Genomic DNA, 49,908 nt, shown 5'->3' on the forward strand with positions numbered 1-49,908 from the left:
CTGGCCTTCATCGACAACTTCTCCTCAAGCCGCACACCCCATCGTGGCCGGCCCCACCCCCTCACGCGGGGAAAGTCTGTGAGGCACAGCACCCTGCTACGCGGGGACTATGTGTGAGTGTCGTCGCGGATTCGCGAACCGCGCGCCGACGGGTTATGATGTCCTTCGCTGTTCGCAGCAATGGTGGGTATAGCTCAGCTGGTAGAGCACCTGGTTGTGGTCCAGGATGTCGCGGGTTCAAGTCCCGTTACTCACCCCAAACGGGTCAGGTTTGAACTTTCGACCAAGGTGCCGCCCTTGGTCGGGGGTTCAGCCTGGCCCTCTTTTCGTGCTTGGGCCGCCCAGCTCAGCGCGTCAGCGTGGCTCGGTAGACGTCGGCTGCGTTGGAGAGCAACTTCAGTGAGCCATCGAGGCTCTCTCTCGCCCCCGGGTCCGGTCACTCGTCGAGAAGCGAGCGGGCGATCTCGGTCAGACCCGCTTCTATCGCTTCCGGACTGGGCAGTGAGGGTCCGCTGGAGGCGACGAACGCCTCGAGAGCTACCGTCCACGCGTCCTGGCCCTCGCGCACCTGGAGCTGGGTGTCGTTCAGGATGAAGGCCTCGTCACCCAGACCCGTGACCTCCCGGTACATCTCCGCGTTGTCGCTGTGATCCCGCTTGAGTGCGTCGTGGTTCAAAGCACCCGGTTCAAACGCCGCGTGCAGGGCTCCGTACTCGGCGTTCGTCACCGGAAGCTTGCACCTGACCTGGTATGAGGACGGCTCGGGCTCGCCGAAGGTGAGTCCGGCGAAGACGGTATCCGGATCCACCGCGGTCAGCGCCTCGCACACCCGCGTCGCATCACTGGAGTCCGCGGAGTCGCCCGAGCCTTGAGTGTCGATCTGCTCGGAGGTCGATTCGGTGACAGGATCGGCGTCATTCGTGGTCTCGGCGGCACCTCCGCCGCATCCGGCGAGCAGAGCCACGGCCAGGACGGGAGCCGCTGCGGCGAGCAAAAAGCGTCGAATGCTTCGTGGAGGATACATCGGCGGACCTCTCGCGGAAGGAATCTTTCCACACTAATTGGATCGCATCGCGCATGCAAGCAACCGAGGTGCCTCACTTTGCCGACGCACCTCGTCGAGCGCGTCGGTCGCCCACGTCACGACATGGAACGGGTGCGCGCGGCGATGGTCACGCCCTGCTCGAGCAGGACCGGATGATCGACTCGACCGCGTGGGCCAGATGGTCACCGACGAGCGCGTCCACCTCGGAGGCCGTGAGAAAAGTCTGAGCCGTCTCGACCGTCATCATGTCCGGGCTCAGGCGTCCCGGCGGGCCAGCACGTAGAGCCGGTCGAACCGCTCCGACCCGTGCGGCGGCCGCAGTGCGCCGCGCGAGTAGGACTCCAGCACGGTGAGCCCCGCGGCCTCGGCGGCGGTGACCACCTGCGCGCGGTCGTGCAGCACGACGTCGAGGTCGACGGCGTGGCCCAGCCACTCATCGCCGTGGACGATCCCCTGCCCCTCGTGCAGGGCGACCAGCACCCAGCCCCCCACCCGCACCGTGCGGGCCAGGGTGGCCAGCGCGCCGGGCAGCTCGGACGCCGCGAGGTGGATCAGCGAGAACCACGCGACCACAACCCCCCAGGCCTCCGCCGTGCGCGGCCGCAGGAACTGCGCGAGGCTGGCCTGCTGCACCTCGAGCCCGGGGTGGGCGGCCCGGGCGGCGGCGACCATCGCCGGCGACGGGTCGAACCCGACGACCTGCGCCCCGCCCTCGGCGAGCCGCGCGGTGACGTGGCCGGGCCCGCAGCCCAGGTCGGCGACCGGGTGGTCCTCGGCCAGGCCGGGCACCTCGTCGAGCAGCCACGTATCGAAGGGGTGCCGCACCTCCGAGGACGGGTCGGCGGCGTAGGTCTCGGCGATCGTGTCGTAGGCGGCCACGACCTTGGCGTCCCGCGCCTGCGCTCCCCCGGCCAGCACCGACTCGCGGTCGACCGCGGGGCCCGGCCCGGCGTCCGGGACCACGGGGCCCAGCAGGTGCACCCAGCGCCGGTCCTTCTCACCCGGACGCCGGTCCAGCTCGCGCACCAGGGGCGGGTCCGCGGCCGCCAGCCGACGCAGGGCGGCCTCGGCGGCCTCCTTGTCGGCGAAGGGGTGCAGGCGCTCGGTCCGGGTGCGCAGCTCGCCGGCGGTCTGCTCGCCGCGCAGCAGCAGCACGGTCAGCAGGGCCACGCCCTCGTCGTCGAGGCCGAGCGACTCCTCCAGCAGCTGGTGGTGCTTCAGCACCCGCGAGCCCTTGCCCGCCCACACGACGCGCAGCAGGTCGCGGCGCTTGAGCTCGCGGCAGCGCTCCTCGAGCTCGGCCTCCTCGTGGTGGGTGACCGGATCGCGGCTCGTGGTCTGGTTGCACGCCGAGCGCAGGGCGTTCAGCGACAGCGGGTAGGACGCCGGCACCGTGCGCTGCTTCTCCAGCAGGGCCCCGAGGATGCGCTGGTCGAGGGCGTCGAGGACGGGCAGGTCGGCCATGGTCCGATCGTACGGCGACCCGGTCACCCGTGGGGGTGGCGCGTCCCGGGACGCGGGTGGCCAGAGTGGGGGGACGAGGCGGTCACCATCAATGGCGCCGACCCCGACTTCCACCGCCGCGACCTGTACGGCGCGATCGAGGCCGGCGACTTCCCGCAGTGGGACCTCGGCGTCCAGGTCTTCGACGACGCCTTCGCCGACAGCTTCGACTTCGACGTGCTCGACCCCACCAAGCTCATCCCCGAGGAGCTGGTCCCCGTCCGCGTCGTGGGCCGCCTCACGCTCGACCGCGTGGTCACCAACGTGTTCGCCGAGACCGAGCAGGTGGCGTTCATGACGCAGAACATCGTGCCCGGCATCGACTTCAGCGACGACCCGCTCCTGCAGGGCCGCAACTTCAGCTACCTCGACACCCAGCTCAAGCGCCTCGGCTCGACCAACTTCAGCCAGCTGCCGGTCAACGCCCCGCACTGCCCGGTCGCGCACTTCCAGCGGGACGGGCACATGCAGGGCACGCTGCAGGAGGGGCGCGCCAACTACGAGCCCAACTCGTTCACCGGCGCCGAGCGTGGCCCGCGCGCCGACACCGCGGGCGGCTTCGCGACCCACCCCGACGGCGACGTCGGCCCCAAGCGCCGCATCCGTGCGGAGTCGTTCGCCGACCACTACAGCCAGGCGAAGCTGTTCTGGGACAGCCAGACCCCCGTCGAGCAGGACCACATCGTCGCCGGGTTCGAGAAGGGCGGGGCCCTGGTGGACCTCATCGGCCCCTCGGTCGGCCTCGAGGTCGGCGGCCGGCCCATGGACCACGCCGACGCGGCCGCGCTGTTGGAGGCGGCCGGACTGGCCGAGGCGGTGGGATCCGACGGGGTCGTGGCCGTCGAGGAGTCCTCGGTGAAGGCGTTCTGGGAGGCCTGCGGCGGCGTCCGGGTCTGGGACCGTGACGTCCGGCCCTGAGCGGGCGGACGCTAGGGTGGGTGGCCCAGGCGTGGTCGACTGACTGCGGCAGCGAGCAGCGAGGGCGACCCCATGATCGAGCTGACCGGCATCACGAAGCGGTACCCCGACGGGACCGTCGCGGTCGACGACTTCAGCGCGCAGTTCCCGCCGCACCGCACGACGGTGTTGCTGGGCAGCTCGGGCAGCGGCAAGACGACGATCCTGCGCATGGTGAACCGGATGGTCGACCCGACCTCCGGCACCATCACCATCGACGGGACCGACATCGCCACGCGCGACCCGGTCCGGCTGCGCCGCAGCATCGGCTACGTCATGCAGAACGGCGGGCTGCTCCCCCACCGCACGGTGCTGGACAACATCGCCACCGTCCCGCTGCTCAACGGCACGGCGAAGGCGGACGCCCACGCCCGCGCCCGGGAGCTGATGGGTCTGGTGGGGCTGGAGGAGAAGCTCGGACGCCGCTACCCCAGCCAGCTGTCGGGCGGCCAGCAGCAGCGGGTGGGCGTCGCCCGCGGCCTGGCGGCCGACCCCAACATCCTGCTCATGGACGAGCCGTTCGGCGCCGTCGACCCCCTCGTGCGGCGCGAGCTGCAGGACGAGCTGCTGCGGATCCAGTCGACGCTGGCCAAGACCATCGTGTTCGTCACCCACGACGTCGACGAGGCCCTGCGCCTGGGTGACCAGGTCATCCTGCTCGCGCAGGGCGGCAAGGTCGCCCAGCGCGGCACCGGCCCCGAGTTGTTGGCGAATCCGGCCTCCCCCTTCGTGTCCGGCTTCCTCGGCCTCGAACGGGGCGAACGCGAGCTGACCGAACGTGACGGCGTCCTCGTCGACGCCCACGGCCGCGCGGCCGGGGTCCTGCGCCGGACCCCGCCCGGGGCGACGGAGCCCGGCCCGTGAACTGGGTCCTGGCCAACCTCGACGTCGTCGGGCGCCACACCGTCAGCCACCTGGTGCTGGCGCTCCCGCCGATCGTGCTCAGCCTGCTGCTCGCGGTGCCGCTGGGCTGGCTGGCCAACCGGGTGCGCTGGCTCCGGACGCCGCTGCTCACCGGCGCCGGGCTGTTCTACGCGATCCCGTCCCTGCCGTTGTTCGTCGTGCTCCCGGTGGTGATCGGCACCGGCATCCGCGACCCGCTCAACATCATCATCGCGTTGACGCTGTACGGGCTGGCCCTGCTCGTCCCGGTGGCCGCGGACGCCCTCCGCCAGGTCGACCCGCGGGCCCTCGACGCCGCCGACGCCATGGGCTACCCGGCCGTCCGGCGCTTCCTCGCCGTCGACCTGCCGCTCGCCGGCCCCGCCCTGCTGGCCGGCCTGCGGGTGGTGGCCGTCAGCACGGTCTCGCTGGTCACGGTGGGCGCCGTGCTCGGCATCCCCAGCCTGGGGATGCTGTTCACCGACGGCTTCCAGCGCGGCATCATCGCCTCGGTCCTGACCGGCATCGTCGCCACCGTCGTGCTCGCGCTCGTGCTCGACGCCCTGCTCGTGCTCGGGGGCCGCGTCCTGCTGCCCTGGACCCGCCGCGGCCCGCGGCCGGTCGCCGACCTCGCGACGAAGGCGGCCGGCGCATGAGGTACCTCGTGGACGCCCTCGCCTGGATCGCCGACCCGGCCCGCTGGCCCGGCCCCGACGGCATCGGCACCCGCCTGGCCGAGCACTTCGGCTACTCCGTCGTCGGCGTGCTCATCGCGTGCCTCGTCGGCATCCCCGCCGGCTGGTGGGTGGGCCACACCCGCCGCGGCCGCGGGCTCGCGGTCGGCCTGTCCGGCGCCGCCCGCGCCCTGCCGACGCTGGGCCTGGTCACGCTGCTGGGCATCCTGCTCGGCATCGGCCTGGTCGGCCCGATGGTCGCCTTCGTCGTGCTCGCCCTGCCGTCGGTGCTCGCCGGCGCCTACTCCGGCGTCGAGGCGGTCGACCCGCTCGCTGTGGACGGCGCGCGGGCGTCCGGGATGACCGAGGCCCAGGTGCTCACCCGCGTCGAGATCCCCCTCGGCATGCCCCTGCTCGTGGGCGGCGTCCGGTCGGCGTTCCTCCAGGTGATCGCCACCGCGACGCTGGCCGCCTACGTGGGCGCCGGCGGCCTGGGCCGCTACCTGTTCCTCGGCCTGAAGACCCAGGACTACCCCCAGATGCTCGCCGCGTCCCTGCTCGTCGTCGCACTCGCGCTGGTGTGCGACCTCGCCTTCGCCGTCCTCCAGCGCGCCGCCACGCCCGCCGGCGTCCGGCACCCCTGACCCCCACGAAAGGAACCCGCCATGTCCCCGCTCACCCGCCGCCGCCTCGTCGGCCTCGCCGCCCTCGGCGGCCTCGGCGTGCTCGCCGGCTGCTCCACCTCCGACCCCCTGCAGTCCTCGGCACCCGCCCCCGGCACCGCAGCGCCCGGCACGACCGCGGCGGGCGGCGGCACGCTCGTCGTCGGCTCGCAGCAGTACTACTCCAACGAGATCATCGCCGAGCTGTACGCCCAGGCCCTCGAGAAGGCCGGCTACACCGTCGAGCGGCAGTTCCAGATCGGCCAGCGCGAGGTGTACCTGCCCGAGCTCGAGGCCGCGAAGATCGACGTGCTGCCCGAGTACTCCGGCAACCTGCTGCAGTACTACGACAAGGAAACCCAGGTCTCCGACGCCGCCAGCGTCACTGCGGCGCTGGCCTCCGCCCTGCCGGACGGGCTGCGGGTGCTGGCCGCGGCCGACGCGTCCGACCAGGACTCGTACACGGTCACGAAGGCCTTCGCCGACGAGCACGGTCTGGCCTCGATCGCCGACCTGGCCAAGGCGCCGCAGCCGGTGAAGCTGGCCGCCAACAGCGAGTTCGCCACCCGTCCCTATGGCCCCGAGGGCGCGAAGGCGACCTACGGCGTCGACATCGAGCTGGTTCCGGTCGAGGACTCGGGCGGCCCGCTGACCGTGCGCGCGCTCAAGGACGGCACCGTGCAGGTCGCCGACCTCTACACGGCCGACCCCGCCATCGCCAAGGAGGGCTTCGTCGTCCTGGAGGACCCCGAGGGCCTGATCCTGCCGCAGAACGTCGTGCCGCTGGTGTCGGAGAAGGTGGACGCCGCCGCGGCGGCCGCAATCGAGGCGGTCAACGCCAAGCTCACGGCGTCCGAGCTGCAGCAGCTCAACGCGCGCAGCGTCGACGAGCAGGCACGCTCGGCCGACATCGCCCGCGACTGGCTCACCGCCCAGGGACTCGCCTGAGGAACTCGCGGACGGCCGGGGTCACCCGTTCCGGCCGGTCGCGCTGCACCCAGTGCCCGGCGCCGTCGACCACGAGCAGGGTGGCGTCGGGCAGGGCCTTCGCCGCCGCCTTGGCATAGGCCACCGGGACGCCGGAGTCGTGGGTCCCGTGGACCACGAGCGTCGGCGTCCGGACCTCGCCGAGGCGCGGCGCGTAGTTGGTGCGCAGCCGGTCCGGCAGGATCTGGTCGCGCTGCCACTGCTCGAACGCGGTGAACGCGTCCGGCCGGGCCACCTCGGCCATGACCGCGTCGAACAGTTCGGGGGTGCACTCGGCCGGGTTGCGCACGATGCTGCGCAGGCTGGCCCGCATCAGGGTGCGGTTCCGCGCCGACCGGCGCATGATCCGGCCCATCGCCCCGGTGCGCACCGCGACCCACGACAGCGCCTGCGCCGGCATCGCGGCGAGGCCTCCGTACTGGTGGTCGGCCAGCCCGTAGGAGCCGAACAGCATCAGCCCGCGAACCCGCTCGGGGTGGTCGAGGGTGAACCCCAGCGCCATGCCCCCGCCCAGCGAGAGCCCACCGAGGGTGACGCGGTCGAGGCCGAGGGCGTCCACGAACTCACCGACGTAGGCGACGAGCCGCTCCTGGGTGTGGGGCCACGGCGGCAGCGGGCTCTCGCCGTAGCCGGGGTGGTCGGGGGCGTACACGCGGTGTCCGGCGTTCGCGAGGGCGGCACCGAGGCCGCCCCAGGACAGCCAGGCGTTGTCCGCCCCGCCCCCGTGCAGCAGCACCACCGCCGGGGCCTGGCCCGCGGCGTCCGGCTGCCACGCCAGGTAGGAGACGGGCCCCCAGCCCAGGTCGATCGTGGTCCGCTCAGGTCGCATGCCACCTCCCCCGTCGTGTGGGGACATTTCACCACACGCCGTGCTGGCACAATGAGCGGGTGCCGAATGAACTGACGAAGCGGGCCGCGCCCGCACGACGTCCGTTGACCGACCGCGTGCGGCTGGGCGCGGGCACGGTGCTGGGGGACGCCGCCGCGCTCGCGTCCCGCGTGCTGGGAAAGGGCTCGGGGGCGTCGATCCGCGGGCAGGTGCTGACGCGGGTGCACCCCGGCGCGTTCGGCACCCTCGTCAAGGGACGCCGCATCGCCTCGGTGACCGGCACGAATGGCAAGACGACGACCTCGCACCTGCTGGCCGCCGCGATCCGGGCCGGGCTCGGAACCGACGCCGCGAGGCTGGTGACCAACGCCGACGGGGCGAACCTGCACTACGGCATCGCCTCGGCGCTGGCGAAGGCGCCGAAGGCCGACCTGGCGGTCCTCGAGACCGACGAGCGCGTCGTGGCCGACCTGATCGCCGCCGGACGCCCCGAGGTGCTGGTCATGCTCAACTTCAGCCGCGACCAGCTCGACCGCAACCACGAGATCAAGTTCCTCGCCCGCTCCTGGCGCGAGGCGCTCGAGCGCGCGGGCGAGGCCGGCCCGGTCGTCGTCGCGAACTCCGACGACCCGCTCATCACCTGGGCCGTCGAGAAGGCCCGCCGCGTCATCTGGGTCGACACCCCCTCGAAGTGGTCCGCCGACGCCGTGCTGTGCCCCGCCTGCGGCGGCATCCTCGAGCGCGTCGACCCCAACCCCGACGAGCCACAGGGCCGCTGGGACTGCCCCTCCTGCCCGCTGACCGAGCACTCCCCCGACTACCAGGTCCGCGACGGCCTGATCGCGCTGCCCGACGGCCGTGTGGTCGACCCGCAGCTCAAGGTGCCCGGCTCGTTCAACGTCTCGAACGCGGCCTGCGCCCTCGCGGCGGCGGTCGAGATGGGCGTCGGCGTCGAGGACGCCCTGCGCGGCTTCCGCACCGTCGAGGCCCCCGCGGGCCGGTTCTCGGTGGCCACGTTCGGCGACGTGTCGGCGCGGCTGATCCTGAGCAAGAACCCCGCGGGCTGGGCCGAGTCGCTGGCCCTGCTGTCGACCCCGACCGTGGTGCTGGCGATCGACGCGGTCGCCGCCGACGGCAAGGACGTCAGCTGGCTGTGGGACGTCGACTTCGAGCAGCTGGCCGGCAAGCACGTCGTCTGCACCGGCCCCCGCGCGTACGACCTGGCCGTGCGCCTGGAGTACGCGGAGGTCTCCCACACGGTCGTCCTCGACCTGGCCGACGCGCTGCGCGCGGTCACGGACGCCCCCCAGCCGGTCGACCTGATCTCGACCTACACCCCGTTCCAGAAGCTCCTGAAGATGGCAGGCCTGCGATGAACCCCACGCCCGTGAAGATCGTCGTCGTCTACCAGTCCCTGCTCGGCATCTACGGCGACCAGGGCAACTCCCGCGTCCTGCAGCAGCGCGCACGCTGGCGCGGCATCGACGCCGAGGTGGTCTTCGCCGAGCCCGGCACCCCCCTGCCCGAGGACGGCGCGATCTACCTGCTCGGCGGCGGCGAGGACGCCGCCCAGACCACCGCGGTGCGCGAGCTGCGGGCCGACGGCGGCCTGTTCCGGGCGCTGGACGCCGGCGCCGTCCTGTTCGCCGTGTGCGCCGGCTACCAGATCTGCGGGCACACCTTCACCATCGGCGGGGCCGAGGAGGAGGTCCGCGAGGGACTGGGCGTCCTCGACGTGACGACACGCCGCGGGGCCTCCCGCGCCGTCGGCGAGGTCCTGACCCACTGGACGCGCCCCGACGGCTCCGACTACGTGCTGACCGGCTTCGAGAACCACGGCGGCCACACCTTCCTGGGCCCGGACGCCACGCCGCTGGCCCGCGTCGAGGTCGGGGTGGGCAACAACGGCGACGGGACCGAGGGGGCCGTGTCGGCGTCCGGTCGGGTGATCGGCACCTACCCGCACGGGCCGGTGCTGGCCCGCAACCCAGCCCTGGCCGACCACCTGCTCGAGCTGGCCCTGGGCCGCACCCTCGAGCCGCTGGCCCGGGCCGCCGAGCAGCACGAGGGACTGCGCGCCGAGCGGTTCGCGTTCGTCCGCCGCTGAGCCCGACTGGGCGCTCGGCCCCGACCACCGGCCCCTGATTCCTCCGGGAGGGATCAGGGGCCGCGGCGTTCCCGATTCCCTGCGGCCCTCCGCCGGTCGTCCTAGTATGTAACTAGTTACATATTGAGGAGGGGTGATGGGACCGACCAACCGTCAGTCCGTGTTCGCCGGGGTGCTGTTGCTGGCCAACCGCATGCAGACCACCTTCGACGGCGAGCTGCCCGACCTGACCCTGAAGCAGTGGCTGGCACTGACGGTGATCGCGCACCTGCCACAGCCGGTGGCGTCCACCGCGGTGGTCGCGGACGCCCTGGGCACGACCCATCAGAACGTCAGCAAGCTGGTCGCGGCGCTGGCGTCCGCCGGGTTCGTGGAGCTCACCCCCTCCCCCGACGACCGGCGCGCACGCCGCATCGCCCTGACGGCGTCCGCGCATGCCTACTTCGCCGCGCACGCCGGCCAGGGCGAGCAGGTGCTCGACCGGCTGTTCGCCGGCACCACGGACGCCGACGTGGCCGCCTGCCTGCGCGTGCTCGACACGATGGCACGCCAGCTCACCGGCGAGAACCTGATGCCGAAGGAGGACCTGTGATGAAGCTCTCGACGCTGCTGAAGCGCTCCGTGGCGGTGCTGGGCGGCGGCTGCTGGTCGGCTGGGCCGGCCTCGAGCTGGTGCGGCCACTGCCCGACGACCACCTCGACCCGGCGACCTACCAGCGCACCGCCACCGGGACGCGCGCGGTCGTGGTGCCGTTGACGATCCGGGTGGCCCCGGTGACGAGCCTCGCGCTCCAGAACTCCGACCTCGAGGCCACCCTCGAGCGGGACGAACGCGGGAACATCCACATCGTGTTCGCGGTCACGGACACGTCCGGGCGGCGAATCGAGGGCGCCTTCCACGAGAACAGCCCCCTGCCGAGCCTGCCCACCCAGCTGCTGGCCCCGGTGGGGGCGTCCGCCCGGACACCGGTGATGTTCCCGCACTTCGTGCTGCACGACTTCGACTTCGTGCGGCTGAGCGGCCGCATGGAGGTCACGGTGGACGGTCACCCGCTCCAGTTGGGGGGAATCCCGGTTCCGCTGGTGGCCCAAGGACAGCCCCGGAGCTTCGTGAAGTTCGTGCCCGAGACCGACATCCTGGAGGTCTTCCCGGCCGACGTCACGGAGCTGCGGCACGCGATGACGGACGCCGATCGCGACACCGTGACCGAGGGCGAGGTCACCCACCTGTTCGCCGGGGACGCTCTGGAGCGGATCCGCGTCCGCACCACAGAGGTCGTGTTCGACCCGCCGCTGGACCTGCGTGCTCGCGGCGAGGGTGACTGGTCGATTCGGACAGAGGGCCACGGCGGTGGCGTGCAGGGTCGCTACGTGGTGTCGGACGCCGACGCCCAGGCGCGGCTGCAGCTGCGGATCACACGGGCGGTCCTCCCCCACCAGCGCGACGTGCTGTACCGGCTGTTCGTCAACGAGAAGTCGTTCTTCGGGACGTGGCCCCTCGCCTACTGCTACGACGGAACCTTCGACCTGGATGCCGGGACCGTGTCGGCCCGGTGGTTCAACGACGCACCCTTGGGGTGAGATCAGCGCCGCCCCCCTCATGGCAGAAGGCCCGGAGAGGAGCTCTCCGGGCCTTCTGGTTGGTACACCGCCAGGGACTCGAACCCTGAACCCGCTGATTAAGAGTCAGCTGCTCTGCCAGTTGAGCTAGCGGTGCGCGCGATGAAGAACGTTACACCCGCGGATACCTCATGCAAAATCGAGGTGACGCAACCGATGACAACAAGCCGCTGGGCTGGGGCCCCCGCTCGACGGTGGGCGGGGCGGGCGCTCCGTGGCGGGTTCTGGCAGGTGGTCCGACCACTTCGTGCCACCGGACGCCCGCAGCCGCCTCCCGTGGCCGTTCCATGTCACGGTGTGGTCGGTAGTCCGACCACTTTCTGCCACGGATCAGAGCGTGCAGAGGGGACAGCGACTCAGGTGCCCGTCCCAACCCCGGGCCCGCAACGCCCTCGCCACCTGATCGGCCACCTTGCAGGGACGCGTCCGCACATCGACGGTGCCGTAGCGCAGCGTCCCGATCCCCACGATGACGTGCTCGTTGTCCTTCTCGAGGTCGCGCAGCACACGCCGCAGGTGGTGGCGTCCGTCTAGTTCGACGGCAAGCCTCCAGCGCTCGTACCGGACGTCGTGGCGCCACGGCCCCACCGTCGACACCTGGCGCAGGCCGACCGGTAGCCCGTGGGCCCGCTCGACGTCACGCCGGTAGACCCACTCGAGCGTGCTCTCGATGCCGCCGTAGTCGCGCAGCACGTCGCGGACCATCTGCGCATTCGGCAGGCGGGGTCGCTCCTGGCTGCGGGTGGCGACGTCGACCACGCGGACGAGCCCCTCCCGGACGGTGTCGGCCAGAACCCCCACCCAGCGCTCGAGGGTGCAGTCGGCGGCGATGTCGAGCAGGGCGTCGTCCAGACGAATCGCCGGGAGTGAACCGCGGGCGTCCCCGAGGCGTCCGCGGATGTCGCGGGAGAACACCCAGCCGGGCCGGTTCGCCGGCCGCCGGTCCGGGGGCGTCCACGTCGTGACGAGGCGTGGCACGGGCACCACCTGGGCGCGGGCCAGGGCGGCCCACCCGCCGAGTGCGGCCCCGGGGCCGCCGAGGAGGACGCCCGCCCACAGGCGGCCCTGGTCGGTGATGGACGGGGCTGGCACGATGATTCCCCTGGCTGGCTGGATCCACGCGCCGGTGCCCAACAGGCGACGCATCGGCGTCCGGCCGATCTCGGCCAGCACCTGGGCGCGGGTCAGGACGCCGCCCTGCCGGGATGCGCGTCGCAGGAGGGTCTCGGGGACCTCAGTTCGCTCGAACACACCGATACCTTAGGAACGCCTGATCACCCGAGGATCCGTGGCACGAAGTGGTCGGACTACCGGCCACAACGTGCCATGGAACGGCCACGGGCGGCGGCTGAAGCCGTCCAGTGGCAGGAACTGGTCGGACTACCGGCCAGAACCCGCCACCGAACACAGCGGTGCCCCGGAGCCACGGCTCCGGGGCACCACTGGACGAGGGGTCAGCCCTTGACGCCACCGGCCAGCATGCCGCGCACGAAGAAGCGCTGCAGTGACAGGAACACGATCAGCGGCACGATCATGGCCACGAACGCACCCGCGGAGAGCACGTGCCAGGCCTGGCCACGGCTACCCACCATCTCGGCGATCATCACCGTGATCGGGCGGTAGTCCGAGCTGGCGAACGTGAGGCCGACCAGCAGGTCGTTCCAGACCCACAGGAACTGGAAGATGCCGAACGAAGCGATCGCGGGGACCAGCAGGGGCATGAGCACCTGGAAGAACACGCGCACGTGGCCGGCACCGTCGACGCGGGCCGCCTCGATCAGGGACGCCGGGATCTCCCGCATGAAGTTGTGCAGCAGGAAGATCGCCAGCGGCAGGCCGAAGATGGTGTGCGACAGCCACACCGTCCAGTAGGTGCCGACCAGCCCGAACTGCACGTACTGAGTGAGCAGCGGGATCAGCGTCACCTGGATCGGCACGATCTGCAGCGCGAACACGGCCACGAAGAGCCAGTCGCGCCCCTTGAAGTCGATCCACGCGAACGCGTAGGCCGCCAGCAGGGCCAGGATGATCGGGATGATCACCGAGGGCAGGGTGATGACGATCGTGTTGACGAACGGCTGCACCAGGTCGCCCGAACCGGTCAGGACGGCCTCGTAGTTGGCCAGGCTGAACTCGGGGTTGGTGAAGACCGTCCACCACCCGGTGCGCCGGATGTCGGCGGCGGGGCGGAACGACGTGACCAGCAGGCCGGCCGTGGGGATCGTCCACACGATCGCGATCACGATCGCGATGATGGACGCCGCGGGCGAGCTCAGCCGGTTCTTGGCGTCGACCGCGCGCTGCTCGGCGCGGGTCAGCTTGCGCGTCGGACCGTGGGCGGCCGAACGGCTCTCGGTCGCGGCGGCCGGCACGGAGGCCGGTGCCGGCGGATTCGACTGGGTCATCGCTCCCCCTCCGAGATGCGCATCTGGCGCACGTTGTAGACGATCAGGGGCATGACCAGCACGAACAGCAGCACGGCCAGCGCCGCACCGATGCCCTGCGCCTGGCGGCCGAACGTCTGCGTGTAGAACTCGTTCGCCACGATCGAGGTGTCGAACTGGCCACCGGTCATCGTGCGGACGATGTCGAAGGCCTTCAGCGTCGCCATGGCGATCGTGGTCAGCACGACGATGATCGCCGAGCGCACGCTGGGCACCGTGATCTGCCAGAACAGGCGCATGCCCGTGGCGCCGTCCACGTTGGCGGCCTCGATCGTCTCGTCGGGGATCGCCTTGATGGCGGCCGACAGCACCGTCATCGCGAAACCGGTCTGGATCCAGACCATGACGATGATGAGGTAGAAGGTGTTGATCGGGGCGTTCAGCAGGAACTGCTGGGGCTCCAGACCCATCCACACGAGGATCTGGTTGAGCAGACCCGTCTGCGGGACGCCCTTGGCCTTGTACTCGTAGACGAACTTCCAGATGATCGACGCGCCCACCATGGAGATGGCCATGGGCAGGAAGATCAGGGTCTTGGCGAACTTCTCGAACCGGGTGCGGTCGACGAGGACGGCGTAGACCAGGCCCAGCGCGGTCGACAGCAGCGGCACCAGCAGCACCCACAGGAAGGTGTTCCGCAACACGGTGAGGAACAGGTCCTGGGTGAAGATGCTGACGTAGTTCTCGAGCCCGACGAACTCGCTCAGGCTGTTGTTGTACAGCGAGTTGCGGATCGTCATGAACGCCGGAATGAGCAGGCCCATGACGATCAGCAGCAGCGCAGGGCCGAGGTACCCGCCGGCCGCGACCCAACGCGGCAGGCTCGGACGATCGACCAGCACCAGCACGGCGGCCATCACCAGCGCGAACAGCGCGATGGCGAACAGCATGACGAGGAACTTCTCGATCGTGGTGTCCGGTTGCATCAGCCAGTCCATGCGTACTCCTTTCCTTTCTCAGGGGAAGGGGCCCCGGCCAGCCGGGGCCCCTTCTGAAGGTGTCAGTCGCTCAGCAGATCACTGCTTGGGCCACGAGGCCTCGATGGCGGTGGCGGCGTCCTGGGTGCTCTTGCCGAGCGCGATCCAGTCCGTCATCTCCTTCCAGAAGGAACCGGCGCCGACGGCGCTGGGCATCAGGTCGGAACCATCGAAGCGGACGACGGCGTCGTCGGCGGTGATCAGCTCGTAGCTCATCTTGTCGATCGGCTTGACCAGCTTGTTGGGGTCGAGCTCGCTGTTGGCGGAGAGCCAGCCCCCGTTGGGCGTGGCGTCAGCCTTGGCGTTGGACCACTCGGGGCTGGTCAGGTAGGCCTGCAGCGCGGCCACCTCGGGGGCGTCGCGGAACGCGAGCGCGAACTCGCCACCCACGAGCACCGGAGGCGTGGCGCTCTCGCCCGGGAGCGGGAAGGCCCACACGTCACCGTTCTCGCTCACGTCGGCGTCGGGGTCGGCGGTCTGCCAGTTGGCCTGGTAGAAGGACGCCTGGCGGTGCATGAAGCACATGCCGTCGAGGATCGGGAAGCCCGCGTCGGTGAACGGCGTGGTCGCGATCGTCGTCACGCCACCCAGGCCACCGTTGACGTACTGCTCGTTCTTCAGGATCGAACCGGCCTTGTCGATCGCCTCGATGACCACCGGGTCGTTGAACGGGATCTCGTGGTTGACCCACTGGTCGTACTGCTCGGGCGTGCCGACGCGCAGCATCATGTCCTCGACCCAGTCGGTGGCCGGCCAGCCGGTCGCGCCTCCGGACTCGATGCCGGCGCACCAGGCCTTGCTGGTGGTGTCGTCGGCCGGGATGTCGGCGGTGATCTTGTCGGTCAGTGCCATGAGCTCGTCCCACGTCTTGGGGATCTCGTAGCCCTTCTCGGCGAACGTCTTCGGGGAGTACCAGACGAACGACTTGGCGTTGGCGCCGATCGGGATGCCGTAGTACTTGCCGTCGACCATGCCGACGTTCTTCCAGAACTCCTTGTAGTACTTGTCGACGTTCGCGGTGGCGGCCTCGCCGACCGGGACGACCTTGTCGGCGTTCTCCTTGACCAGGGTCTGGAGGAGGCCGGGCTGCGGGATGTAGGCGAGGTCAGGAGCGTTGCCGGCCTTGACGCGGACGGGGAGCTGGGCCTCGAACTCGCGGCTGCCCTCGTACTCGACCTTGGCGCCGGTGCACTCCTCGAAGGGAATGAAGGCGTCGATGTGGGGCTTGGCCTCGGCGTCGCTGGCGATCGACGTGTAGACGGTGATCGTCTTGCCGCTCAGGTCACCGTAGGACTCGAAGGCGGCACAGTCGGTGGCGCCGCCACCCGTACCACCACCGGCGGTCGAGCCGCCGGGTGCCGGGGTCGCGCCACCGGAACACGCGGAAACGGCGAGGACCGCACCGGCGGAGAGTGCCACGAACATTCCACGCTTGGTCTTGCTGGTCATCAAACCTCACTTCTGTGTGGGGGCGTGGCACGCTGACGTGCCACTGATGAGGCAACCGTAGACCCGCGCGGCGGCGGTCGTGAAGGTGGGGCCCGGCATCGTTACCAAGCCTTGACTCTGCCATGGCACAAAGTCCGGCGGGGTGCAGGAAACCCTCAGTCAGGCCACCTTTGGCTCGATTTGATGAGTGAAGGGGGCGCCGCGTGGGCCCGCCGTCAGCCGCGCGCGATGGAGCGGGCCACAATGAGGAAGGCGACTCCGCCGAGGACGGCAACGGCGAGTGCGGCCAGGCGCGTCGTGCGCGGGGTGCCGTCGACGGCGACGAACTGGGCCTTGGCGGCCTGGAACTCGCCGGCGGCGAAGGCCTTGGCGTCCTGCACCGTGCGGGCGGCGACGGCCTTCGGGTGGGCCTGGGTGATCAGGCCCTCGACGTTGCTCGCCAGCCGGGCGCGCGCGGCCGCGATCTCGGCCTGGATCTGCTCCTTGGAACGGGTGCCCTCTGCCACGTTCGGTCCTCTCCCCTGACGCCACGGACTGGTTCGGGGACCACCCTATGCCATTGGCTACGCTGGCGCCCATGGCCAAACTGAAGGTGGGCGACGCCGCCCCGAGCTTCTCCCTGCCCGACGCCGACGGCATCCTCGTCTCCCTGTCCGACTACGCCGGACGCCGCGTGATCGTCTACTTCTACCCCGCGGCGATGACCCCAGGGTGCACCACCCAGGCCGTCGACTTCACCGCCAACGCCGCCGACATCGACTCGGCCGGCTTCGACGTGGTCGGCATCTCCCCCGACACCCCGGCCAAGCTGGCCGCGTTCCGCGAGAAGGAGACGCTCGACGTCACCCTGCTGGCCGACGAGGACCGCGCGGTCATGAACGCCTACGGCGCCTACGGCACGAAGATGCTCTACGGCAAGGAGATCGAGGGCGTCATCCGCTCCACCTTCGTCGTCGACGTGGACGCCGAGGGCAACGGCACCATCTCCGTCGCGCAGTACAACGTGCGCGCCACCGGGCACGTCAACAAGCTGCGCCGCGACCTCGGCATCTGACCCCCTCCGTCCAAGGTCCTGTGGACGGGTCCGTGGAGAACAGCCGGTGAACTGTGGGCAACATGTGGATGTCCCTGTGGGTGACAAATTCCAACGAAGTAGTTCCTGACTAGGGGTTGTGCTCCTGTCGGGACTCGCGTAGAAATGTTCCTACGCAGCCCTTCGGGGCAGCTGGCGACACCAAGGGAAGCGATTCCTCTCGACGGGCTTCGGCCCATCGGACCAGCCGGGTGACAGGCCGGACGGGAATCAGGTACCGCGGAGTCGTCGATCGGAGTAGTCACCACGACCCGGTCAACCAGAGAGCCCCCTGGAACTCATACTTCCAGGGGGCTCTCGCCATGTCCGGGGCCGGGGGGCGGGCGTCAGAGCCCGGGGCGTCCGAGGATGACCCACACGACGGCGGCCACGACCAGCAGCGTGCCCACGACGGCCGCCCACACCCACGCACGGCGGTACCACGGCGTCGCGACGACGGCGGGCACCTCCTCGGCGACCGGCACGGGGACGGCGTCGGGGCGCACCATCGTGTGCTCCACGGGGTCGCCCAGCCGGGGCGCGGGGCCGGTCAGGTCGGCGGCCGGCAGGTAGCGCGCCGCACCGACCCGGGACGCCGCGGGTCGCCCCGGCCTGCTGCCGGGCACCGGGCCGAGCGGGCGCAGGCCCGCCAGGGAGTCCACGAGCCCGGCCAGCGCCTCCGCGGCGGCCGCGGCTCCCGGGCGGAGGGCGGGCTCGGGCGCGAGCATGCCCGCCAGGGCGTTCCACAGCCGCGGGGGCACGTCGAGCGTCGCCGGCCGACCCTCGCCGGCGGGCGCCCTGCCGGTCAGCAGCTCGTACAGCAGTGCCCCGGCTGCGCGCACGTCGTCGGCGGGGGTGGCCGCCGCGGGGCCGCCGAGGCCCGGCAGCACCGGGTCGGCGAGCCGGGCCGAACCGGGCGTGAGCCGGCGCCAGTAGGAGGGCAGCAGGACGTTCTGGACGCGCACCGCGCCGTGTACCAGGCCCGCCCCGTGGAGCGCCGCCAACCCCGAGAGCACGCCCGCGACCAGCGCGACCGCCGTCTTCGGGGGCAGGGGCCCCTCGCTGCGGAGCACCTCCGCGAGGCTGCCGGCGTCCATGAAGTCGGTGACCACCGCCGTGCGGTGCCGCTCCTCGACCAGGTCCCGGATCGCGACGAGGTGCGGGTCGCGGAGCTCGCGCAGCGGCGAGCCGGCGCGCAGGGTGCGGCGCAGGGCAGATCGGTCGGTGACCTCGGCCGGGGCGAGCACGCGGGCGGCCACGGGCTCCCCGGAGCGGGTGTCGACACCGCGCCAGACCGTACCGAGGGTGCCGCCGAGCATCCGCCCCTCGAGGCGGAAGGCCTTGCCGAGCCGGGGATCGGACAGCCGTGCGTCGTCGGGGGTGGCAGCCACGGCGTCCTCCTCTCGGCTGGTGGCGAGTCGGTCCACCACCCTAGTGCCTTGGCAGAATGGCGGTCCCGGCACCTAGCATGCTGGGCGGACCCACCCCAGGGCTCGCCGCCTACCCCGAGGAGAACCCGTGCGACTCGTGACCGACCTGGCCGGCGTGCGCCACGAGGTCGAGGTGCTGCGCACCTCGCCGTCGGCGACGCTGGCCGACCTGGTCCGCGAGGCCACGGGCGTCGACCTCCGCCCCGAGAAGGCGCTGTGGGTCGATCAGGCCCGGCACGTGGCCGGCGACACCCTCGAGAAGGTCGGCCTGCTCGAGGGCTCCACGATCGGCCAGCACCGCATCGCCGACGAGAACCCCGCGCGGGACTGGACGGCCGTGCTGTCGGGCGGGCTGCACGCGGGCACCGTGGCCCGGGTGCCCACGAGCCGGCCGCTGTTGGTCGGCCGCTCCCCCAACGCCGACATCATGCTCGACTCCCCCAGCGCGTCGTGGTCCCACTTCAGCCTCGAGCGGGAGGGCGAGGGCATCCGGGTGCGCGACACCGGCTCGACCAACGGCACCCTGGTCAACGGGGCGCCGGTCGAGGCCGACGGCGTCCTCGTGGAGGGTGACGCGCTGGTCGTGGCCGGCGGCAACGCGATCCACGTGACCCGCGACCTCGGCGAGCAGGTGGCCCCTCGGGCGGGCACCCTGCACAACGTCACCCAGGCCGGCACCGCACCGTTCAACCGCCCGCCGCGGCGGGGCCGCCTCCCCGCGCCGCCGCAGACGGAGCCGCCGACGAAGAAGGAGATCCCGGCCGCCACCCGGTTCAGCTTCATCACCGTGCTCGCGCCCCTGGTGCTCGCCGCGGCGATGGTGGCGATGATGGGCGACCTGCGCTACGGCGCGATCGCCGCGCTCAGCCCGATTCTGGGTGTCGGCACGTGGTTCGAGCAGAAGCAGCGCCGCAAGCGCGAGACCGCCGAGGAGGAGGAGCGCTTCGCCGGGGCGATCGAGGAGTTCCGGGCGGCGCTGGGCCGGGCCGGCGACGTCGAGCGCGCGCGCCGGCGCGACGAGGTGCCCGATCCGACGACCGTGCTGCGCCGGGCGGCGCTGCCCACGACCCGGCTCTGGGAGCGGCGTCCGACCGCCGACGGCTTCCTGGCCCTGCACGCCGGCACCGGCGACATCCCGTGGACGCCGCCGGTCGACGCCTCCTCCCTTCAGCGTGCCTCCGCCGACGTGAAGGCCGTGGTGGAGGACTTCACAGTCCCCGCCGCCCCCGTCGAGGTGGACCTGACCGACGCCGGCGTCGTCGGCATCGTGGGCGACCGCGAGGGCTGCCTCGCCGTCGCGCGCAGCCTCGTCGTCCAGGCCGCCACGCACTGCGGCCCGGCCGACCTCACCGTCGTCGCCTGCTGCGACCCCGGGCGAGAGGAGGCGTGGTCGTGGGCCACATGGCTCCCCCACACCCGGATGCTGTCGGACGCCGGCGGCGACCGCTGGGTCTCGGCCCAGCGCGAGCGCAGCGAGGGGCTCCTGCGCGGGCTGCGTGACAGCATCGACGGCCACCCGACACCCCAGGTGCTGCTCGTCCTCGACACCGACATCCTCACCGAGGGCCGCGAGGCCCCCGCCCGCACCCTGCTCGGCCACGGCCGCCCGCTGCCGACCGCGGGGCTGTCCGCGCCGAAGGCGCCCACGCAGGTGTCCGGCATCGTCGTGGCGTCCTCGGTCGAGCAGTTGCCCGCGGCCTGCACGACCGTCATCACCGTGGGGGCGGACGCCGCGGGCTCGGTCGCCCGGCCCTTGGACCGCGAGCTGGTCGAGGACGTCGTCCTGGCCGGCATCGACACCGCCACGGCGCAGCGCGGTGCACAGAACCTGGCCCGGTACGACGACCCCGAGCTGGTCGTGCCCGGCGCGGGCCTGCCGTCGCTGGTCACCCTTCCCCCGCTGCTGGGCCTGGAGGAGATGACCCCCGAGCGCATCGGCCGGCTGTGGTCGTCGGCCCGCGGGGTCTCCACCCCGATCGGTATCGGCGAGGGGGGCTCCTTCAGCCTCGACATCGTCCGCGACGGCCCCCACGGGCTCGTCGGTGGCACCACCGGCTCGGGCAAGTCCGAGTTCCTGCGCTCCCTGGTCGCCGGGCTGGCCGCCCGCAACTCCCCCGAGAAGCTGACGTTCATCCTCGTCGACTTCAAGGGCGGTGCCGCCTTCAAGACCTGTGAGCGCCTGCCCCACACCATCGGCACGATCAGCAACCTCGACGAGCAGCTGGCCGACCGGGCGATCCGGGCGCTCGAGGCCGAGATGCACCGCCGCCAGCAGCTGTTCGCGGCGGCGGGCGAGGGCGTCGACAACCTCGACGCCTACCTGGCCACCAACCCGGCCGAGCCGATGCCCCGCCTGCTGCTGGTGATCGACGAGTTCGCGATGCTCGCCAAGGACTACCCCGAGGTGCTGAAGTCGCTCGTGGCCGTGGGTGCGGTGGGCCGCACCCTGGGCGTCCACATGATCCTGGCCACGCAGCGCCCGGCCGGCGTGGTGAACGAGGACATCCTGGCCAACACGAACCTCCGCGTCGCCCTGCGCGTGCAGTCGCGGGAGGACTCGACCAACGTCATCGGCGTCCCGCACGCGTCGGCGATCAGCCGCGAGCAGCGCGGCCGCGCGTACGTGAAGCTGGGGCAGGACGACATCACCCCGGTCCAGACCGCGCTCGTCACGGGCCGTGCCCGGGCCGGGCAGGAGGCGTCGCTGGTGCTGCGCCCGGTCGTGTTCGGCCGCCCGCCGGCACCGCCGCCGCCCCCGCCGAGCACCACCGACGAGACCGACCTGGACCTGCTCATCGACGCGGTCGTGGCGGCCAACGAGGCCGCCGGCTTCGCCCCGCCGCGCCGCGTCTGGCCCGAGGCGCTGGCCGAGCGCGTCGACCTCGCGGGCTTCCCCGCCACCCGCGGCGAGGTGCCGGTTCCCGTGGCCGGCGGGCTGCGCGGGCAGCAGGTCTTCTTCGGCCTGTCCGACGAGCCCGACCGGCAGCGGCAGGTGAACGCGGGCTGGGACCTGGCCCGCGGCAACGTGCTGCTGGCCGGCATCCCCGGCAGCGGTACCTCGACCGCCCTGTCGACGATCGCCCTGACCATGGCCCGCACGTGGGCGCCCGCCGACCTCGACCTCTTCGTCCTCGACATGGGCTCGCGCGACCTCGCACCCCTGGAGAACCTCCCCCACACCGTGTCCTACGTTGGGCCCGGGCCGGGGGCCCGCGAACGGCAGGTGCGCCTGTTCAGCCACCTGCGCGCGGAGCTGGAGCGACGCCGGGCCACCCCGGGCCCGCACCGCCGGCTGGTGTTGCTGCTGGACGGGCTGGCGTCCCTGCGCGACGAGTACCAGGACTACGACGGCCAGATGGTGCTCGACTCCTTCTACCGCACCTACGCCGAGGGCCCCGAGCTCAACCTCTGGGTCGCGGCCACGACCACGCGCGTGAAGGCCATCCCCTCGGCGATGGACGAGGTCACCACCCAGAAGTGGCTGTTCCGCCTCGCCGACCCGTACGACTACAGCGCCGCCGGCCTGCGCCCCAAGGACGCCCCCGCGCAGGTTCCCGGCCGCACGGTGGGGGCCGAGTCGAAGCTGCAGACCCACGTCGCCACCCCCGGGTGCTCCCTCGAGGACGCCGTGGGCCTGGTCCGCCGGGCCTGGCCCGACGCGGCCCGGAAGACCTCCGTGGTGCGGGCGCTGCCCGACCGGGTCACCGTGGATGAGCTGGAACCCGGCGAGGCCGTGGGCGAGCCGTGGCGCCTCCCCGTGGGGCTGCGCGGCACCGACCTGGGCACGGCCTTCCTCGAGCTGTACGAGGGCGAGCACGCCCTGGTGGCCGGCCCGGCGCGCTCCGGCAAGTCGACCGCGCTGCTCGGCCTGGCCGCGTCGGTGCGGGCCTTCCGGACGCCCGACGGGAAGGCCCCGCTCGTCTACGGGCTGTGCCAGCGCCGCTCACCGCTGGCCCAGGCGGCCCTGGACAAGGTCGCCGTCGGCACCGACCAGGTGGCCGCGCTCGTCGCGTCGGTGCGCCTGGCCCGCGGCCCGGTCGTGCTGCTGGTCGACGACGCGGAACAGTTCGACGACACGGACGCCTCGCTGTCGGGCCTGCTCGGGGCCGGCCTGCCGAACCTGCACATCGTCGCGGCCGGCCGTTCCGACGACCTGCGCAGCCTGTACTCCCACTGGACCAAGACCCTCCGCAAGGCCCGCGCTGGCCTGCTGCTGCAGCCCAACGTCGACTACGACGGCGAACTGTTGGGGGTCACCCTGCCGCGCAAGTCGATGGTGCCCCTGACCCTCGGGCGGGGCTACCTGTGCCAGTCGGGCGGCACGACGCTGGTGCAGTCGGCGGGTCCCGACGCTCGCTGAGAGGTCGTCGACCTACTCGCAGGCGATCCCATCGTTGTCCCGGTCCAGGTGCGACGCGTAGCCGGGCTCGCCCCGACGAATGGGGGCTGCTCCGGCCGCCCGTGCGGCCGTGCAGTTCTTGTAGTAGACCGCCTTGGGTGCCGGGGCCTTGGTCGCCTTGGGGGCGGGAGCCTTGGTCGCCGGCGGTTGGGTGGCGGCGCCGCCGTTGCCGACGAAACCGGTGATCTGGGTGGGTGCGGGCTCGGGCTGCGGCTCCGGTTCAGGGGTCGGGGTCGGGGTCGGGGTCACAAGGACGGTGACGGGAGCAGGAGTGACCGTCACCGTCACGGGCGCCGCCGTGACCGTCACGGTGACCGTGGGTTCGGGGAGCGGCTGGCTGGCGGGAACCGCGACTGACGACTGCGGGGCCATTGCCGACCCCACGACCATCGCGACCAGGCCTCCCGCCGCCACCTGCGCTGACCGTTTCCGGTCCCCGATGTGCGCCCAAGCCACGCGTCCACGCACCAGACCCCACAAGGCGACGATGAGGGCGCCCAGCCCGAGCAGGATGAGAATGCTGTCCATGGCGATGCCCCCACAGGTCCGGTTCGGAAAGGAGGGCGGCGGACGTGCCCGCGCCTCTCCTAGCCACACGGTAATTGGGAAGTCACCACCACTCCACTCACGATGGCCCGCCCTGCCCGGGAATAGAAGGTGAGCCTGGTGCGCTCAACTTGGTGAACCGCCTCCGCTGAGAAAGGAAACGCACATGGCTGCCTTCGACCCCTTCCGTGAGATGGACCGTCTGCTCGGTGACGTGACCCGGACGCCGGCGTCCGTCGCGATGCCGATGGACCTCTACCGCACCGGCGACGACTTCGTCGCCCACATCGACCTGCCGGGCGTCGACCCCGACAGCATCGACATCGACATGGACGGCGCGACCGTCACCATCCGCGCCGAGCGCAAGACCCCGGTCGACGGCGACGCCCAGTGGCTCGTCCGCGAGCGCGCCGCCGGCACCTTCGCCCGCCAGCTGACCCTGGGCCGCGGCCTGGCCACGGACCGGATCAGTGCCGACTACTCCGACGGCGTCCTCACGCTGACCATCCCGGTCGCCGAGACCGCCAAGCCCCGCAAGATCGCAGTGCAGCACCCCAACCGCCCCACCCAGATCGAGGGCTCGGTCGAGGAGACGCACGAAGCCTGACCCTCGCGACACCGAGATGTGCCGGCGTCTCCCCTTGTGGGAGGCGCCGGCACTAGCATTTCGCCATGGTGCGCCTTCGACGTGTGAGCCCCCGGATGGCCGGCTGGACACGGCAACGCCGCGGGAAGGGCTTCAGCTACACCGACGAGGCGGGCCGCGCGCTGGCAGCCGAAGACGTCGAGCGCGTGAAGTCGCTGGCGATCCCGCCGGCGTGGACCGACGTGTGGATCTGTCCCGTCCCCAACGGTCACCTCCAGGCCACCGGCACCGACGACGCCGGACGGCGGCAGTATCTCTACCACCCCGACTGGCGGGTCCGCCGCGACAAGGGCAAGTTCGCCCGCGTCACCGAGGCCGCGGCGATGCTCCCCCAGGCCCGGCGGCGCATCGCGGCCGACCTCACCCTCGACGGCATGCCGCTCGAGCGCGCCTGCGCGACAGCGGTGCGCCTCCTCGACGTCGGCTACTTCCGCATCGGCAACGACGCCTACACCGACGCCAACGGCTCCTTCGGCCTGACCACCCTCGAGCGCCAGCACGTCCGCCGCCGCGGGCAGGCGCTGGTGTTCTCGTTCATCGGCAAGTCCGGCATCTCGCACTCCATCACGGTCGACGACGCCCCGGCCGTGGCCGCGCTCGAGGTGATGCGCAAGCGCACCTCCGACAGCGCGCGGCTGTTGGCGTACAAGGTGGGGCGCGGCTGGTCCGACCTCGGGGCGTCCGACGTGAACGCCTACCTGGGCGAGCTGTTCGGCGGCACGCTCACCGCCAAGGACTTCCGCACCTGGCACGCCACTGTCATCGCCGCCGAGGTGCTCGCGCTGAGCGAGGAGGAGGGCGACACCAAGGCGTCCCGGACGCGCGCGGTGAAGCAGGCCACCCTCGAGGTCGCCGGCTACCTGGGCAACACCCCGACGGTGGCGCGCTCGTCCTACATCGACCCGCGCGTGGTCGACGCCTACGAGTCGGGGACCACGATCGGGGCCGCGGCGGCCAAGCGCTACAGCAGCGCGCAGGCGCGGCAGACGGGTCTGGAGAAGGCGGTGCTGGACCTGCTCGGGTGAGTCAGCGGGTGCGCGTGCCGGGGAAGGGACTCGAATTCTTCCCCACTCTCCCGCACCCCCACGGGGAAACCCGTAGTGACCGCAGTTTCACTAGGCGTTTCAGCGCCTTTTCGGTTCCCTCACCCTAGCACACAACTGGGCAGAAATGGGCAATCGTGGGGTACGATGGTGCACGTATGGTGCACGAACCGGGGGAAGGAACCTGCCGAGATGGCGAAGCGACGAGGGTTCGGCAAGCTGCGCAGGTTGCCCAGCAAGCGGTGGCAGGCGTCCTACATCGGGGCCGACCAGGAGCGGCACGTTGCCCCGGTCACCTTCACCGCCGAGGGTGACGCCGAATCCTGGCTGAACGAGGAACGCAAGCTGCTCGAGTCCGGCGACTGGACCTCACCGGCCGCCCGGGAAGCGGCCCGACAGGCCCAGAATGAACGCGACTCCCTCACGCTGGACGACTTCGTTTCCCGGCTGTGGCTGCCCACCCTCGACCTGCGCCCGGCCACGAGCCGCGACTACGAGTCGCTGATGAAGAACCACATCCGTGGGGAGCGGCCCAAGCTCGGAGACCTCCCCCTGGCGAGCATCACCCGGGCCGACGTGCGCGCGTGGTGGGCCTCGATGGACGCCAGCAAGCCGCGCGCCCGTTCCAAGGCGTTCCAGTTGCTGCACAACATCATGAACGGTGCCGTCGACCTCGAGCTGCTCGACGTGAACCCGGCCGTGCTGCCCTCACGCACGAAGGTGCGCACCAAGCGGGCAACCGACGTTGAGCCCTTCACGGTGGAGCAGTTGCAGACGACGGCCGACGCTATGCCGCCGCGCCTGCGCATGGCGGTGCTGCTCGGCGGATGGTGCGGCCTGCGCTACGGCGAGTTGTCCGAGCTGCGCCGGTCGGACCTCTACCTAGACCAGGTCAAGGTGCCTGCCGAGCTGCGCAAGAAGGTGACCGCCCCCGCGTTGCACGTCTCGCGTGGCGTCATCAAGGTGAAGGGTGGCTACGAAGTCGGGCCGCCGAAGACGGCCGCCGGCGTGCGGTGGGTTCACCTCCCCGCCCACCTCGTGCCCGACCTGAAGGAGCACCTGAAGCTGCACGCGGCGTTCGGGCGTGACGGGTTACTGTTCCCGGCGCCCAACGGGGGGCACCTGCACGCGAACAGTTTCGCGCGGCTGTTCACCAAGGCCGCCACGGCCGCCGACCGCCCCAAGGCGACACCGCACGTGCTGCGCTACACGGGAGTCAGCCTGACTCACGCGGCCGGGGGCACCATCGCCGACAACATGAAGCGCCACGGCCACGCCACCCCGGCCATGTCGCTGCACTACGCGCACTCGATGGAGGGTGCCGACGCCGATGTGGCCCAGAAGCTCGCCAAGCTCGGGGAGGGGAAGAAGAAGTGACAGAACGGCCCTGCAACTGCGGCCGCTGCGGGAAAGCGCAGCGAGTCGAGATCGTGTGCGATAGCCCTCGACACCGGAAACGCCAGCACGTGACGACCTTCGTCAGTTTGCACGAGGGCTGGACTGAGCACCGACCCGCGGACGCAGCTACCAAGCGACGCCTTGCCGCCGAGCGCACGGGCGACCCCCCCGACGACGCCTCGCCGCTGGAGCAGATCCAGCACTACACAGACCCGAAGGCCGCCCGGCGTGCGAGTACCGCCGAAGTGATCTACGAAGGCGAGCACCTTGGCCGGCTGGCCGACTTGTCATCGCTCCCCGGCGCTGGCCAAGGGTACGCCGTCTTCCCGAACCGCTGTTCTCGCTGCCCTGCGAACTACCCACGGCGCGGCGAAAAGCTGTGGCCGCTACTCGACCTTGTTGCGAAGGCAGGCAGGGACACGGTGACGTTGCGAGAACTCGCAGCGATCGGCCGGGCCTACGACACGCGGAACTAGGCCCAGTTACGCGCTTGTGCACCCAGGACTGCTAACTTGAGTCCCATCACCTGCGGGGCTCTGCACCCCGCCCCGGCGTCGACAACGCTGCGGATGGGCACTTCCAACGGAGTGCGTGCGAAAGCATGCCCCGGAGGGAAGACATGGCGAGCACCGCCACCCGCAAGCACACACACCCTGAGACGGCTCGTTTCGTCTCCCAAGACGCCGCCGCCGAGCGCTGGGGTGTATCCGTCGACACGATCCGCCGCATGATCTCGAGCGGGCGCGTCACCGGCTACCGCCTCAACAACCGCATCATCCGCGTGGACCTCGCCGAGGTTGACGCCGCTTTCCGCCCCATCCCCACAGTGGGCAACGCCGGCGGTGCACGATGACCGCCAACGCCGCCCAGTGGGCGGCCACCCAGACCGGCACCCGGCCCGAGGACAACCGAGGAAGCACCGGGACAGCTCTGTCCCGCGACGACCTCGTGAACCTCGCTGTCTCGATGGGGTGGCGCATCCGCAACGCGCGCCGGTTCGTCGACCACCACTTGGCCCGCGTCGGTGACGAGGGGGCCGTGCTCACGCTGCTGCGCCGCGGTGACCTGGTGCGGTCGGTGCCGGTGGACGCCGAGGCCGAGCACGTCACCCGCAAGTTGTCGGGGGTGCGCCGATGACCGCCACGACAAAGCAAACCCGCCCGGGTGGGAACCGGACGGGTCAGGAAGTAGCTTCGACGGCTACCTACAGTCTAGAGGACCTCGACCGGATTGCCGAGCGTGCCGGCGGCGCGTTCGCCGTGGTGGTGGAGCTGGCCGCGTCCGTGCGTCCGGCTGCCCTGCCCGAGCCGTTGCCGGTGAAGTACCGGCGGCGCGTGTTCATGAGCATCGGCGCGGCCGAGAACGCTGCTCGCCGTGCGGCTGAGCGTGGCCTGAACGCCCGCGTGGTGCTCGTGGAGCTGCGCCCGGTGGCCCGCGTGGTCGGGGGTGCCCGGTGAATGCGTCTTATGGGGCACGCCCCGTAAACCGTCGTCGTCGGACGAACGCGGAGTTGGCCGAGCTGGACGAGCTGCTGCTCGAGATCGTCGCGGAGGAGAACCCGGTCACGGTCCGGCGTGTGTTCTACAGCGCGACGACGAAGACGGAGTTGGTGTCCAAGACGGACGCCGGCTACTCGGTGGTGCAGCGGCGCTTGCTCGAGCTGCGCAGGTCGGAGCGGATGCCGTACACGTGGATCGCGGACAACACCCGTTACGTGATCGAGCCGACCAGTCACCGCGACCACGAAGCGGCGCTGCGTGAGACGGCGACCTTCTACCGCAAGGCGTTGTGGTGGGACCAGCCCGAGCGGGTGCAGATCTTCACCGAGAAGGACGCGTTGGTGAGCGTGTTGAACCCGATCACCTTCGACCGCTGGCAGGTGCCGTTGGGCGTCATGCGGGGGTGCGCGTCGGAGAGCTTCATCTACTCGGTGGCCCAATCGGTGAAGGACATCGACATCGTGACGAACTTCTACCAGGTGGGCGACCACGACCCCACCGGCGTCCTGGCGTGGGAGAAGTTCGAGGAGGGCGTGCGCCGGTTCGCCCCCGACGCGCACCTGAGGTTCGAGCGGATCGCGGTGACGCCGGAGCAGATCAAGACCTTGTCGTTGCCGACGAGGCCCACCAAGAAGACCGACAGCCGCAGCAAGACCTTCACCGGCGAGTCGGTGGAGGTGGACGCGATCCCCGCCCCGATGTTGCGCGATCTCGTGAACGCCGCGATCGAACGGCACGTTGACCACCGCCAGTTGCAGATCACGCGCATGTACGAGGCGTCCGAGCGGGACGTGCTGCTGTCGCTGGCAGGGGGTGTCCGATGACCGGCTACACGATGGGTTTGTTCCCCCAGCACGCGGAGATGTTGGCGGCGTCGGGGGTGACCCCCGAGCACGCTGCTGCTCGGGGCTACGTGTCGGTTGACACCAAGCGGCGCTTGGAGAACCTGCAGATCACCAAGGCGGGCCGGAACGTGCCCGGCCTGCTCGTGCCGCAGCGGGCCGCCGATGGGTCGGTGTGGGGCTACCAGTACCGTCCCGACCAGCCGCGCGTGAACGAGGCCGGGAAGCCGGTGAAGTACGAGACCCCGACCGGGCAGCGCAACGGCATCGACGTGCCGCCCGGCGTCGGGCCGATGCTCGCCGATCCCTCGATCCCGCTGTGGGTCACCGAGGGGGTCAAGAAGGCCGACTGCGCAGCCTTGGCCGGCCTGTGCTGCGTCGCCCTGCCCGGAGTGTGGTCGTGGCGCGGCCGCAACGCCCACGGCGGCAAGACCGCCATTCCCGATTGGCACGACATCGCGCTGAACGACCGCGAGGTGGTGCTCGCGTTCGACTCCGACGTGGTGGTGAAGCGCAGCGTTCGCGCCGCCCTGCTCGAGCTGGCCAAGTACCTGGGCACGAAGGGCGCGCGGGTCACGTTCTGCCACCTGCCGAACAACGCCGACGGCAAGACCGGCTTGGACGACTACCTCGTGGCCGGGCACACCGCCGACGACCTGCGTCGCCTGGTCCGCCCGGACGCCCCGGAGGAGACCGAGATCGACCCCGAGCCGACGCCGACGGCCGCGCCGCCCACGACGGTGGAGGGGCGCCCGATCCCGGACGGCAGCCGCGTCCTGGACGGCGTCCGGAAGTGGCTCGGGAAGTACCTGCTCACGGTCACGGACGCCGACCTCGACCTCCTCGCGCTGTGGGCCGTCCACACGCATCTCGCCGAGGAGACCTACACGACCCCGAGGTTGCTGCTCGACAGCCCCGTCCCCGGGTCGGGCAAGACCACCGCCCTGGAGCACCTGCAGCGACTGTGTGTGAACCCGGTGCAGATGGCTGCCATCTCCTCGCCTGCGCTGCTAACGCGCATCCTCGAGGACGGCGTCCGAACCCTGCTGATCGATGAGGCCGACCGCACACTCCGCGCCGACAACCCGACCACGCCCGACGTGCTCGCCCTGCTGAACGCGGGCTACAAGCGCGGCGCGACGAGGCCCGTCCTCGTCCCGGAGAAGGGCGGCGGCTGGGTTCCCAAGGAGATGCCGTGCTTCTCGCCGGTGGCGATGGCGGGCAACTCGCCGAACCTGCCCGAGGACACCCGATCACGGACGATCCGGGTGCTGCTGCTGCCCGACCTCGATGGCGTCGTGGAGGAGAGCGACTGGGAACTGATCGATGACACCGCCCGACGTCTCGGTGGCGTGGTCGCCGCGTGGGCCGACCAGCACCGCGCCGAGGTGGCGGCGGTCCGCCCAGTGATGCCGGAGGGCATCGTCGGACGGTTCCGCGAGAAGTGGCAGCCGCTGGCCCGGGTCGCTGCCATCGCCGGCGGCCGGTGGCCGTCCGTGGTCGACCAGCTGGCCCTGGAGGACCGTGAACGGGTCGAGATGGACCGCGAGGACGGCATGGTCACCACGAGGCCCCACGTGCTGCTGCTGCAGCACCTGGCCGAGGTGTGGCCCCCCGGTGAGACGTTCGCCGCGACCAGCGAGTTGGTGGGGGAGTTGATCCTCGCGCATCCGGCCGTCTGGGGTGACGGGTCGCCGTATGGGAAGGCGCTCACGGTGCAGCGCTGCGGCCGGATGATGGCGCAGCACTTCAAGGTCAACACCGGCCGAGTGGAGGAGCCGGTTCGAGCTCGCGGCTACTTCGCCGCCGCCCTCGTACCGGTCTGGACTCGGATGGGGATCAAGGTCCCCCTGCAAACCGGGGGAACCGGGCAGACCGGGCGAACCGGGCGGGAGGAGACGCCGGTCGCACCCGGTTCACCCGCTTCACCCGGTTCCCCCGGTTCGGTGGGCACCCCGGAGGAACCGGTCGTGACCAGCACCTGCTCGTTGATCCGCCCGGACGGACGACCGCATCGGGATCACCCCATGCGCGGGTGCTGGGCATGCGACGGGGGCGACCAATGACCGCCCGCGACGAGGCCCACGCCGAAGCCCTGGACGCCCTCCACGAGGCCCTGACCGCCGCCCTGGACAGCCGCCAGCACATTCCCTGCCGGACGCCCGGACGGACCGCCTTATGGACCTCCGAAGCCCACGAGGAACGCGCCGAAGCGGCCGAGGCCTGCCGAGCCTGCCCGATCCTCGACCCCTGCCGAGCCGCTGGCCGGTTCGAGCGGTTCGGCGTCTGGGGCGGCCGGGACGTGGGCGTGAAGCCCGGCAAGAAGCTGCCGCCCAGGCCGACGACCACCACCAAGCCGAGGCCCGCCCTCGACCCCATCGCCTGCCACGGCTGCGGGGAGATGTTCACCCCGAGCCGCACCGGGCACACCTACTGCCGCCAAGCGTGCCGAACCCGCCTCGCATCCGCCGAACGCCGGCGCAAGGCCCGCAAGAACACCGAGAAGGAGACCACCGCATGACCGACCTGCCCACCATCCTCGACGCCCTGGAAGCCGAGAAGAACGCCCGCACCGACTACGCCGAGACGATGAACGGCTACCACCTCACGGTTGGCTACAACGCCGGTGAGGTGCTGCTCACCAACCTCGACCCCGAGCACACCGGCCCGGTGAGCTTGGACGACCCCACCTCGATCCTGCTCAACGTCGCCCAAGCCCAAGCGCTGGCACGCGAGCTCGACCGCGTGGCCGACCTCGCCTCGACGTGCCCGCCCCTGCGGACGCCGCACCCGTTCACCCTCATCCACGGCGGTGCCCGATGACCACCGACACGAGCCGCCCGACCATCCCGCACGCGGCCCGCTGCGGACGCCGTAGCGGGCCCATCCTGCGCGCCTCGTGGAAGGGAGCACCCGAGATGTGGTGTCCCGACTGCGGACGCCACGCACCCGCCGACGACACCCGAGAGGACGACCGATGAGCAGCACGCGCACCCGCGTGGAGATCGCGTCCGAGTGGGACACCAAGAATCGCGGCGGCCGGCCCATGTCCCTGCTCGCGTTCGTCACCACCCCGGACGGCAAACGGGTGATGGTCCGCTACCAACGCGCCCTCGACCGGTGGGACTGCGAGACCTGCGGACGCCGCCACAACCGCCCCGGGTGCCACCACGCCCGAGCACTGGGCCAAGCACTGCAACAGCTGGGGCACCTGAGCCCCACCGACGAGAAGGAAGGTACCCGATGAGCATCTACGGACCGCACGAGCCTGAACGCCGGACCATCGAACGCGAACGCCGCGAACGCGAGCAACGCGAAGCCGAGCTACGCGCCGCGACCGAACGCACCCGAGCCGAGGCGGATGCCGCCCGGCGGGCGTCCGCCGACCTGCTGGCCGAGGTGGCGACGAACCTCGCCACCACCTTGGGGGCTGCCATCCCCGCATACCTGGCGCGGCAGGACGCCACGCCACATCAAGAAGGAGAACCGACCATGACCGAAACCGAAGACGAGAAGGTGCGCACCGCACTCAGGCGCATGCAAGCCGCGACCGGCGTCAAGCTGGAGAACCCCCCGACCCCGGAGCATCCCCAGAGCAACCCCCAGGTGGCGAACATCGCCCGCAGCATGGCGCTGGACCTGGGCATCAACCTCGACACCACCAACTGAGAAGGAGCACCACGACCATGAACATCCTCGACACCAACCTGTACCGGGACCAGAGCATCGACCCCGGCCCCATCCAGCACCACCCCGGCAACATCGGGGCGGTCGCCAACCTGCGCCTTGCGGTGGCATCGGGGGAACTCACCGAACTCCCCGGCAAGGTGCTGCGCGCCCTGGCCGCCGAGGACGCCGCCCAGCGGCTCAACATCGAGCACGCCACCACCGCCCACGCCGGCGGGGTGCACAACTTCGTGCGCGACCTGCACGCCCACGTCGTGGACGGCACGACCGACCTGCCCGACTACGAGACGTTCGCCGCCCAAGCCCTCGACGCCGCCCACCGCGAACAACTCGCAGCCGCCGCCAGCACTGCGGGTGAAGCGTTCGTGCGTTGGTCCAAGCACCAGGTCCCCTTCATCTTCCAAGAGATGGAAGACGAGATCCTCGACGGCCTGCGCGCCCAGCTCACCGAGGTGATGACCGCGACCCGCAAGGCAGCCGCCGCGCTGGGGAGCATCGACACCAACGACGCCATGCAGGTCGCCACCGCCACCGACGCCCAGCGCAAGGCCATCACCACCCTGGTGGACCTGTCCCGGCGCTACAACCGCCTGCGCATGCTCCAAGTCAACACCTACGCCGCCACCAACCGGGAGGCCCCGGGCGCCACGCCGCACATGGAGACCAATTGGAAGGGGGCACTGGACTCGGGCGTCCACGAGGTGAGCGGAATCACCTACGGCGACCACGGCCCAGCACGCGACCTTCCGCCGGTTCAGCGCATGCTGCAGCTCGCCAAGCGCGACGACGTTTGGATGCCGACCTACGAGCAGATGAACCGTCGCCTCGCTGAACTGCGCGGTCCGGTCACTCCGCTGCACCTGCGCTGAGTAGCACCAAGCCCTACACAGAACGGCCGCGGACGGGAGGACGGTTACTCCCGCCCGCGGCCCCACAATCACGCCCGTTCGTCGCCGCCTGCTCGCCAAGCCTGACGCGGTCCAATCCCGACCTTGTCAGTGCTGGAGCGAGGTGTCCAAGTTGGACACCTGCGGGGCACAGCGAACACAACACACACGAGGTCGCGCCGCACCACGAGCTGCTCGCTCGACTGCCAGTCGCGTGAGCCGATGGGGCGCAACCCCCCGAGGCCCCCCTCAGAGGCACACCGCTGGTGAGAGGCCTCGAAGGTGCGGCACCCAATCAACCCCATCCCACCAACCTAAGGAGAGTCATGGCAGCACCCCGAAACGCCGCCAAGCCCCGTTCCCGCGTCAACCGACGCCCCGTCACCTCGGGTGCCCGCGTGCCCTTGGTGGACCTCCCGGCGGCCGGGTGCGCCCTGCCCGTACCGGAGCCACCCCGCGGCCGCACGTGGACCCGAGAAGAGCGCGACCGCTGGCAGGAACTGTGGGAGTCCCCTCAGGCAACCCAGTGGGACGACACCTGCCGCGGCACCGTCGCTGTCCTGGTCACCTTCGAAGCGGCCATCTTCGCCGGTACTGCGGCCGCGTGGCAGGCACAGGAAGCCCGCTACGCGGCCGAGGCCTTGGGGTTGACCCCGCGTGCCTTGGCCCAGCTCGGGTGGCGGATCGTGGAGGACGAATCGTGAGCGTCCGTCGTGCCGCCCGTGGCCGCCCCGGACTCGAGCGGCATCCCGGCAACGGCCCCGGCATCCCCGCACCGCTGCTGTCCCGCGCCCACCCGCTGTGGTCGGACCCCGAAGCCGCCCGCGAGCTGTTCGCCGCCTACCTCCCCGATGATGACGCAGGTCACATCGCCGACCGACGCCTCTTCCACACCGTCACCCAACGATGGGCATTCGCCCACGGCTACGCCTCACGCCACGATCCGCACGCCATCGACTGGCCCCGCTGGCAGGCCGCCCTCGACGCCGAACACCAACGCGCTGGGGAGCAGGGGTAACCGACCGGCTACAGGCGTGCCAGCGGGCGACGGTACGTCTTCCCGTCCAACCCGGTGATGAGCTGTTGCGCCGGGACCGTCATGTCAGGTGGGCAGGCAACCAACCTCGCCCGGCCCTCGATCACGTGGGAGACGACCTGCACCCTGCCCGCCCTCGCCAACGTGTTGGCCGCCCTGCGGATTGCGTTCTGTTCGGCATGCGTGTGCTCGGGGGCCGTGAGGATCACCACCTGTCCGGCCTCGATCCTGTCGAGTATCTGGCGCTGCCAGATGCCTGGACCTCGTGACACGACGACCCTAAGTGTTGTGGTGTCCAAAGACTACCCACCACAACACTTAGCCGCGACACCGACACACCACTTAGCCGCCTGCCACACTGGACAGCGCAACGCCCCGGACACTAACTCTGCCCGGGGCGTTGCGTCGTCTCTCTAGCCTTGCGCTTGCTCCCGCCTGAGGTGGTCGGCAACCCATCGCGCCACGCCGCCGGTGTCGGCCGTGGGGTCAACCAGCACGATCCCATGCTCGGGAAGGAACAACGCATCCCTGCCCAGGGCCTCGACCATCACGGCGCGGCACCCGTGCATCACCTGAGCGTTGGTGTTGTCTTCCTCGCGCCAGTCGGTGTGCACCTTGTCTGCGTGTCGATGCACTGTCACTGCGTCACACCCGGCGCACTTCAACGGCCTGCCTGTGAGGCTCGACACCCTGAGCCCCGCCGAGACCTCCCTGAGCGTCCCGCACGTCAGGCACATCACCCGCTTGGCCTGTCTTATCGGGTCACCGCCTCAGACAGGCGCTCCCGGCGCGCTTCCTCGACCACTGCTGTCCAGCGGGCACGCATCCGGCCACACAACGTGGCCCACGCCTCGCTGCTCATCCCGTCCGGGCGACGAAACACCATCGCGTTGTCGCTCTCCGTCGCGTTCACTGGTCTGCCCCCTCGACCTCGTGGGCGTCGGCGTAGACCATCACGTCACGCCACGCGGCATCGTCCTGCGCGGCCTCGACCAGGTTGGCCGCCTCGACCAACGCCGCCGCCAGCGCTCGTGCCTGCGCGGGTGTCACGGTCTGGTCCGACTCGGCAGCGATGCCGATGTGGACGGGCGTCTTGGTGACGGTGCCCGACAGATCGTCGGCCCACCGGATTTCGTCGGCCGCGCCGATGTAGACCAGCACCGACGTGCCGTCGCCGTCGTTGAACCGGTGCTCATGCGTCCTCCGCGTCACGCCGTCGCTGTCGTGGCCGAACTCATCGTGAATGCGGCCGGGTGCGCCCTGGCTGCACCATGCCGGGCAACCGGCGATGGTCGGGAGAAGGGTCTGTGTGGTCATGCCGGGGGTTCCTCTCGGGTCTGGGGTGCACGCACCCCGCTGAACGTCTCCCACCCCGATTGCTTGGTGCACGCTTGGTGCACGAAACAACTGCGGGGCGACCTCCAAGGAGCGTCCACCCTAGTGAACCCGTCATTGACGGTGGTGCCGGGGAAGGGACTCGAACCCTCACACCTCTCGGTACTGGTACCTAAAACCAGCGTGTCTGCCCATTCCACCACCCCGGCGCACGGGCCAGTCTAGGAGCTACCGGCGGGAGTCCCAGTCCTGGCCCACGGCGTCCCACCGCTCGGCGACGTGCGCGAGCGCGTCGTCGGGGAGCGGGCCCTGCGCGACGGTCGCGACCGCGCGGGTGATGTTGTCGGGGTTGGTGGTGCCCATGATCGCCGTGGTGACCCCCGGCGCGAACGCCGTGAACCGCAGCGCGAACTCGGCCAGGTCGAGGTCGGTGGCGTAGGCGAGGTCCTGCAGGCGGTCCCAGTAGACGTCGCCGTACACGCCCGTGGGGCGCTCGGCGTGGCGCCAGATGCCGTTCGCGATCGGGCGCTTGGCGATGACGCCGAGCCCGGACGCCGCGGCCTCGCCCAGCACGTGGTGGAGGTTCCACTGGTCGGCGATGCTGACGGATGCCTCGACCGCTGCGAACCGCCCCGAGGAGACCGCGTGGGCGAGGGCCGCGTTGTCGCCGGAGTAGGCGACGACGCCGATCTTGCCCTCGTCCTTGAGCTCCTGCATAGTGTCGGCCAGCGACCCGTCAAGGAGGTCCTCCTTGTCGCACGAGTGCAGGTGCAGGACGTCGATGTGGTCGGTGCGCATCCGCTGCAGGGAGAGCTCGACGCTGGCGCGGACGATGGCCGGCGTCCAGTCGTCGTAGCCCTCGAGCTGGTGGCCGCACTTGCTGGAGAGCACGTACTCGTCGCGGCGCCCGGCGAGGTGGCGGCCGATGCGCTCCTCGCTGATGCCGTAGCAGTGGGCGGTGTCGATGAGCGTGAGGCCCTCGTCGAGGGCCCGGTTGAGCAGGCGGGCGGCGTTCGCCTCGGGCACGTCGGGCGAGCCGACCTGGGCGGTGCCCAGGCCCAGGACGGGGACGGACAGGCCGGTGGTGCCGAAGGGACGCGTCTGCATGGCGCCCATTCCACCACGGGTCGTGGCAACACCTGCGGCGGGCCCAGCTTTCTGTGATTTGATCCACAAGCTTTCACCGACGGGTGGAGAATGGGGGTGTCATCCGTTCGACCCAACCGAAGGAACCCCCGTGGACCGCAGGAGCGCCCTCCTCGTCCTGGGTGCCCTGGGCGCCGCCCTCGCCGGCTGCGCCCCCGGCGCACCGGCGACGCCCTCCCCCACCCCGACGCCGAGCCCGACCCCCACGCCGACGCCGACCCCCACCCCGACGCCCACGCCCACGCCCGAGCCGGGGCCGCGCTGGCCGCTGACGGGCCGTCCGCTCGACGACCCCGCCGCGGCGGCCCACGCCGCGATCGCGGTCAAGGTGCCCGACAACCGCAACGAGCACCCGCAGGCCGGCCTCAACGACGCCGACATCGTGTTCGTGCAGCTGGAGGGCTACGCCGACGCCAGCGGCGAGAGCGCGACCCGGCTGGTGCCGGTGTTCCACTCGGTGCTCCCCGAGCGCGTGGCGCCGGTGCGGTCGGTGCGCCCGGTGGACGTGCCGCTGCTGGCACCCATGCGCGCCGTCGTCGGCAGCACCGGCCACTCGGACTGGGTTGGCAACTACGCCCGCCAGTTCGCCGACCACCTCGACGTGTCGCTGACCAACCTGGCCGCCCGCAAGCGGGGCGCCTACTCGGTCGACCAGTCCCGGGTGCGCACGGTGAAGGGCACGACCTACTACGACCGCGCGATCGTCTGCCACCCGCGGGTGCTCGCCGAGCTGGCCCGCGAGCCGTTCTCCGCAGGGCCGGCGCAGCCGTACCTGCCCTATGCGGTGACCGACGCCGACGTGTCGACCCTCGGCGGCGCACCGGCGACGCGGGTCCGGGTGCCGTGGAAGAAGCGCGGCGAGTACGCGATGACCTACGACTGGGACGCCGGGCAGGGCGTCTACCTGCGCTCGGTGCCGTGGGGGCCGCACGTGCTCGCCGGCGGCCAGCAGGTCACCACCGACAACGTGCTGGTGATCAAGGCCGGCCAGCGCGTGGCGAAGCTCGCCGAGGGCTCGGGCGCGCCCGACCCGATCCACGACATCATCGACGCCTCGGGGGTGTTCCTGTACGCGCATGCGGGCAGCGTCGTTCGTGGCACGTGGGCCAAGGCGGCGGTCGAGTTGCCGTTCACGTTCACGCTGGACAGCGGCGCTCCCCTCGCGATGGCGCCCGGGCGCACGTTCGTCGAGCTGCCGGCCACGGACGCCGACGTGCAGGTCTCCTGACCGTCGGCCCAGGCCAGGGGTGCTCAGCCGAGGTGCTTGAGCGCCTCGCGCCGGGACAGCGTCGAGAGGCGGTCGCCGCGCGCGGCCACGAAGGCGCGCACCCAGTCGGGGTCGGTGCGCGCGTGCTGGCGCAGCGCCCAACCGACGGCCTTGCGGATGAAGAACTCGTCGCCGAACGGTGAGCCGACGAGGTTGGCGTCGAGGGCGTGCACGAGCAGGTCGAGGTCGGTGTCGCCCTTGGCGCGGAGCTGGCCGATGATCGCCACCCGGCGCAGCCACAGGTCGTCGGCGGTGGCCCACTCCCGCACCACCGGACGCGCCGCGGCGGGGTGGGTGCGCAGCACCTCGTCGACGAGGGAGGCGGTCCAGTCGACGAGGTCCCACCAGGCGCCCTCGCTGACGAGCCACGCGAACAGGGGCAGGGCGTCGACGTCGCGGTGGGCCCGGTACAGGCGGTGGCCGGCCAGCTCGAGCGCGGCGTAGCGCTCCTCGCGGTGGGACGCCTCGGCGTACAGCGTGCGCACCGCCCGCTCCCACGTGGCGCGGTCGGGCAGCGGATGGGCGGCGATGAGGGGACGCACGGTGCGCCGCAGGACCGGCATGGACACCCCGTGGAATGGGAGCGCCGACTTCATGTAGCGCTGCATCGGCGCGGCGTTGGCCGGGTCGGCGACGGCGGGCAGCGCTGAGCGGATCGTCGCCAGCAACACGTCGACGCTCACGACACGTCCTCGACCACGCGCAGGCCGAGTGCCTCGGCGAGGGCCGGCGCCCACCGGGCGACCTGGTCGGGCGTGACCAGCGCGCCCCGCAGGGACGCGAATCCGCCGACGCGGTCGAACTCGGCGCCGCGCAGGTCGAGGTGCTCGCTGCGCAGGTCGTGCGCCTCGAGGGTGCCCACCCGGGTGTCGGCCAAGCGCACCCGCGACACCGTCGCCCCGGTGAGGTCCAGTTCGCCGATCGTGCACCCGGTGACGAGCACGTCCTCGACGCGGGCCCCACGCAGCGAGAGGAAGTCGATCTTGCACCCGGTGAGAATCACCGAGCGCCACTCGCCCTCGTGGGCGTCCAGCAGGCCGACGCGCCCCGACAGCTGGGAGTCGCGCCAGTCGGCGCGCGCCGCGCGGAGCGCCGCGAAGCGGACCTCGGCCAGCGACACCTCGCGCAGCCGGGCGCCGATGAGGTCGACGTCGTCGGCGCTGACCCGGGCGACCTCCACCTCGGCCAGTTCGGCCCCGGCGAGGTTCACCGGCGGCAGGTCGGCGTCGGCCAGCCGTACCCCCTCGAGCAGGACCCCCGCGTCGAGCCCGTCGGGGTCGGCCGGCACGAGGCCCTCAAGGTGGACGGGCGCCACCCGCGGCGTGCTGGGCGTGCGGCGTGAGCGCATCAGTCGTCTCCTGACATGGTCGGGGCGGTGACCGCCTGGGCCCACCCGGGGCCCGACGGGTCGGCCGGGCTGCCGTCGGAGGGCAGCACGTCGGCCAGGCGCAGGGCGGGGTCCTCGAGCCGGAAGGTGCGCACCGGCCCCGGTCCGGACTCGGCGGTCTCGAAGCGGACGGTGACCCGCCCGAGCCCGGTCCCCCACACCCAGCCGGGGCCGTGCTCGTCGTGCACCACGTCGGCGCCCGGGCTGAAGGTGGGTGTCCACCGGGGTCGGGACGCCGGCGCGCGGCTGGACTCCTCGACGACCGGGCCGGACGGCTCCAGCTCGAACAGCTCCTCCTGGGCGGCCTCGGTGAACCCCGCGACGCCCACGCCGAGCAGGCGGACCCCGTCGGGCAGGTCCAGGCCGGCGAGCAGGCCGCGCGCGAGGCGTCCGATGACCTCGGGGCGGTCGGTGGCGCCGTGCAGGGTCTGGGAGCGGGACAGGATGGTGAAGTCGGGCAGCTTGGCCTTGAGCGTGACCGTGCGCGCGAACAGTCCGGAGCGGGTGAGCCGCTCGGCGACGATGCGGGCGTCCCGGTCGACGACGGCCTCGAGCTCGGCACGGTCGGTGACGTCGGTCTCGAAGGTGTCCTCGACGCTGATGCTCTTCGCCTCGCGCTCGGCGACCACGGGCCGGTCGTCGCGGGCGAACGCGAGCTCGTGCACCCACTCCCCCTGGGCCCGGCCCAGCTCGCGGACGAGCTCGTTGCGGCTTAGTTCGCGGATGTCGGCGACCGTGCGCACCGCCAGCCGGGTCAGCCGCTCCATCGTTGCCGGGCCGACCCCGGGGATCGCACGCGCGGGCAGGTCGGCGATGGTGTCGAGCTCGGTGCCGGGCGCGACGACGAAGACCCCGTCGGGCTTGCCCAGCTCGGTGGCCACCTTGGCGATGAACTTGCTGCTGCCGATGCCGATGGACGCCGTGAGCCCGCCCGTCGCCTCCCGCAGCCGGGCGCGGAGGTCCTCGGCGAGGGCGCGGACGGCGTCCGGGGAGAAGTCGGTCGTCGGGCCCGCGGCGAGGTCGACGAAGGCCTCGTCCAGGCTCAGGGGCTCGACCAGCGGCGACAGCTCGCGCAGCAACCCCATGACGATGGCCGAGCTCTCCCGGTAGGCGCGGAACCGCCCGCCGAGGAACGCCGCGTGCGGGCACAGGCGGCGCGCCTCGTGGGTCGGCATGGCCGAGTGCGCGCCGAACTTCCGGGCCTCGTACGACGCCGTCGACACCACCCCGCGGGGTCCGATCCCGCCCACGATGACGGGCTTGCCGCGCAGCGAGGGCTTGTCGCGCTGCTCGACCGCGGCGAAGAACGCGTCGAGGTCGAGGTGCAGGATGGAGGCGGCCGATCTCATCGCCGCCCAGTCTGTCACCCCGCGCGTGGCACCATCGGGGCATGGACCACCGCGCCCTGCTCACCGACGCCGCCTCCCGCCCGCTCGACGCCGCCCGCCAGGTGCTCGACGGCCTGGCGTCCGGCTCCCTGCACGCGATGCCCGAGGGCCGCGGCAACTCGATCGCGTGGCTGGTGTGGCACGCCGCGCGGCAGGCGGACGTCCAGCTTGCCGCCCTGCACGGCGGGGCCGAGGTCTGGGCGGACGGCTGGGCCCACCGCACCGGGATCGACCGCGGCGAGGGCGACTTCGGGTTCGGCGACGGCGTGGCCGAGGTCGCCGCCCTGCGGGTGGCCGACCCCGACGCGCTGTTGGGCTACGCGGCAGCCGTCACCGACGCGCTCACGACGTACGTGGGGTCGCTCGCGGCCACCGACCTCGACGACGTGGTCGACACGAACTGGACGCCCCACGTCACCCGCGGCGTCCGGCTCATCTCGATCATCGACGACGCCGTGGCCCACCTCGGGCAGGCAGCCTACGTGCGCGGCCTCGTCGACGGCTGGTCGATCGGCTACTGACGGCGCCGGTAGCCCACGAAGTCGAACGCGCCGCGCGGGTCGCGGCGGTACTCCTCCCAGACCGCGGGGTCGACGTCGGGCAGCGTGACCGAGCCCTCGGCGTCCGCGTGCACCTCGGTGAGGTCGAGCTCGTCGAGGGAGTCCCAGGCCTGGCGGTAGATCTCGCCCCCGCCGGCGACGTAGACGGTGTCGTCGAGCTCCTGGGCGAGGGCCAGCGCCTCCTCCACCGAGGTGGCCACGCGGGCGTCGACGCGCGGGTCGTCGGGGATCTCGACGCGGTCGAGATTGCGGGTGACGACGATCGTGGTGCGCCCGGGCAACCAGCGACCGATGGCGTCGTGGGTGGCGCGGCCCATGATCATCGGGTGGCCCAGGGTGACGCGCTTGTAGCGGGCCCAGTCCTCGGCGAACTCGAACGGCTGCGCCTCCCCGTCACCGAGCACCCCGTTGCGGGCGACGATGGCGATGGCGATGACGGCCATGGGTTCCCCTTCCCTGCTGCTCCGTGCGACGCCGCGAGCCTAGCCCGCGGCGAGGCGCTCGACCTGCTCGTGCACCAGGCGGGCCGTGCCCGGGTCGGCCACGGGCCGGAAGTGGCCCGGCAGCCGGAGCGTGATGTTGTGCGCCCCGGGGAGGAACGACCCGTCGGGGATCATCTCGTCCCACGCCGACGCCACCGACACGATCCGGCTGTTGACGGCGCGCTCCGCGGCGAGGGCGACGATCGCGGCGCCGGTGGGCGCGAACAGGCCCAGGGGCGTCCGGGTGAAGACGCGCCAGCTCAGCCGGGACCCACCGAACGGGGTGCAGACCGCGACCAGCCCGCGGGGGGCGCGGTCGGGGTCGGCGGCGAGGGCGTCCACCAGCAGCGTCTTGCCGATCAGCCCACCCTTGGAGTGGGCGACCAGGACCGGTCGCTCGAGTCCGAGCGCTGCCAGCCCGCCCCGGGCGCGGTCGAGGGACTCCTCGAGGGGCCGGCCGTTCCAGCCGAGGCCCGGCAGCGGGTGGACGGGGTGGCCGAGTGCGTGCAGGTGGCGGGCCAGCGGGACCAGGTAGCGCCACGACTCCCAGATCCCGGGCAGCAGCACGATGGGGACGCCGTCACCGTCGGCGAAGGCGTCGGGGGGCGTCCGGTCGAGGGCGGACGCCGTCCAGCGCCGGGCGACGTGGGCCCAGTCCTGCACGACGGTCCGCACGCGGCTCACGGCAGGGGCCCCCGCCCGGAGACGGCGATGGCGGCCGCGACCACCTCGTCGGCGTTGTCGACCACGACCTGGTGGGCGGCGCCCTCGGCGACGATGATGCTGCCCTCGGCGCCGCTGCGGTTGAGCAGGCGCTCAGCCCACGGGGGCGGGCACAGGAGGTCGTGCTCGCCGCGCACGATGACCAGGCGTCCGCCGAGGTCGGCGATCCGGTCCTCGATCGGGTAGCGCACCATGGCCGGCAGCAGCTCCAGCGGCCAGCGCAGGCCGGCGGACAGGTAGCCGCGCACCGAGACCAGCGCGGCCCCGAAGCGCTCGTGGACCGCCGACCGGGCGAACCCCGTGAGCACCTTCGACAGGCGGCGCTGGTCGACATGGACCACCGGCGCGACGAGCACCATCCGGCCCCGCAGGTGCGGCTCGCGGCGGGCGAGCTCGACGACGACCTGGGAGCCCATCGAGTGCCCGACCAGCACGGGTGCGGAGACGCGCAGCCGCTCGAGGCCGGGCGCGATCGCCCGGGCGAACTCGGAGATGTCCATCGGGTCGCGCGGGTGCGGGACGCCCCCGAAGCCGGGCAGGTCGAACACGACCACGCGCCCCAGGTGGCGCAGGCGGTCGACGACGGGCCGGAACAGGTCGGAGCTCACCCCCAGCCCGTGGACGAGCACGAAGGTGAGGTCGTCGGTGCCGGGGTCGCCGGAGACGTCCCAGGCGCGGACGCGCTTGTGGCCGCGCCCGAAGCGGTGCTCGACCGCGCCGAAGGCGGGTTCGTGGCGGGGTCGACGCATCAGACGGCGATCGGGGCCTTGATCGTGGGGTGCGGGTCGTAGCCGACCAGCTCGATGTCGGCCAGCTCGAAGCGGTCGATCTCGGTCACGGCGGGGTTCAGCTTCAGCGTGGGCAGCGCGCGCGGCTCGCGGGTGAGCTGGAGGCGCGCCTGCTCGAGGTGGTTGGAGTACAGGTGCGCGTCGCCGAAGGTGTGCACGAACTCGCCGGGCTCCAGGCCGGTGACCTGGGCGACCATGTGGGTCAGCAGGGCGTAGCTGGCGATGTTGAACGGGACGCCGAGGAACACGTCGGCGCTGCGCTGGTACATCTGGCAGCTCAGACGCCCGTCGGCGACGTAGAACTGGAACATCATGTGGCACGGGGGCAGCGCCATGTCGTCGACGTCGGCGGGGTTCCACGCCGTGACCACGTGACGGCGGCTGTCGGGCCGCGTCCGGATCGACTCGATGACGTTGGCGATCTGGTCGACGCGCTCACCCGACGGGGCCGGCCAGCTGCGCCACTGGTAGCCGTACACCGGGCCGAGGTCACCGTTCTCGTCGGCCCACTCGTCCCAGATCGTGATGCCGTTCTGGTGCAGCCAACCGATGTTGGTGTCCCCCCGCAGGAACCACAGCAGCTCGCCGAAGATCGAGCGGGTGTGCAGCTTCTTGGTGGTCAGCAGCGGGAACCCCTCGGCGAGGTCGAAGCGCATCTGGTGGCCGAAGACGCTGAGTGTCCCGGTGCCCGTGCGGTCCGACTTCTGCGCACCCGACTCAAGGATGCGGGTGAGCAGGTCGAGGTACTGCTGCATGTGGTGGGCTCCTCAGGCGTGGCTGGCGGAGCCCCCAGCATACGGTCCAGCGAGGACAGCCACCGTTGTCAGGGCCCAGCCGAGAATCCCCTGGGCATCCGCCGGCTCAGGAGCGGGCTTCCAGCCCCCGGAGGTGGTCCACCATGGCGCGCACCGCCTTGCCGCGGTGGCTGATGGCGTCCTTCTGCTCGGGGGCCAGGTGGGCGTTGGTGACCTCGTTGCCCTCGGCGATGAAGATGGGGTCGTAGCCGAAGCCGTTGGTGCCCGACTCGGCGTGGGCCAGGCGCCCCTCCATCGTCTCGCGGAGCACATGCTCGGTCCCGTCGGGCAGCACGAGCGCGACCGCGCACACGAAGCGGGCGGTCCGCAGGGGGGCGGGCACGTCGTCGACCTGCGCCAGGACGAGCCGGCGGTTCTCCTCGTCGGACGCCCGGGCTCCGGCCCAGCGGGCGGTGCGGACGCCCGGCATCCCGTTGAGGACGTCGACCTCGAGCCCGGAGTCGTCGGCCAACGCCGCCAGCCCGGTCGCGGCCGCGGCCGCGCGCGCCTTGATCAGCGCGTTGCCCTCGAAGGTCGCCTCGGTCTCGGCGGGCTCGGGGTAGGAGCCGACCTCGTCCAGCCCGACCACCTGCAGGCCCGCGCCCGCGGCGTCCGCGATGCGGCGCAGCTCGGCGAGCTTCTTGGCGTTGTGGGTGGCCAGGACGACCGTGGTGAGCGGCTGTGGCATGCCGGCCACACTACCCATCGTGGCGCGGCAGGCCGGCCGGCGTCCGGTACCGGTGCTCGGCGGTGTCGGGCACGAGGCCCGAGGTGTGCTCGGCGTGCGACAGCGCCTCGGCCAGCAGCCGGTGCACGTGCGCGTTGGTCGCCGAGTAGTGGATGTAGGTGCCCTCGCGGCGGCTGGTGACCAGGCCCGCCAGCCGCAACTTCGACAGGTGCTGGCTGACCGCGGTGGGCGTCGACTGCACCAGCTCGACCAGCGCGCCGACACTGGCCTCGCCCTGGAGCAGGGCCCACAGCAGCTTCACGCGGGTCGGGTCCGACAGCATCCGGAACGTCTCCGCGGCGAGCTGCGCGTGCTCGTCGTCGGGGACGTCAAGGAGCGGGGACTCATGCATGGCGCCACCTTATCCGAGCTATTTGCCCATTTGCGCAATCACGTAAATACTGTCGCCATGACCCACGCGCACCACGAGCACGACCACCCCCACGAGCACGCGCACGGGCACCACGACCACGAGCACCACGACCATGACCACGGGCACGCCCATGACCACCACGGTCATGACCACGACCACGGCCACGGGTTCTGGGGCAGGGTCCGGCACGCGCTGACACCGCACAGCCACGACCACACCGAGGCGATCCAGAGCGCGGAGGAGTCCAGCCGCGAGGGGATCAGGGCCGCGTGGGTGAGCCTGGCCGGCATGGGCGCCACCGCCGTGCTGCAGATCGTCATCGTCGCGGACGCCGCATCGGCTCGTCCGCCCTCGTCGCCGAGGGCCAGCACGCCCGCACGGACGCCCTCACCTCGCTCGCCGTGGTCGGCGGCGTGGCCGGCGCCTGGGCCGGCTTCCCGCAGGCGGACGCCATCGTCGGCCTGCTCATCGCCGTGGTGATCATCGGCGTGCTGGTCAGCTCGCTGCGGATCATGGTGCGTCGCCTCATGGACGGCGTCGAGGACGGCACGCTGGACGGATCGAGGCCGTCGCCGGGGGCGTCCCGGGGGTCGCCGCCGTGCTGCGGACCCGCGCCCGCTGGAGCGGCCACCGCATGGAGGCCGACCTCGACGTGGCCGTCGACCCGGCCCTCACCGTGGCGCAGGGCCACGATGTGGCGGTGGCGGTGCACCGCGCGCTGGTGGAGTCGATCCCCCACCTCGACCGGGCCAGCGTGCACGTGGAGCCGGTGGGCAGCGCCTGCGGCGCGAACCTGACCTGATCCCGGGGCCGGGAGGTCCCCTGACCCACCCTCCCCGCACGACCCAACACGGTGGTGGTGCGGTGTGCACGGTGCACGGTGCCCGTGTGCCACGTGCTGGGCGTACCCCGTGAGGAGGGCCCGGCCCGTCGGGCGGTGCAGCCCCGATGTGGCCCTCGGGGCAACAGGCTTCGTGTTCGCTGTCGCGCGGGTACCGACTCCTCGGCCCCGGGACCGGTCAGCCCTGGGGCTCGACCAGGTCAGTGGTCCAGTTCAGGCCCTGCAGGCGCGTGTCGAGCTCCCGGAAGGCCCGGGCAGCATCGTCCGCGGCGGCGCGCAGGGAACGCACGTCCACTGTGGGGACGAACTTGATCTCGGCGCGTCCGAACCGGCTCGACGGCACCGCCGCCCCGGCCACCGCGGCGAGGAACCGCTGCCGGCGGGCCAGGGTGTCGCGCGCGGCGATGGCGTCGGTCACGGTGCGGCCGGCGTCGAACGGGGTCGCCGCGTTCGTGGCGTTGATAGCCCGGACGAGGTACTCAAGCCGCTCCAGGACGCGGTCGGCCTCGGCCAGCAGCGCGGCCGGGTCCTCGGCCGGCTCGTCGCCCTCCTGCACCAGGACGCTCGCCTCGAGGCGGCCCTGCAGCTCGGCCAGCCGGGTCTGCGCGGCCGCCCGCTCGGCGAGCGCCTCGGCGAGCTTCACCGCAGGGCCTCGGCCTGGAGGCGGGTCAGCTCGGCGCAGCCGACGGCGCCGAGGTCGAGCAACTGGTCCATGACCGCGCGGTCGAACGGCTCGCCCTCCGCGGTGCCCTGCACCTCGATCAGGCGCCCGTCGCCGGTCATGACGATGTTCATGTCGACCTCCGCCGCCGAGTCCTCCTCGTACGGCAGGTCGAGCACCGCCAGTCCGTCCACGACGCCCACGCTGATCGCGGCGACCGAACCCTTGAGCGGCTCGCCCTTGAGGGCGCCGCGCTCGCGCAGGTAGGACACGGCGTCGGCGAGGGCCACGTAGGCGCCGGTGATGGACGCCGTGCGCGTGCCGCCGTCGGCCTGCAGCACGTCGCAGTCGATGACGATCGTGTTCTCGCCGAGGGCCTCGTAGTCGATGACGGCGCGCAGCGCGCGGCCGATCAGGCGCGAGATCTCGTGCGTGCGGCCGCCCACCTTCCCCTTGCGGGACTCGCGGTCGGACCGGGTGTGGGTGGAGCGCGGGAGCATCTCGTACTCCGCGGTCACCCAGCCCTTGCCCTGCCCCTTGAGCCAACGCGGCACGCCCTCGGTCACCGACGCCGCCACCAGCACGCGGGTCTTGCCGAACTCGACGAGCACCGAACCTTCGGCATGGTCGAGCCAGTTGCGCGTGAAGCGCACCTGTCGGAGCTGGTCGGGGCGGCGTCCATCAAAGCGTTCAGTCACGGCCGACACCCTATCGGCGCAATCTGCACCACATTCACACGGCGACGAGGACGTGCAGCGTCCGGGGGCCGTGAACGCCCTCCACACGGTTGAGCTCGATGTCGCTGGTCGCGCTCGGGCCCGACACCCAGGTGAGCGGCAGGCCCTCGGCGACCGACGCCGCCAGGCGCCCCACGGCCTCGGGCACATCGGTGACGACCTGATCGGCCCGCACCACGCACACGTGCCGGTCGGGCACCAGGGTGAGCGCGCGGCGTCCCTGGTCGGGGCGGTGGTCGAGCACGAACGTGCCGGTCTCGGCGATCCCGACCGCCGCGGCGGTCACCACCGCGTCGACCCGGTTGAGCTCGTCGTGGGACAGGGCAGGTTCGTCGGACAACACCTCCAGACCGGACGCCTCGACGGCGGCCCGCCACGCGGCCTCGATGCCCACGGGGAGGACGACGGTCGAGGCGCCGGTGTCGCGCAGGTGCCGCACGACGGCGTCCGGGACGTCGGCCAAGGGCACGCGCTCGACGACCGCGCGGTAGTCCTCGACGCGCTCGACGAACAGGCCGAGCACGTCGGCGATGTCGGTGGCCCGGCCGTACTGCCAGGCGACCGGCACGTCACGGGCCGGGTCGGCGTCGGTCACGTCGCTCAGCGCGGTGCGGATGCGGCCGAGGATCTCGTCACGGGCGGTGCTCATCGCTGCCCGGGAACCACGCCCCCACGTCGACGGTACCGAGCACGTCGACGATGAACTCGCTCAGGTCATAGACCCGTGGCGTCAGCTCCCCCACCGCCCGTTCCAGGCCGGCGTCCCCGGCGTGCCGGGCCAGCATCGGATGCTGGTGGCGCACCGCGCCGACGCACGACCCGGAGGGCCCGACCACGTAGTCGAACGTGTCGAATGCCTCGACGAATGTGCGCACACTCGGCACAGCCTCGTCGAAGTAGCCGGTGTTGGTGAACATCTGCCCGCAGCAGGTCTGCTGGCGGGGGAAGACCACGGTGCAACCGAGACGTTCCAGGAGGCGGCGGACGGCGTCCGGCGTGCCGGGGAACATCGTGTCGTTCACGTATGTGCCGCGCCCACGCCGTTGCGGCAGAATGGAACCGAGCCAACAGGGAGGCGGGAGGCGGGTGAAAGCCTACGAGCTGGCCCTCGACCACATCGAGGAGGGCATCCTGAGCGGCCGCTACGAGGTCGGGTCGATCCTGCCCCCGGAGCGGGAGTTGGCCACCCAACTGGGCATCGGACGCTCGTCGGTTCGCGAGGCCATCCGGGCGCTGGAGTCCCAGGGCGTCCTCGACTCGGCCGTGGGTGCGGGGCCGGCCTCCGGCACGCGCGTCACCAGCGATCAGAGCAGGGCGCTGACCCGCCTGCTGAAGCTGCACGTCTCGCTGGGCAAGTATCCGGTCGACGACGTCGTCGAGGCCCGGGTGTCCCTGGAGCGGGGATCCGCTGCGCTCGCCTCGACGCACACCACCGCGGACGCGCTGGCCCGACTGGCGGAGGTCATGGAGGCCATGGAGGCGGCCGAGTCCATCGCGGAGTTCAGCCCGCTCGACACCGGCTTCCACGTCCTGATCGCCGAGGTCAGCGAGAACACCCTGATCAGCGACCTGACCCGGGCTGTGCGCGAGGCCCTGCTGCGACCGATCGCGAGGGCGTCCACCCGCATGGCGGACTGGCCGGCCTTCCGCGACGGGCTCAACGAGCAGCACCGCCGGATCTTCGCCGCGATCCAGGCCGGCGACCCCGACGCGGCCGCCGACCTGATGGAGCACCACATCCGGCACGCGTACTCGATCCTGCCGATGAACGGGGCGATGCCCTGATGCCATACCCGCGGCCCTGGGGTGTTGAGCGCCGAGGGACTCGGTCCGTACGCGTGCGGCCGCCGTGAGCGCCTGCGGACAGGCGCCCTAGGAGCCTGCTGAACAATCTGTCCGCGTGCCCACGGGACTGACCGGCAGCTGGCTGGAATTGTTGGGTTGTGCAGGGCGAGTCGAGTCCGCAGCGGGATGTGTTGGACGTGGAGTCGCTGGCGGGGCATTTGTTGCCGGCTGGCAGCGTGTTCCGGTTCTTGGCCGAGCACCGGCACCGCCTGTTCCCGGACGCGTTGTTCGCCG

Annotated in this window: 57 protein-coding genes, 3 tRNA genes and 3 pseudogenes; 34 read left to right on the forward strand and 29 right to left on the reverse strand. The window is 71.7% G+C overall.

The annotated features are described in order from the left end of the window. Positions 1-183: 183 nt before the first annotated feature. Positions 184-259: transfer RNA gene (locus H5397_RS12560), tRNA-His, on the forward strand. Positions 260-436: 177 nt separating this feature from the next. Here H5397_RS12560 and H5397_RS12565 read toward each other — a convergent pair. Further along, entirely contained in the window at positions 437-964 is a 528-nt protein-coding gene (locus H5397_RS12565; protein ID WP_182817841.1) for a hypothetical protein, read from the reverse strand. Between the two features lie 336 nt (positions 965-1,300). Continuing rightward, positions 1,301-2,509, reverse strand: coding sequence for a DUF480 domain-containing protein (locus H5397_RS12570; protein ID WP_182817842.1), 1,209 nt, complete (start codon positions 2,507-2,509; stop codon positions 1,301-1,303). 72 nt (positions 2,510-2,581) lie between these two features. Here H5397_RS12570 and H5397_RS19175 point away from each other — a divergent pair. The 6 genes and pseudogenes from H5397_RS19175 to H5397_RS12595 form a co-directional block, all read left to right on the forward strand. After that, positions 2,582-3,064 (forward strand): annotated as a pseudogene (locus tag H5397_RS19175) (catalase); the annotation flags it as partial. 84 nt (positions 3,065-3,148) lie between these two features. Beyond that, positions 3,149-3,466 carry a catalase-related domain-containing protein gene (locus H5397_RS19180; protein WP_375539449.1) on the forward strand — a complete coding sequence of 106 codons (318 nt, stop codon included), beginning with the start codon at positions 3,149-3,151 and terminating at the stop codon, positions 3,464-3,466. Positions 3,467-3,538: 72 nt separating this feature from the next. Further along, positions 3,539-4,369, forward strand: coding sequence for an ABC transporter ATP-binding protein (locus tag H5397_RS12580; protein WP_182817844.1), 831 nt, complete (start codon positions 3,539-3,541; stop codon positions 4,367-4,369). Then, positions 4,366-5,043, forward strand: coding sequence for an ABC transporter permease (locus tag H5397_RS12585; RefSeq protein ID WP_182817845.1), 678 nt, complete (start codon positions 4,366-4,368; stop codon positions 5,041-5,043). The genes H5397_RS12580 and H5397_RS12585 overlap by 4 nt, the downstream gene beginning before the upstream one ends. Continuing rightward, entirely contained in the window at positions 5,040-5,705 is a 666-nt protein-coding gene (locus H5397_RS12590; RefSeq protein ID WP_182817847.1) for an ABC transporter permease, read from the forward strand. Before H5397_RS12585 ends, H5397_RS12590 begins: the two co-directional genes overlap by 4 nt. Before the next feature lie 21 nt (positions 5,706-5,726). Then, positions 5,727-6,671 (forward strand): ABC transporter substrate-binding protein, encoded by a 945-nt coding sequence (locus H5397_RS12595; protein WP_182817848.1) that lies wholly within the window; start codon positions 5,727-5,729, stop codon positions 6,669-6,671. Here the strand turns inward: H5397_RS12595 and H5397_RS12600 are convergent. Then, entirely contained in the window at positions 6,649-7,539 is an 891-nt protein-coding gene (locus tag H5397_RS12600) for an alpha/beta fold hydrolase (RefSeq protein WP_182817849.1), read from the reverse strand. The two genes, H5397_RS12595 and H5397_RS12600, sit on opposite strands and share 23 nt — an antisense overlap. Positions 7,540-7,751: 212 nt before the next feature. Between H5397_RS12600 and H5397_RS12605 the strand changes: the two genes are divergently transcribed. From H5397_RS12605 to H5397_RS12620, 4 genes are all read left to right on the forward strand, one after another. Then, positions 7,752-8,915 (forward strand): MurT ligase domain-containing protein, encoded by a 1,164-nt coding sequence (locus tag H5397_RS12605; protein ID WP_255438896.1) that lies wholly within the window; start codon positions 7,752-7,754, stop codon positions 8,913-8,915. Continuing rightward, entirely contained in the window at positions 8,912-9,646 is a 735-nt protein-coding gene (locus tag H5397_RS12610) for a type 1 glutamine amidotransferase (RefSeq protein ID WP_182817852.1), read from the forward strand. The genes H5397_RS12605 and H5397_RS12610 overlap by 4 nt, the downstream gene beginning before the upstream one ends. 136 nt (positions 9,647-9,782) lie before the next feature. Further along, positions 9,783-10,238: a MarR family winged helix-turn-helix transcriptional regulator gene (locus tag H5397_RS12615; RefSeq protein WP_182817853.1), complete on the forward strand. Its 456-nt coding sequence runs from the start codon at positions 9,783-9,785 to the stop codon at positions 10,236-10,238. Positions 10,239-10,317: 79 nt separating this feature from the next. Next, a complete protein-coding gene (locus H5397_RS12620) occupies positions 10,318-11,226 on the forward strand; it encodes a hypothetical protein (protein ID WP_182817855.1) in 909 nt (302 codons plus the stop codon). A 60-nt stretch (positions 11,227-11,286) separates the two neighbouring features. Here the strand turns inward: H5397_RS12620 and H5397_RS12625 are convergent. From H5397_RS12625 to H5397_RS12650, 6 genes are all read right to left on the reverse strand, one after another. Beyond that, positions 11,287-11,362 (reverse strand) — tRNA-Lys (locus tag H5397_RS12625). A gap of 233 nt (positions 11,363-11,595) precedes the next feature. Beyond that, entirely contained in the window at positions 11,596-12,516 is a 921-nt protein-coding gene (locus H5397_RS12630; RefSeq protein WP_182817856.1) for a hypothetical protein, read from the reverse strand. A gap of 203 nt (positions 12,517-12,719) precedes the next feature. Beyond that, positions 12,720-13,670 (reverse strand): carbohydrate ABC transporter permease, encoded by a 951-nt coding sequence (locus H5397_RS12635; RefSeq protein WP_182817858.1) that lies wholly within the window; start codon positions 13,668-13,670, stop codon positions 12,720-12,722. Beyond that, on the reverse strand, positions 13,667-14,647 hold the full coding sequence (locus H5397_RS12640; protein WP_182817859.1) for a carbohydrate ABC transporter permease: 981 nt from the start codon (positions 14,645-14,647) through the stop codon (positions 13,667-13,669). The genes H5397_RS12635 and H5397_RS12640 overlap by 4 nt, the downstream gene beginning before the upstream one ends. A 78-nt stretch (positions 14,648-14,725) precedes the next feature. Further along, a complete protein-coding gene (locus H5397_RS12645; protein WP_182817861.1) occupies positions 14,726-16,135 on the reverse strand; it encodes an ABC transporter substrate-binding protein in 1,410 nt (469 codons plus the stop codon). Between the two features lie 215 nt (positions 16,136-16,350). Beyond that, on the reverse strand, positions 16,351-16,641 hold the full coding sequence (locus H5397_RS12650; RefSeq protein WP_182817862.1) for a DUF3618 domain-containing protein: 291 nt from the start codon (positions 16,639-16,641) through the stop codon (positions 16,351-16,353). Between the two features lie 71 nt (positions 16,642-16,712). Here H5397_RS12650 and bcp point away from each other — a divergent pair, with 71 nt between their 5' ends. Continuing rightward, positions 16,713-17,189 carry a thioredoxin-dependent thiol peroxidase gene (gene bcp / locus H5397_RS12655; RefSeq protein WP_182817863.1) on the forward strand — a complete coding sequence of 159 codons (477 nt, stop codon included), beginning with the start codon at positions 16,713-16,715 and terminating at the stop codon, positions 17,187-17,189. 365 nt (positions 17,190-17,554) lie between these two features. Here bcp and H5397_RS12660 read toward each other — a convergent pair whose 3' ends face one another. Beyond that, positions 17,555-18,634, reverse strand: coding sequence for a protein kinase (locus H5397_RS12660; RefSeq protein ID WP_182817864.1), 1,080 nt, complete (start codon positions 18,632-18,634; stop codon positions 17,555-17,557). Between the two features lie 91 nt (positions 18,635-18,725). On the opposite strand from H5397_RS12660, the gene H5397_RS12665 reads away from it, so the two are divergent. Then, on the forward strand, positions 18,726-22,997 hold the full coding sequence (locus H5397_RS12665) for an FtsK/SpoIIIE domain-containing protein (protein ID WP_182817865.1): 4,272 nt from the start codon (positions 18,726-18,728) through the stop codon (positions 22,995-22,997). A 12-nt stretch (positions 22,998-23,009) separates the two neighbouring features. Here the strand turns inward: H5397_RS12665 and H5397_RS12670 are convergent, their stop codons facing one another. Next, the gene (locus H5397_RS12670) at positions 23,010-23,564 is read right to left on the reverse strand and encodes an excalibur calcium-binding domain-containing protein (RefSeq protein ID WP_220492255.1); all 555 of its coding nucleotides are present in this window, start codon (positions 23,562-23,564) and stop codon (positions 23,010-23,012) included. Positions 23,565-23,748: 184 nt separating this feature from the next. On the opposite strand from H5397_RS12670, the gene H5397_RS12675 reads away from it, so the two are divergent. The 16 genes from H5397_RS12675 (at position 23,749) to H5397_RS12750 (ending at position 34,602) form a co-directional block, all read left to right on the forward strand. Beyond that, on the forward strand, positions 23,749-24,189 hold the full coding sequence (locus H5397_RS12675) for an Hsp20/alpha crystallin family protein (RefSeq protein WP_182817866.1): 441 nt from the start codon (positions 23,749-23,751) through the stop codon (positions 24,187-24,189). 65 nt (positions 24,190-24,254) lie between these two features. After that, positions 24,255-25,253, forward strand: coding sequence for a DNA topoisomerase IB (locus H5397_RS12680; protein ID WP_182817867.1), 999 nt, complete (start codon positions 24,255-24,257; stop codon positions 25,251-25,253). A 210-nt stretch (positions 25,254-25,463) separates the two neighbouring features. After that, entirely contained in the window at positions 25,464-26,648 is a 1,185-nt protein-coding gene (locus H5397_RS12685; protein WP_182817868.1) for a tyrosine-type recombinase/integrase, read from the forward strand. Positions 26,649-26,737: 89 nt separating this feature from the next. Beyond that, entirely contained in the window at positions 26,738-27,145 is a 408-nt protein-coding gene (locus tag H5397_RS12690; RefSeq protein ID WP_182817869.1) for a hypothetical protein, read from the forward strand. Positions 27,146-27,288: 143 nt separating this feature from the next. Further along, entirely contained in the window at positions 27,289-27,522 is a 234-nt protein-coding gene (locus tag H5397_RS12695; protein WP_182817870.1) for an AlpA family transcriptional regulator, read from the forward strand. Further along, entirely contained in the window at positions 27,519-27,806 is a 288-nt protein-coding gene (locus H5397_RS12700) for a hypothetical protein (RefSeq protein WP_182817872.1), read from the forward strand. The genes H5397_RS12695 and H5397_RS12700 overlap by 4 nt, the downstream gene beginning before the upstream one ends. Continuing rightward, positions 27,803-28,126 (forward strand): hypothetical protein, encoded by a 324-nt coding sequence (locus H5397_RS12705; protein WP_182817873.1) that lies wholly within the window; start codon positions 27,803-27,805, stop codon positions 28,124-28,126. Before H5397_RS12700 ends, H5397_RS12705 begins: the two co-directional genes overlap by 4 nt. A gap of 53 nt (positions 28,127-28,179) precedes the next feature. Further along, positions 28,180-28,992, forward strand: coding sequence for a hypothetical protein (locus tag H5397_RS12710; RefSeq protein WP_182817874.1), 813 nt, complete (start codon positions 28,180-28,182; stop codon positions 28,990-28,992). Next, entirely contained in the window at positions 28,989-31,076 is a 2,088-nt protein-coding gene (locus tag H5397_RS12715; RefSeq protein WP_182817875.1) for a DUF3854 domain-containing protein, read from the forward strand. The genes H5397_RS12710 and H5397_RS12715 overlap by 4 nt, the downstream gene beginning before the upstream one ends. Further along, complete coding sequence (locus H5397_RS12720; protein ID WP_182817876.1) at positions 31,073-31,531, forward strand: WhiB family transcriptional regulator; 459 nt, start codon at positions 31,073-31,075, stop codon at positions 31,529-31,531. The genes H5397_RS12715 and H5397_RS12720 overlap by 4 nt, the downstream gene beginning before the upstream one ends. Then, a complete protein-coding gene (locus H5397_RS12725; protein WP_182817877.1) occupies positions 31,528-31,833 on the forward strand; it encodes a hypothetical protein in 306 nt (101 codons plus the stop codon). The genes H5397_RS12720 and H5397_RS12725 overlap by 4 nt, the downstream gene beginning before the upstream one ends. A 154-nt stretch (positions 31,834-31,987) precedes the next feature. Continuing rightward, positions 31,988-32,257: a hypothetical protein gene (locus tag H5397_RS12730; RefSeq protein ID WP_182817878.1), complete on the forward strand. Its 270-nt coding sequence runs from the start codon at positions 31,988-31,990 to the stop codon at positions 32,255-32,257. After that, positions 32,254-32,679: a hypothetical protein gene (locus H5397_RS12735; protein WP_182817879.1), complete on the forward strand. Its 426-nt coding sequence runs from the start codon at positions 32,254-32,256 to the stop codon at positions 32,677-32,679. Before H5397_RS12730 ends, H5397_RS12735 begins: the two co-directional genes overlap by 4 nt. Positions 32,680-32,696: 17 nt before the next feature. Continuing rightward, positions 32,697-33,566: a hypothetical protein gene (locus H5397_RS12740; protein ID WP_182817880.1), complete on the forward strand. Its 870-nt coding sequence runs from the start codon at positions 32,697-32,699 to the stop codon at positions 33,564-33,566. A 344-nt stretch (positions 33,567-33,910) separates the two neighbouring features. Further along, a complete protein-coding gene (locus H5397_RS12745) occupies positions 33,911-34,288 on the forward strand; it encodes a hypothetical protein (RefSeq protein WP_220492256.1) in 378 nt (125 codons plus the stop codon). After that, a complete protein-coding gene (locus tag H5397_RS12750) occupies positions 34,285-34,602 on the forward strand; it encodes a hypothetical protein (RefSeq protein ID WP_182817881.1) in 318 nt (105 codons plus the stop codon). Before H5397_RS12745 ends, H5397_RS12750 begins: the two co-directional genes overlap by 4 nt. 431 nt (positions 34,603-35,033) lie before the next feature. On the opposite strand, the gene H5397_RS12755 is transcribed toward H5397_RS12750, so the two are convergent. From H5397_RS12755 to H5397_RS12770, 4 genes are all read right to left on the reverse strand, one after another. Continuing rightward, positions 35,034-35,234 carry a hypothetical protein gene (locus H5397_RS12755; protein ID WP_182817882.1) on the reverse strand — a complete coding sequence of 67 codons (201 nt, stop codon included), beginning with the start codon at positions 35,232-35,234 and terminating at the stop codon, positions 35,034-35,036. A 295-nt stretch (positions 35,235-35,529) separates the two neighbouring features. Beyond that, positions 35,530-35,937, reverse strand: coding sequence for a DUF6907 domain-containing protein (locus tag H5397_RS12760; RefSeq protein ID WP_182817883.1), 408 nt, complete (start codon positions 35,935-35,937; stop codon positions 35,530-35,532). A gap of 142 nt (positions 35,938-36,079) precedes the next feature. After that, positions 36,080-36,164, reverse strand: a tRNA-Leu gene (locus H5397_RS12765). A 19-nt stretch (positions 36,165-36,183) separates the two neighbouring features. Further along, positions 36,184-37,062, reverse strand: coding sequence for an aldo/keto reductase (locus tag H5397_RS12770; RefSeq protein ID WP_182817884.1), 879 nt, complete (start codon positions 37,060-37,062; stop codon positions 36,184-36,186). Between the two features lie 130 nt (positions 37,063-37,192). Here H5397_RS12770 and H5397_RS12775 point away from each other — a divergent pair, with 130 nt between their 5' ends. Further along, positions 37,193-38,329 carry a DUF3048 domain-containing protein gene (locus tag H5397_RS12775; protein ID WP_182817886.1) on the forward strand — a complete coding sequence of 379 codons (1,137 nt, stop codon included), beginning with the start codon at positions 37,193-37,195 and terminating at the stop codon, positions 38,327-38,329. Between the two features lie 23 nt (positions 38,330-38,352). Here H5397_RS12775 and H5397_RS18385 read toward each other — a convergent pair whose 3' ends face one another. Genes H5397_RS18385 through H5397_RS12790 form a run of 3 tightly spaced genes read right to left on the reverse strand, consistent with a single transcriptional unit; the run spans position 38,353 to position 41,104 of the window. Continuing rightward, on the reverse strand, positions 38,353-39,051 hold the full coding sequence (locus H5397_RS18385) for a DNA alkylation repair protein (protein ID WP_243760792.1): 699 nt from the start codon (positions 39,049-39,051) through the stop codon (positions 38,353-38,355). Further along, entirely contained in the window at positions 39,048-39,716 is a 669-nt protein-coding gene (locus H5397_RS18390; protein WP_182817888.1) for a pentapeptide repeat-containing protein, read from the reverse strand. Before H5397_RS18390 ends, H5397_RS18385 begins: the two co-directional genes overlap by 4 nt. Beyond that, positions 39,716-41,104, reverse strand: a complete 1,389-nt coding sequence (locus H5397_RS12790) for a DNA polymerase IV (RefSeq protein ID WP_182817890.1) — start codon at positions 41,102-41,104, stop codon at positions 39,716-39,718. Before H5397_RS12790 ends, H5397_RS18390 begins: the two co-directional genes overlap by 1 nt. A 41-nt stretch (positions 41,105-41,145) precedes the next feature. On the opposite strand from H5397_RS12790, the gene H5397_RS12795 reads away from it, so the two are divergent. Then, a complete protein-coding gene (locus tag H5397_RS12795) occupies positions 41,146-41,664 on the forward strand; it encodes a DinB family protein (protein WP_182817891.1) in 519 nt (172 codons plus the stop codon). Here H5397_RS12795 and H5397_RS12800 read toward each other — a convergent pair. The 7 genes from H5397_RS12800 to H5397_RS17715 all read right to left on the reverse strand — a co-directional run bounded on the left by H5397_RS12800 (position 41,658) and on the right by H5397_RS17715 (position 45,779). Further along, complete coding sequence (locus H5397_RS12800) at positions 41,658-42,146, reverse strand: dihydrofolate reductase (RefSeq protein WP_182817893.1); 489 nt, start codon at positions 42,144-42,146, stop codon at positions 41,658-41,660. The genes H5397_RS12795 and H5397_RS12800 overlap by 7 nt on opposite strands. 39 nt (positions 42,147-42,185) lie before the next feature. Next, positions 42,186-42,869, reverse strand: a complete 684-nt coding sequence (locus H5397_RS12805; RefSeq protein ID WP_182817895.1) for a triacylglycerol lipase — start codon at positions 42,867-42,869, stop codon at positions 42,186-42,188. Further along, positions 42,866-43,657: an alpha/beta fold hydrolase gene (locus H5397_RS12810; protein WP_182817896.1), complete on the reverse strand. Its 792-nt coding sequence runs from the start codon at positions 43,655-43,657 to the stop codon at positions 42,866-42,868. Before H5397_RS12810 ends, H5397_RS12805 begins: the two co-directional genes overlap by 4 nt. Then, positions 43,657-44,451 (reverse strand): thymidylate synthase, encoded by a 795-nt coding sequence (locus H5397_RS12815; protein ID WP_182817897.1) that lies wholly within the window; start codon positions 44,449-44,451, stop codon positions 43,657-43,659. Before H5397_RS12815 ends, H5397_RS12810 begins: the two co-directional genes overlap by 1 nt. A gap of 106 nt (positions 44,452-44,557) precedes the next feature. After that, on the reverse strand, positions 44,558-45,178 hold the full coding sequence (gene rdgB, locus H5397_RS12820) for an RdgB/HAM1 family non-canonical purine NTP pyrophosphatase (protein ID WP_182817898.1): 621 nt from the start codon (positions 45,176-45,178) through the stop codon (positions 44,558-44,560). Positions 45,179-45,188: 10 nt separating this feature from the next. Next, complete coding sequence (locus H5397_RS12825; protein WP_182817899.1) at positions 45,189-45,569, reverse strand: metalloregulator ArsR/SmtB family transcription factor; 381 nt, start codon at positions 45,567-45,569, stop codon at positions 45,189-45,191. Between the two features lie 18 nt (positions 45,570-45,587). After that, on the reverse strand, positions 45,588-45,779 hold the full coding sequence (locus H5397_RS17715) for a hypothetical protein (protein WP_220492257.1): 192 nt from the start codon (positions 45,777-45,779) through the stop codon (positions 45,588-45,590). A gap of 80 nt (positions 45,780-45,859) precedes the next feature. Between H5397_RS17715 and H5397_RS19185 the strand changes: the two are divergent. Continuing rightward, positions 45,860-46,060 (forward strand): annotated as a pseudogene (locus tag H5397_RS19185) (cation transporter); the annotation flags it as partial. Between the two features lie 128 nt (positions 46,061-46,188). Next, positions 46,189-46,392 (forward strand): cation transporter dimerization domain-containing protein, encoded by a 204-nt coding sequence (locus H5397_RS18400; RefSeq protein WP_309224364.1) that lies wholly within the window; start codon positions 46,189-46,191, stop codon positions 46,390-46,392. A 217-nt stretch (positions 46,393-46,609) separates the two neighbouring features. Here H5397_RS18400 and H5397_RS12835 read toward each other — a convergent pair whose 3' ends face one another. From H5397_RS12835 to H5397_RS12850, 4 genes and pseudogenes are all read right to left on the reverse strand, one after another. Then, positions 46,610-47,074 carry a DIP1984 family protein gene (locus H5397_RS12835; protein ID WP_182817900.1) on the reverse strand — a complete coding sequence of 155 codons (465 nt, stop codon included), beginning with the start codon at positions 47,072-47,074 and terminating at the stop codon, positions 46,610-46,612. Continuing rightward, on the reverse strand, positions 47,071-47,790 hold the full coding sequence (rph, locus tag H5397_RS12840) for a ribonuclease PH (protein ID WP_309224365.1): 720 nt from the start codon (positions 47,788-47,790) through the stop codon (positions 47,071-47,073). The genes H5397_RS12835 and rph overlap by 4 nt, the downstream gene beginning before the upstream one ends. A 34-nt stretch (positions 47,791-47,824) precedes the next feature. Further along, positions 47,825-48,478 (reverse strand): LUD domain-containing protein, encoded by a 654-nt coding sequence (locus H5397_RS12845; protein ID WP_182817902.1) that lies wholly within the window; start codon positions 48,476-48,478, stop codon positions 47,825-47,827. Continuing rightward, positions 48,465-48,839 (reverse strand): annotated as a pseudogene (locus H5397_RS12850) (heterodisulfide reductase-related iron-sulfur binding cluster); the annotation flags it as partial. The gene H5397_RS12845 and the pseudogene H5397_RS12850, both read right to left, overlap by 14 nt. A 76-nt stretch (positions 48,840-48,915) precedes the next feature. On the opposite strand from H5397_RS12850, the gene H5397_RS12855 reads away from it, so the two are divergent. After that, the gene (locus H5397_RS12855) at positions 48,916-49,614 is read left to right on the forward strand and encodes a FadR/GntR family transcriptional regulator (protein WP_220492259.1); all 699 of its coding nucleotides are present in this window, start codon (positions 48,916-48,918) and stop codon (positions 49,612-49,614) included. Positions 49,615-49,908: the final 294 nt, after the last annotated feature.

The sequence above is a fragment of the Propioniciclava sp. MC1683 genome, from assembly GCF_014164675.1.
Classification (GTDB): domain Bacteria; phylum Actinomycetota; class Actinomycetes; order Propionibacteriales; family Propionibacteriaceae; genus Propioniciclava.

Coding starts and splice junctions, on each gene's coding strand:
- H5397_RS12800 (WP_182817893.1), bottom strand. CDS start 42,146: ATGGCCGTCATCGCCATCGCCATCGTCGCCCGCAACGGGGTGCTCGGT.
- H5397_RS12595 (WP_182817848.1), top strand. CDS start 5,727: ATGTCCCCGCTCACCCGCCGCCGCCTCGTCGGCCTCGCCGCCCTCGGC.
- H5397_RS12740 (WP_182817880.1), top strand. CDS start 32,697: ATGAACATCCTCGACACCAACCTGTACCGGGACCAGAGCATCGACCCC.
- H5397_RS12730 (WP_182817878.1), top strand. CDS start 31,988: ATGAGCAGCACGCGCACCCGCGTGGAGATCGCGTCCGAGTGGGACACC.
- H5397_RS12600 (WP_182817849.1), bottom strand. CDS start 7,539: ATGCGACCTGAGCGGACCACGATCGACCTGGGCTGGGGGCCCGTCTCC.
- H5397_RS12610 (WP_182817852.1), top strand. CDS start 8,912: ATGAACCCCACGCCCGTGAAGATCGTCGTCGTCTACCAGTCCCTGCTC.
- H5397_RS18390 (WP_182817888.1), bottom strand. CDS start 39,716: ATGCGCTCACGCCGCACGCCCAGCACGCCGCGGGTGGCGCCCGTCCAC.
- H5397_RS12720 (WP_182817876.1), top strand. CDS start 31,073: ATGACCGCCCGCGACGAGGCCCACGCCGAAGCCCTGGACGCCCTCCAC.
- rdgB (WP_182817898.1), bottom strand. CDS start 45,178: ATGCCACAGCCGCTCACCACGGTCGTCCTGGCCACCCACAACGCCAAG.
- H5397_RS12715 (WP_182817875.1), top strand. CDS start 28,989: ATGACCGGCTACACGATGGGTTTGTTCCCCCAGCACGCGGAGATGTTG.
- H5397_RS12580 (WP_182817844.1), top strand. CDS start 3,539: ATGATCGAGCTGACCGGCATCACGAAGCGGTACCCCGACGGGACCGTC.
- H5397_RS12640 (WP_182817859.1), bottom strand. CDS start 14,647: ATGGACTGGCTGATGCAACCGGACACCACGATCGAGAAGTTCCTCGTC.
- bcp (WP_182817863.1), top strand. CDS start 16,713: ATGGCCAAACTGAAGGTGGGCGACGCCGCCCCGAGCTTCTCCCTGCCC.
- H5397_RS12695 (WP_182817870.1), top strand. CDS start 27,289: ATGGCGAGCACCGCCACCCGCAAGCACACACACCCTGAGACGGCTCGT.
- H5397_RS12795 (WP_182817891.1), top strand. CDS start 41,146: ATGGACCACCGCGCCCTGCTCACCGACGCCGCCTCCCGCCCGCTCGAC.
- H5397_RS12770 (WP_182817884.1), bottom strand. CDS start 37,062: ATGCAGACGCGTCCCTTCGGCACCACCGGCCTGTCCGTCCCCGTCCTG.
- H5397_RS12745 (WP_220492256.1), top strand. CDS start 33,911: ATGGCAGCACCCCGAAACGCCGCCAAGCCCCGTTCCCGCGTCAACCGA.
- H5397_RS12760 (WP_182817883.1), bottom strand. CDS start 35,937: ATGACCACACAGACCCTTCTCCCGACCATCGCCGGTTGCCCGGCATGG.
- H5397_RS12725 (WP_182817877.1), top strand. CDS start 31,528: ATGACCGACCTGCCCACCATCCTCGACGCCCTGGAAGCCGAGAAGAAC.
- H5397_RS12810 (WP_182817896.1), bottom strand. CDS start 43,657: ATGCGTCGACCCCGCCACGAACCCGCCTTCGGCGCGGTCGAGCACCGC.
- H5397_RS12570 (WP_182817842.1), bottom strand. CDS start 2,509: ATGGCCGACCTGCCCGTCCTCGACGCCCTCGACCAGCGCATCCTCGGG.
- H5397_RS12675 (WP_182817866.1), top strand. CDS start 23,749: ATGGCTGCCTTCGACCCCTTCCGTGAGATGGACCGTCTGCTCGGTGAC.
- H5397_RS12815 (WP_182817897.1), bottom strand. CDS start 44,451: ATGCAGCAGTACCTCGACCTGCTCACCCGCATCCTTGAGTCGGGTGCG.
- H5397_RS12700 (WP_182817872.1), top strand. CDS start 27,519: ATGACCGCCAACGCCGCCCAGTGGGCGGCCACCCAGACCGGCACCCGG.
- H5397_RS12680 (WP_182817867.1), top strand. CDS start 24,255: ATGGTGCGCCTTCGACGTGTGAGCCCCCGGATGGCCGGCTGGACACGG.
- H5397_RS12845 (WP_182817902.1), bottom strand. CDS start 48,478: ATGAGCACCGCCCGTGACGAGATCCTCGGCCGCATCCGCACCGCGCTG.
- H5397_RS12825 (WP_182817899.1), bottom strand. CDS start 45,569: ATGCATGAGTCCCCGCTCCTTGACGTCCCCGACGACGAGCACGCGCAG.
- H5397_RS12705 (WP_182817873.1), top strand. CDS start 27,803: ATGACCGCCACGACAAAGCAAACCCGCCCGGGTGGGAACCGGACGGGT.
- H5397_RS12790 (WP_182817890.1), bottom strand. CDS start 41,104: ATGAGATCGGCCGCCTCCATCCTGCACCTCGACCTCGACGCGTTCTTC.
- H5397_RS12635 (WP_182817858.1), bottom strand. CDS start 13,670: ATGACCCAGTCGAATCCGCCGGCACCGGCCTCCGTGCCGGCCGCCGCG.
- H5397_RS12645 (WP_182817861.1), bottom strand. CDS start 16,135: ATGACCAGCAAGACCAAGCGTGGAATGTTCGTGGCACTCTCCGCCGGT.
- H5397_RS12685 (WP_182817868.1), top strand. CDS start 25,464: ATGGCGAAGCGACGAGGGTTCGGCAAGCTGCGCAGGTTGCCCAGCAAG.
- H5397_RS12590 (WP_182817847.1), top strand. CDS start 5,040: ATGAGGTACCTCGTGGACGCCCTCGCCTGGATCGCCGACCCGGCCCGC.
- H5397_RS12670 (WP_220492255.1), bottom strand. CDS start 23,564: ATGGACAGCATTCTCATCCTGCTCGGGCTGGGCGCCCTCATCGTCGCC.
- H5397_RS12615 (WP_182817853.1), top strand. CDS start 9,783: ATGGGACCGACCAACCGTCAGTCCGTGTTCGCCGGGGTGCTGTTGCTG.
- H5397_RS12735 (WP_182817879.1), top strand. CDS start 32,254: ATGAGCATCTACGGACCGCACGAGCCTGAACGCCGGACCATCGAACGC.